This window comes from Pseudonocardia xishanensis, assembly GCF_039541715.1.
GTDB lineage: Bacteria > Actinomycetota > Actinomycetes > Mycobacteriales > Pseudonocardiaceae > Pseudonocardia > Pseudonocardia xishanensis.
Map to the genome: position 1 here is coordinate 57214 of NZ_BAABGT010000094.1, position 57671 is coordinate 114884.

General features: G+C 73.7%; 53 protein-coding genes and 1 pseudogene (2 of these 54 only partly in view). 39 read left to right on the forward strand and 15 right to left on the reverse strand.

Translation table 11 applies throughout. The features are described from left to right. From thrS to pdxS, 7 genes are all read left to right on the forward strand, one after another. Window positions 1–1412 carry the 3' portion of a threonine--tRNA ligase gene (thrS, locus tag ABD993_RS28505; RefSeq protein ID WP_345425203.1) on the forward strand. Its footprint begins 640 nt before the window's first position, so the window shows 1412 of its 2052 coding nt (coding positions 641–2052); its start codon lies beyond the left edge, outside the window; it ends in the stop codon at window positions 1410–1412. Between the two features lie 10 nt (window positions 1413–1422). Further along, window positions 1423–1959, forward strand: coding sequence for an HIT family protein (locus tag ABD993_RS28510; RefSeq protein WP_345425206.1), 537 nt, complete (start codon window positions 1423–1425; stop codon window positions 1957–1959). Between the two features lie 60 nt (window positions 1960–2019). Next, a complete protein-coding gene (gene pgsA / locus ABD993_RS28515) occupies window positions 2020–2640 on the forward strand; it encodes a phosphatidylinositol phosphate synthase (protein WP_345425209.1) in 621 nt (206 codons plus the stop codon). Further along, window positions 2637–3527, forward strand: coding sequence for a phosphatidylinositol mannoside acyltransferase (locus ABD993_RS28520; RefSeq protein WP_345425212.1), 891 nt, complete (start codon window positions 2637–2639; stop codon window positions 3525–3527). The genes pgsA and ABD993_RS28520 overlap by 4 nt, the downstream gene beginning before the upstream one ends. Continuing rightward, window positions 3524–4630, forward strand: coding sequence for a glycosyltransferase family 4 protein (locus ABD993_RS28525; RefSeq protein ID WP_345425215.1), 1107 nt, complete (start codon window positions 3524–3526; stop codon window positions 4628–4630). Before ABD993_RS28520 ends, ABD993_RS28525 begins: the two co-directional genes overlap by 4 nt. Next, window positions 4627–5193 carry an NUDIX hydrolase gene (locus tag ABD993_RS28530; protein ID WP_345425218.1) on the forward strand — a complete coding sequence of 189 codons (567 nt, stop codon included), beginning with the start codon at window positions 4627–4629 and terminating at the stop codon, window positions 5191–5193. Before ABD993_RS28525 ends, ABD993_RS28530 begins: the two co-directional genes overlap by 4 nt. A 144-nt stretch (window positions 5194–5337) precedes the next feature. Then, entirely contained in the window at window positions 5338–6252 is a 915-nt protein-coding gene (gene pdxS, locus ABD993_RS28535; protein ID WP_345425221.1) for a pyridoxal 5'-phosphate synthase lyase subunit PdxS, read from the forward strand. A gap of 38 nt (window positions 6253–6290) precedes the next feature. Here pdxS and ABD993_RS28540 read toward each other — a convergent pair whose 3' ends face one another. Then, window positions 6291–6842 (reverse strand): helix-turn-helix domain-containing protein, encoded by a 552-nt coding sequence (locus ABD993_RS28540; protein WP_345425224.1) that lies wholly within the window; start codon window positions 6840–6842, stop codon window positions 6291–6293. Between the two features lie 53 nt (window positions 6843–6895). Between ABD993_RS28540 and ABD993_RS28545 the strand changes: the two genes are divergently transcribed. The 7 genes from ABD993_RS28545 (at window position 6896) to ABD993_RS28575 (ending at window position 17344) form a co-directional block, all read left to right on the forward strand. Then, entirely contained in the window at window positions 6896–7564 is a 669-nt protein-coding gene (locus tag ABD993_RS28545) for an AzlC family ABC transporter permease (RefSeq protein ID WP_345425226.1), read from the forward strand. A gap of 70 nt (window positions 7565–7634) precedes the next feature. Continuing rightward, the gene (locus tag ABD993_RS28550; protein WP_425569168.1) at window positions 7635–7946 is read left to right on the forward strand and encodes an AzlD domain-containing protein; all 312 of its coding nucleotides are present in this window, start codon (window positions 7635–7637) and stop codon (window positions 7944–7946) included. 92 nt (window positions 7947–8038) lie between these two features. Then, window positions 8039–10183, forward strand: coding sequence for a M20/M25/M40 family metallo-hydrolase (locus tag ABD993_RS28555; protein ID WP_345425229.1), 2145 nt, complete (start codon window positions 8039–8041; stop codon window positions 10181–10183). A gap of 238 nt (window positions 10184–10421) precedes the next feature. Beyond that, window positions 10422–11846, forward strand: a complete 1425-nt coding sequence (locus ABD993_RS28560) for a DUF2867 domain-containing protein (protein ID WP_345425232.1) — start codon at window positions 10422–10424, stop codon at window positions 11844–11846. 454 nt (window positions 11847–12300) lie between these two features. Continuing rightward, window positions 12301–14682: a glycosyltransferase family 2 protein gene (locus tag ABD993_RS28565; protein WP_345425235.1), complete on the forward strand. Its 2382-nt coding sequence runs from the start codon at window positions 12301–12303 to the stop codon at window positions 14680–14682. Then, window positions 14679–15407, forward strand: a complete 729-nt coding sequence (locus tag ABD993_RS28570; protein WP_345425238.1) for an efflux RND transporter periplasmic adaptor subunit — start codon at window positions 14679–14681, stop codon at window positions 15405–15407. Before ABD993_RS28565 ends, ABD993_RS28570 begins: the two co-directional genes overlap by 4 nt. Then, on the forward strand, window positions 15404–17344 hold the full coding sequence (locus ABD993_RS28575) for a glycosyl hydrolase (protein WP_345425241.1): 1941 nt from the start codon (window positions 15404–15406) through the stop codon (window positions 17342–17344). Before ABD993_RS28570 ends, ABD993_RS28575 begins: the two co-directional genes overlap by 4 nt. A gap of 125 nt (window positions 17345–17469) precedes the next feature. Here ABD993_RS28575 and ABD993_RS28580 read toward each other — a convergent pair whose 3' ends face one another. Then, window positions 17470–19584, reverse strand: a complete 2115-nt coding sequence (locus tag ABD993_RS28580) for an elongation factor G-like protein EF-G2 (RefSeq protein ID WP_345425244.1) — start codon at window positions 19582–19584, stop codon at window positions 17470–17472. Window positions 19585–19736: 152 nt separating this feature from the next. Here ABD993_RS28580 and ABD993_RS28585 point away from each other — a divergent pair, with 152 nt between their 5' ends. The 4 genes from ABD993_RS28585 to ABD993_RS28600 all read left to right on the forward strand — a co-directional run bounded on the left by ABD993_RS28585 (window position 19737) and on the right by ABD993_RS28600 (window position 22759). Then, on the forward strand, window positions 19737–21146 hold the full coding sequence (locus tag ABD993_RS28585; protein ID WP_345425247.1) for an NAD-dependent malic enzyme: 1410 nt from the start codon (window positions 19737–19739) through the stop codon (window positions 21144–21146). Window positions 21147–21264: 118 nt separating this feature from the next. Further along, a complete protein-coding gene (gene pdxT / locus ABD993_RS28590) occupies window positions 21265–21879 on the forward strand; it encodes a pyridoxal 5'-phosphate synthase glutaminase subunit PdxT (protein ID WP_345425442.1) in 615 nt (204 codons plus the stop codon). Between the two features lie 62 nt (window positions 21880–21941). Then, window positions 21942–22283: an ArsR/SmtB family transcription factor gene (locus ABD993_RS28595; RefSeq protein ID WP_345425250.1), complete on the forward strand. Its 342-nt coding sequence runs from the start codon at window positions 21942–21944 to the stop codon at window positions 22281–22283. Beyond that, entirely contained in the window at window positions 22280–22759 is a 480-nt protein-coding gene (locus tag ABD993_RS28600; protein WP_345425253.1) for an SRPBCC family protein, read from the forward strand. Before ABD993_RS28595 ends, ABD993_RS28600 begins: the two co-directional genes overlap by 4 nt. On the opposite strand, the gene ABD993_RS28605 is transcribed toward ABD993_RS28600, so the two are convergent. Then, window positions 22756–23055 (reverse strand): hypothetical protein, encoded by a 300-nt coding sequence (locus tag ABD993_RS28605; RefSeq protein ID WP_345425256.1) that lies wholly within the window; start codon window positions 23053–23055, stop codon window positions 22756–22758. The genes ABD993_RS28600 and ABD993_RS28605 overlap by 4 nt on opposite strands. Window positions 23056–23308: 253 nt before the next feature. Here ABD993_RS28605 and ABD993_RS28610 point away from each other — a divergent pair, with 253 nt between their 5' ends. The 3 genes from ABD993_RS28610 (at window position 23309) to ABD993_RS28620 (ending at window position 27565) form a co-directional block, all read left to right on the forward strand. Then, window positions 23309–24058: a YebC/PmpR family DNA-binding transcriptional regulator gene (locus ABD993_RS28610; RefSeq protein WP_345425259.1), complete on the forward strand. Its 750-nt coding sequence runs from the start codon at window positions 23309–23311 to the stop codon at window positions 24056–24058. Window positions 24059–24162: 104 nt separating this feature from the next. Continuing rightward, the gene (gene polA / locus ABD993_RS28615; protein ID WP_345425262.1) at window positions 24163–26928 is read left to right on the forward strand and encodes a DNA polymerase I; all 2766 of its coding nucleotides are present in this window, start codon (window positions 24163–24165) and stop codon (window positions 26926–26928) included. Window positions 26929–26977: 49 nt separating this feature from the next. Then, window positions 26978–27565: a P-loop NTPase family protein gene (locus ABD993_RS28620; protein ID WP_345425265.1), complete on the forward strand. Its 588-nt coding sequence runs from the start codon at window positions 26978–26980 to the stop codon at window positions 27563–27565. A gap of 4 nt (window positions 27566–27569) precedes the next feature. Here ABD993_RS28620 and ABD993_RS28625 read toward each other — a convergent pair whose 3' ends face one another. Then, entirely contained in the window at window positions 27570–28064 is a 495-nt protein-coding gene (locus tag ABD993_RS28625; protein WP_345425268.1) for a molybdenum cofactor biosysynthesis protein, read from the reverse strand. A gap of 270 nt (window positions 28065–28334) precedes the next feature. Here ABD993_RS28625 and ruvC point away from each other — a divergent pair, with 270 nt between their 5' ends. The 8 genes from ruvC to ABD993_RS28665 all read left to right on the forward strand — a co-directional run bounded on the left by ruvC (window position 28335) and on the right by ABD993_RS28665 (window position 37337). Continuing rightward, window positions 28335–28919 carry a crossover junction endodeoxyribonuclease RuvC gene (gene ruvC / locus ABD993_RS28630; protein ID WP_345425271.1) on the forward strand — a complete coding sequence of 195 codons (585 nt, stop codon included), beginning with the start codon at window positions 28335–28337 and terminating at the stop codon, window positions 28917–28919. A gap of 138 nt (window positions 28920–29057) precedes the next feature. Beyond that, window positions 29058–29660 carry a Holliday junction branch migration protein RuvA gene (ruvA, locus tag ABD993_RS28635; RefSeq protein WP_345425274.1) on the forward strand — a complete coding sequence of 201 codons (603 nt, stop codon included), beginning with the start codon at window positions 29058–29060 and terminating at the stop codon, window positions 29658–29660. A 100-nt stretch (window positions 29661–29760) separates the two neighbouring features. Then, the gene (ruvB, locus tag ABD993_RS28640) at window positions 29761–30762 is read left to right on the forward strand and encodes a Holliday junction branch migration DNA helicase RuvB (RefSeq protein ID WP_425569173.1); all 1002 of its coding nucleotides are present in this window, start codon (window positions 29761–29763) and stop codon (window positions 30760–30762) included. A 130-nt stretch (window positions 30763–30892) separates the two neighbouring features. Beyond that, window positions 30893–31315, forward strand: a complete 423-nt coding sequence (gene yajC / locus ABD993_RS28645; RefSeq protein ID WP_345425280.1) for a preprotein translocase subunit YajC — start codon at window positions 30893–30895, stop codon at window positions 31313–31315. Window positions 31316–31458: 143 nt separating this feature from the next. Continuing rightward, complete coding sequence (gene secD, locus ABD993_RS28650) at window positions 31459–33267, forward strand: protein translocase subunit SecD (protein ID WP_345425283.1); 1809 nt, start codon at window positions 31459–31461, stop codon at window positions 33265–33267. 2 nt (window positions 33268–33269) lie between these two features. Next, window positions 33270–34445 carry a protein translocase subunit SecF gene (gene secF, locus ABD993_RS28655; protein WP_345425285.1) on the forward strand — a complete coding sequence of 392 codons (1176 nt, stop codon included), beginning with the start codon at window positions 33270–33272 and terminating at the stop codon, window positions 34443–34445. Then, entirely contained in the window at window positions 34442–34978 is a 537-nt protein-coding gene (locus ABD993_RS28660) for an adenine phosphoribosyltransferase (RefSeq protein WP_345425288.1), read from the forward strand. The genes secF and ABD993_RS28660 overlap by 4 nt, the downstream gene beginning before the upstream one ends. 46 nt (window positions 34979–35024) lie before the next feature. Continuing rightward, the gene (locus ABD993_RS28665) at window positions 35025–37337 is read left to right on the forward strand and encodes a RelA/SpoT family protein (RefSeq protein ID WP_425569169.1); all 2313 of its coding nucleotides are present in this window, start codon (window positions 35025–35027) and stop codon (window positions 37335–37337) included. Window positions 37338–37434: 97 nt separating this feature from the next. Here ABD993_RS28665 and ABD993_RS28670 read toward each other — a convergent pair whose 3' ends face one another. Then, window positions 37435–38301, reverse strand: coding sequence for a peptidylprolyl isomerase (locus tag ABD993_RS28670; RefSeq protein ID WP_345425293.1), 867 nt, complete (start codon window positions 38299–38301; stop codon window positions 37435–37437). A gap of 82 nt (window positions 38302–38383) precedes the next feature. Here ABD993_RS28670 and ABD993_RS28675 point away from each other — a divergent pair, with 82 nt between their 5' ends. Genes ABD993_RS28675 through ABD993_RS28685 form a run of 3 tightly spaced genes read left to right on the forward strand, consistent with a single transcriptional unit; the run spans window position 38384 to window position 41000 of the window. After that, window positions 38384–39070 (forward strand): MBL fold metallo-hydrolase, encoded by a 687-nt coding sequence (locus tag ABD993_RS28675; protein ID WP_345425444.1) that lies wholly within the window; start codon window positions 38384–38386, stop codon window positions 39068–39070. A 17-nt stretch (window positions 39071–39087) separates the two neighbouring features. Next, window positions 39088–40347, forward strand: coding sequence for a histidine--tRNA ligase (hisS, locus tag ABD993_RS28680; RefSeq protein ID WP_345425447.1), 1260 nt, complete (start codon window positions 39088–39090; stop codon window positions 40345–40347). Then, window positions 40344–41000, forward strand: a complete 657-nt coding sequence (locus tag ABD993_RS28685) for a class I SAM-dependent methyltransferase (protein ID WP_345425296.1) — start codon at window positions 40344–40346, stop codon at window positions 40998–41000. Before hisS ends, ABD993_RS28685 begins: the two co-directional genes overlap by 4 nt. Before the next feature lie 179 nt (window positions 41001–41179). On the opposite strand, the gene ABD993_RS28690 is transcribed toward ABD993_RS28685, so the two are convergent. From ABD993_RS28690 to ABD993_RS28700, 3 genes and pseudogenes are all read right to left on the reverse strand, one after another. Beyond that, entirely contained in the window at window positions 41180–42373 is a 1194-nt protein-coding gene (locus tag ABD993_RS28690) for a YibE/F family protein (protein ID WP_345425298.1), read from the reverse strand. Window positions 42374–42632: 259 nt separating this feature from the next. Beyond that, window positions 42633–43816, reverse strand: a pseudogene (locus ABD993_RS28695) (GntT/GntP/DsdX family permease). Then, window positions 43816–44319: a gluconokinase gene (locus tag ABD993_RS28700; RefSeq protein ID WP_345425301.1), complete on the reverse strand. Its 504-nt coding sequence runs from the start codon at window positions 44317–44319 to the stop codon at window positions 43816–43818. Before ABD993_RS28700 ends, ABD993_RS28695 begins: the two are co-directional and overlap by 1 nt. Window positions 44320–44392: 73 nt before the next feature. On the opposite strand from ABD993_RS28700, the gene ABD993_RS28705 reads away from it, so the two are divergent. From ABD993_RS28705 to ABD993_RS28725, 5 genes are all read left to right on the forward strand, one after another. Next, window positions 44393–45310: an Rv2578c family radical SAM protein gene (locus ABD993_RS28705; RefSeq protein WP_345425304.1), complete on the forward strand. Its 918-nt coding sequence runs from the start codon at window positions 44393–44395 to the stop codon at window positions 45308–45310. 34 nt (window positions 45311–45344) lie between these two features. Further along, window positions 45345–47117, forward strand: a complete 1773-nt coding sequence (aspS, locus tag ABD993_RS28710; protein ID WP_345425307.1) for an aspartate--tRNA ligase — start codon at window positions 45345–45347, stop codon at window positions 47115–47117. Window positions 47118–47132: 15 nt separating this feature from the next. Then, complete coding sequence (locus ABD993_RS28715; protein WP_345425310.1) at window positions 47133–48074, forward strand: DUF389 domain-containing protein; 942 nt, start codon at window positions 47133–47135, stop codon at window positions 48072–48074. A 51-nt stretch (window positions 48075–48125) separates the two neighbouring features. Then, window positions 48126–49316, forward strand: a complete 1191-nt coding sequence (locus ABD993_RS28720; protein ID WP_345425312.1) for a hypothetical protein — start codon at window positions 48126–48128, stop codon at window positions 49314–49316. 90 nt (window positions 49317–49406) lie between these two features. Beyond that, the gene (locus ABD993_RS28725) at window positions 49407–50204 is read left to right on the forward strand and encodes an SGNH/GDSL hydrolase family protein (RefSeq protein ID WP_345425315.1); all 798 of its coding nucleotides are present in this window, start codon (window positions 49407–49409) and stop codon (window positions 50202–50204) included. On the opposite strand, the gene ABD993_RS28730 is transcribed toward ABD993_RS28725, so the two are convergent. The 5 genes from ABD993_RS28730 to ABD993_RS28750 form a co-directional block, all read right to left on the reverse strand. Continuing rightward, window positions 50201–50416: a hypothetical protein gene (locus tag ABD993_RS28730; protein ID WP_345425318.1), complete on the reverse strand. Its 216-nt coding sequence runs from the start codon at window positions 50414–50416 to the stop codon at window positions 50201–50203. The two genes, ABD993_RS28725 and ABD993_RS28730, sit on opposite strands and share 4 nt — an antisense overlap. A gap of 85 nt (window positions 50417–50501) precedes the next feature. Then, a complete protein-coding gene (locus tag ABD993_RS28735; RefSeq protein ID WP_345425321.1) occupies window positions 50502–51656 on the reverse strand; it encodes an aminotransferase class I/II-fold pyridoxal phosphate-dependent enzyme in 1155 nt (384 codons plus the stop codon). Next, a complete protein-coding gene (locus tag ABD993_RS28740; protein WP_345425324.1) occupies window positions 51653–52141 on the reverse strand; it encodes an Lrp/AsnC family transcriptional regulator in 489 nt (162 codons plus the stop codon). Before ABD993_RS28740 ends, ABD993_RS28735 begins: the two co-directional genes overlap by 4 nt. A 10-nt stretch (window positions 52142–52151) precedes the next feature. Then, the gene (locus ABD993_RS28745) at window positions 52152–53318 is read right to left on the reverse strand and encodes an aminotransferase-like domain-containing protein (RefSeq protein ID WP_345425327.1); all 1167 of its coding nucleotides are present in this window, start codon (window positions 53316–53318) and stop codon (window positions 52152–52154) included. Beyond that, on the reverse strand, window positions 53315–53449 hold the full coding sequence (locus ABD993_RS28750; RefSeq protein WP_345425330.1) for a hypothetical protein: 135 nt from the start codon (window positions 53447–53449) through the stop codon (window positions 53315–53317). Before ABD993_RS28750 ends, ABD993_RS28745 begins: the two co-directional genes overlap by 4 nt. Before the next feature lie 126 nt (window positions 53450–53575). Here ABD993_RS28750 and ABD993_RS28755 point away from each other — a divergent pair, with 126 nt between their 5' ends. Together ABD993_RS28755 and ABD993_RS28760 are read left to right on the forward strand one after the other, a co-directional pair. Next, window positions 53576–54619 (forward strand): hypothetical protein, encoded by a 1044-nt coding sequence (locus ABD993_RS28755; protein ID WP_345425333.1) that lies wholly within the window; start codon window positions 53576–53578, stop codon window positions 54617–54619. Between the two features lie 45 nt (window positions 54620–54664). Next, on the forward strand, window positions 54665–56107 hold the full coding sequence (locus ABD993_RS28760; RefSeq protein ID WP_425569170.1) for a replication-associated recombination protein A: 1443 nt from the start codon (window positions 54665–54667) through the stop codon (window positions 56105–56107). 49 nt (window positions 56108–56156) lie between these two features. Here the strand turns inward: ABD993_RS28760 and ABD993_RS28765 are convergent, their stop codons facing one another. Then, window positions 56157–57062 (reverse strand): S1 family peptidase, encoded by a 906-nt coding sequence (locus tag ABD993_RS28765; protein WP_345425336.1) that lies wholly within the window; start codon window positions 57060–57062, stop codon window positions 56157–56159. Window positions 57063–57154: 92 nt separating this feature from the next. Continuing rightward, window positions 57155–57671 carry the 3' portion of an arginine deiminase gene (locus ABD993_RS28770; protein ID WP_345425339.1) on the reverse strand. Its footprint extends 716 nt past the window's final position, so the window shows 517 of its 1233 coding nt (coding positions 717–1233); its start codon lies beyond the right edge, outside the window; the stop codon is at window positions 57155–57157.

Here is a 57671-nt window from a genome sequence, read left to right on the forward strand (position 1 = left end):
TCCCGGCGTTCACGCTCACCCGCACCGCCGCCGCGTACTGGCGCGGCAGTGAGAAGAACCCGCAGCTCCAGCGCATCTACGGCACCGCGTGGGAGTCCCAGGAGGCGCTCGACGCGCACCTGGAGCGCGTCGCCGAGGCCGAGCGCCGCGACCACCGCAGGCTGGGCGCCGAGCTGGACCTGTTCTCGTTCCCGGACCAGATCGGCTCCGGCCTCGCGGTCTTCCATCCCAAGGGCGGCGTGATCCGCAAGGAGCTGGAGGACTACTCGCGGCGGCAGCACGAGCGGGCCGGGTACGAGTTCGTCAACACCCCGCACATCACCAAGGGACAGCTGTTCCGCACCTCCGGCCACCTCGAGTGGTACGAGGAGGGCATGTACCCGGGCATGATCCTGGACGAGGAGCTGAACGCGGACGGGACCGTCCGCAAGCCCGGCCAGGACTACTACCTGAAGCCGATGAACTGCCCGATGCACAACCTGATCTTCGACGCGCGCGGGCGGAGCTACCGCGAGCTGCCGCTGCGTCTGTTCGAGTTCGGGACCGTGTACCGGTACGAGAAGTCCGGCGTGGTGCACGGGCTGACCCGCGCCCGCGGCTTCACCCAGGACGACGCGCACATCTACTGCACCGAGGACCAGATGGAGGGCGAGATCGCCTCCCTGCTGGACTTCGTGCTGAACCTGCTGCGGGACTACGGCCTGGACGACTTCTACCTCGAGATCTCCACCCGCAACCCGGAGAAGTCGATCGGGTCGGACGAGGAGTGGGAGCGCGCCACCGCGGTGCTCCGCAAGGTCGCCGAGGAGACCGGGTTGGCGCTCACCGAGGACCCGGGCGGCGCGGCCTTCTACGCCCCCAAGATCAGCGTGCAGACCAAGGACGCGATCGGCCGCAGCTGGCAGATGTCCACCATCCAGGTGGACCTGATGCTGCCGGAGCGGTTCGACCTCGAGTACACCGCGTCGGACGGCTCCCGGAAGCGGCCCGTCATGATCCACCGCGCGCTGTTCGGGTCCATCGAGCGCTTCTTCGGCGTGCTGCTGGAGCACTACGCGGGCGCGTTCCCGGCCTGGCTCGCGCCGGTGCAGGTGGCGGCGATCCCGGTCACGGACGAGCAGGTCCCGGCCGTGGAGGAGATCGTCGGGCTGCTGCGGGAGCGCGGTGTGCGGGTGGACCTCGACGCCGGGGACGACCGGATGCAGAAGAAGATCCGCACCCACACCCTGGCCAAGGTCCCGTTCATGCTGCTGGCGGGCGCGCGGGACGTCGAGGCGGGTGCGGTGAGCTTCCGCTTCCGGGACGGTTCGCAGGTCAACGGCGTCCCGGTGGCGCAGGCCGTGGAGGCGATCGTGGCCTGGATCGCGGGGCGCAGCAACGTCGACCCGTCCGCCGAGAGCTTCACCCCCTAGGGTGGAGGACGTGTCCGAACTGGAACCGATCGACGGTGTGGGCACGCCGGACGGGTTCCGCAGGCTCTGGACCCCCCACCGCCTCGCCTACATCAAGGAGGCGGGGGAGGGCGGCTGCCCGTTCTGCCGCATCCCCTCCCTGCCGGACGACGAGGGGCTGATCCTCGCGCGCGGCGAGACGGTGTTCGCGCTGCTCAACCTGCACCCGTACAACCCGGGGCACCTGATGGTGCTGCCCTACCGGCACGTCGCGGAGCTGGAGGACCTCACCGCGGCGGAGTCGGCCGAGCTGATGCTGTTCACCCAGCGGGCGATCCGGGCGATGAAGAAGGTCTCCGCGCCGCACGCGTTCAACACCGGGCTGAACCTCGGCGCCGTCGCGGGCGGGTCGCTGGCGGACCACCTGCACCAGCACGTCGTGCCGAGGTGGGGCGGGGACGCGAACTTCATCGCCGTCGTCGGGCAGACCAAGGTGATCCCGCAGCTGCTCTCCGAGACCCGCGAGCTGCTCGCGGGCGCGTGGGAGCCCGACTGGAGCCCCGGCTAGGCTGGATCCCCCACCCCGCGAGACCGGCAGGAGTCGGCCCCACCCGATGCTCAACGTCCCATGCTGAACGTCCGGGCCCGCGTCCACGTCAACCGGGTCACCGACCCGATCGGCCGCGCCCTGGTGCAGCGGGGCGTCGCGCCGGACGTCGTCACCGTGATCGGGACCGTCGGCGCGTCGGCGGCCGCGCTGTGGTTCCTGCCCCGCGGTCAGCTCGCGATCGGGCCCTGGGTCATCACCTTCTTCGTGCTGCTGGACCTGGTGGACGGCGCCATGGCTCGCGCCCGCGGCGCGGGCACCCCGTTCGGCGCGGTGCTGGACTCGGTGTGCGACCGGATCGCCGACGGAGCCCTGTTCGCCGGGCTCGCCTGGTGGTGTCTCGGTGTGGGGGACGAGCGGGTGCTCGGGGTGGCCGCGCTGATCTGCCTGGTCAGCGGGCAGCTGGTGTCGTATGTCAAGGCGCGCGCCGAGGGCATGGGGCTCTCGGCGGACGGCGGCCTGGTCGAGCGGGCCGAGCGACTGATCGTGGTGCTGCTGGGCACGTTCCTGCACGGCGTCGGGGTGCCCTACGCGCTGCACGTCGCGCTGTGGGGGCTCGCCGCGGCGTCGGTGTTCACCGTGTTCCAACGGCTGGTGCTGGTCTACCGCAGCGCCCAGCGAGCCGGGGACCCCGAGCGGTGAACCCCGCCGAGCTCGGCCTGACCGCGGCCTGGTCCACAGTGCGCCACGTGCCCCGACCGCTGGGGGCCCTCGGGTTCGCGGCCGGGGCCGAGCTGTCGGCCCGGCGGGGCGGCGCGAGCGTGGCGCGGCTGCGCGCCAACCTCGGCCGGGTGCTGCCGGACCTCACCCCCGCCGAGATGGACCGGCTGGTCCGCGCGGCCCTGCGCAGCTACGCGCGGTACTGGCACGAGGCCTTCCGGCTGCCGTCGATGGACCCCGTGGCGGTGCACGCCCGCATGGCCGCGGCGACCACCGGCATGGCCTCGGTGATCTCGGCGATGCAGGCGGGCCGCGGCGTCGTCCTGGCCCTGCCGCACGCCGGGAACTGGGACGTCGCCGGGGTCTACGCCATCGAGGAGATGCGCCGCAACGGGCTGCCCGCCGTGATGACCACGGTCGTCGAGCGGCTGCAGCCGGAGTCGGTCTACCGCCGGTTCGTGGGGTTCCGGGAGTCGCTGGGCTTCGAGATCGTGGCGCAGGACGACGGGCGCCGGGCCCACCGGGCGTTGACCCGCAGGCTCCGCGCCGGCGGGCTGGTCTGCCTGGTCAGCGATCGGGACCTCGCGGGGACCGGGGTGTCGGTGCCGTTCTTCGGAGACACGATCCGGTTGCCGTCCGGGCCCGCGGCGCTGGCCGCGCTGACCGGAGCCCAGCTGCACGCCGTCGGGCCGTACTTCCTGCCCGCGGGCCGCTGGGGCGCCACGATCATGCCGCCGATCGAGGTCCCGGACCGGTCGTGCGTGGAGAAGGCGACCCGCGAGATCGCGGCGTCCTTCGAGCAGCTCATCGCCGCCCACCCGGCGGACTGGCACATGCTGCAGGAGCTCACCCCGGGGGCGGGCCGGTGAGGATCGGCATCGTCTGTCCCTACTCGCTGGACGTCCCCGGCGGGGTCCAGGCGCACGTCGTCGACCTGGCCAGGGCGCTGGGCAGGCTGGGCCACGAGGTGTCCGTCCTCGCCCCCGCGGACGAGGACTCCGAGCTGCCGGACTTCGTCACGGCCGCGGGGCGGGGCCACGCCGTGCCCTACAACGGGTCCGTCGCCCGGGTCACGTTCGGCCCGGTCACCTACGCGCGGGCCCGGCGGTGGCTGGCCGAGCACCGCTTCGACGTCCTGCACCTGCACGAACCCACCACCTTCTCGATCTCGGTGCTGGCGCTGCTGGCGGCCGAGGGGCCGATCGTCGCGACGTTCCACACCTCCACCGAGCGCTCGCGCACGCTGCACGCGTTCGGCGGGGTGCTGCGGCCGCTGATGGAGAAGGTGACCGCGCGGGTGGCGGTGTCCGCCACCGCCCGGCGCGTCCAGGTCGAGCACCTCGGCGGGGACGCGACCGAGATCCCGAACGGCGTGGACGTGGCCCGGTTCGCCACCGGCCCGCTGCTCCCCGGCTATCCGCGCACCCCCACGGTCGGGTTCGTGGGCCGGTTCACCGAGCCCCGCAAGGGCATGGCGGTGCTGCTCGAGGCGCTGCGGCCGCTGGACGCGCGGCTGCTCGTCGTCGGGCGGGGGGACGCGGACGTGCTGCGCCGCGAGGCCCGCGACGTCGAGGTGGAGGTGCTCGGCGCCGTCGACGACGAGGTGAAGGCCGCCGCGCTGCGGTCGGTGGACGTCTTCTGCGCCCCCAACCTCGGTGGCGAGAGCTTCGGCATGGTGCTCACCGAGGCGATGGCGGCGGGGGCCCCCGTGGTGGCCAGCGACCTGGAGAGCTTCCGCCGGGTCCTCGGGGACGAGCGCCCCGTCGGTGTCCTGGTGCCCACCGGGGACGCCGCCGCGCTGTCCGGGGCCCTGCGGGACCTGCTGGGCGACCCGGAGCGCCGGGCGGCGCTCGCCGAGGCCGGGCGGGCCCGGGCGGCCCGCTACGACTGGTCGGTCGTGGCCGGGCAGGTGCTGCAGGTCTACCAGGCCGCGATCGCCGCGGACCCGCGTCAGGTGGCGATCGTCCGATGAGCTGGGTGCTGCTCGCGGCCGTGGTGGTGGTCGTCGTGTGGGTGACGGTGCTGTGCGTCGCGCGCAGCCGTCGGCTGGACCGGCTGCACCAGCGGACGGACGCCGCCCGCGTCGGGCTGGAGTCGGCGCTGGCCCGGCGCGCGGAGACCGCGGTGCGGGTCGCCGAGGCCCTCGGGGCCGCGCGGGCCGCGCCCGGCAGCCCGGTCGCCGCGCTCGGCGAGGCGTCACGGGCCGCGGGGGCGGGGATGGTTCGGGACCTGCCGCGGGAGTCGGAGCAGGCCGTCGAGGCCCGCGAGCTGGTCGAGAACGCGCTGTCCCGGGCCCTGTCGGTGATCGACCGCGAGACCCTGCCCACGGCGCTGCTGGCCGAGCTGGTGGACGCCGAGCAGCTCGTCGTGCTGGCCCGGCGGGTGCACAACGACGCCGTCCGGGACACCCGCGGGCTGCGGTCGCGCAGGCTCGTGCGGTGGCTGCGGCTCTACGGCACCGCGCCGCTCCCGGAGTACTTCGAGATCGCCGAGTCCGCGCCCCGGGTGGGCAGCCCGGCGGATCCCGTCGGCTGAGCCCGTCCACTGAGGTCAGGGCCTCGCGGGCGGAGGTCACAGGCCTGGCGGCCGGGGCCGACGCGTACCATCGAGGGCCGGGCCGTCGGCGTCGGCGGCCGAGCCCGGGGTCCCGGGACCCGCAGTCGAAGAAGGAGCACCACAGTGTCGTCCGAGCAGGCCCCCGCTTCCGCAGGCCACGAGCTGGGCACCGCCCGCGTGAAGCGCGGGATGGCGGAGATGCTCAAGGGCGGCGTGATCATGGACGTGGTCACGCCCGAGCAGGCGAAGATCGCCGAGGACGCGGGCGCCGTCGCCGTCATGGCGCTGGAGCGGGTGCCTGCGGACATCCGCGCGCAGGGCGGCGTGGCGCGGATGAGCGACCCGGACATGATCCAGGGGATCATCGAGGCCGTCTCGATCCCGGTCATGGCGAAGGCGCGGATCGGGCACTTCGTCGAGGCGCAGGTGCTGCAGTCCTTGGGCGTGGACTACGTGGACGAGTCCGAGGTCCTCACCCCCGCGGACGAGGCGCACCACATCGACAAGTGGGCCTACACCGTGCCGTTCGTCTGCGGCGCGACCAACCTCGGCGAGGCGCTGCGGCGGATCTCCGAGGGCGCGGCCATGATCCGCTCGAAGGGCGAGGCCGGCACCGGGAACGTCGTCGAGGCGACCCGGCACATGCGCCAGATCCGCTCGGACATCCGCAGGCTCGCCACGCTGGACGAGGCGGAGCTGTTCATCGCGGCCAAGGAGCTGCGGGCGCCGGTGCAGCTGGTCGCCGAGATCGCGCAGGCGGGGAAGCTGCCGGTCACGCTGTTCACCGCGGGCGGCATCGCCACCCCGGCGGACGCGGCGATGATGATGCAGCTCGGCGCCGAGGGCGTGTTCGTCGGCTCGGGCATCTTCAAGTCCGGCGACCCGGCGCAGCGCGCCGCGGCGATCGTCAAGGCCACGACCTTCCACGACGACCCGGACGTGATCGCCAAGGTCTCGCGCGGGCTGGGCGAGGCGATGGTCGGCATCAACATCCCCGACCTCCCCGCGGAGCAGCGGTACGCGCAGCGCGGCTGGTAGGCGGCCCTCGGCACTGATCCTCGGGCCCCGGCGCAGGGTCAGACGTACTCCATGACCAGTACGGCGGCGCTGCTCGGGGCCAGCGCCTGGTAGGTGTGGGGCTGGTCGCCGGGGAAGCAGGCGTAGTCGCCCGGGGCGAGCTCGACCTCGTCCCCCTCGGGGCCCGCCCGCCATCGTCCCGCGGTGACGACGAGGTGCTCGGTCGTGCCGGGGATGTGCGCGTGGGCCGACCGCGCGGGCCCCGGCTCCGCGGTGATCACGTGCAGGTCCCGGCGGGCCCCGGGCGGGCAGGCCGCGAGCAGCGTCCCGGTGAAGGGGGAGTGGTCGCTCGGGATCACCACGCCCTGCCCCGCCCGCACGACCCGCACCCCGCGCTCGGGGGGATCGACGAGCCGGGAGAACGGCACGTCGAGCACCACGGCGATCGCCCAGAGCGTCTCGACGCTCGGGTTGCCGGTTCCGGCCTCGAGCTGCGACACCGTGGACTTGGCCAGCCCGGCGCGGCGCGCCAGCTCGCCCAGCGACAGCTCGCGGAGGGTGCGCTCGCGGCGGACCGCGGCGGCGATCGCGGCGAGGGGTGTTCGGTTCATCGGTCGGCGAAACCGGTTTGACGAACGGCACTCATGCGGTCACTGTAGCCGTCATGTGTTCGGCACGGCGAACGGCGCTGCAGTCCGACGACGTCCGGGACATCGCCGCGCTGGCCGCGGCGGTGACCGTCGTCGGCATGTCGTTCGGGGCGCTCGCGGGCTCCGCCGGAGTGCCGTGGCCGCTGGTCGTGGGCATGTCGGTGCTGGTATTCGCGGGCGGGTCGCAGTTCCTGGCGGTCGCGGTAGTCGCCGCGGGCGGGGCGCCGGTCGCGGCCGTGGCCGCGGGGCTGCTGCTCAACCTGCGGCACCTGCCGTTCGGTCTGGCGATCGGCGAGGTCGTGGGGCGGAGCCGGCCGAGCCGACTGCTGGGCGCCCACGTCCTCGTCGACGAGAACGTGGCCCTGACCCGTGCGCGCGGCACCGGGCCCCGGGCGACCGCCGTCTACCGAGCCTGCGGCGCGGCGCTGTTCGTCGGATGGAACGCGGGGACGGTCGTCGGCCTGCTGGCAGGCGGCGCGATCCCCGATCCCGCGGTCTTCGGGGTGGACGCGGCCTTCCCTGCGGCGCTGCTCGCCCTGCTGCTCCCGTCGCTGCGTGAGCGGGACGCCCGCACGGTCGGCCTCACCGCGGCGGTCCTCGCGCTGGCGGCGACCCCGTTCCTCCCCGCAGGCGTCCCGGTCCTCGTCGGCCTGCTCGCGCTCCTGACGGCGGTGCGGCGATGACCCGTCGCCCCCCGGGCCCGCAACCCGCTGCCGCTCGGCCTCCCGATCGGTCGCGGGCGGGGGCGGGGCCGTGCTGAGCTGGCCGGTGCTCCTGGCGTTCGCCGCGGGCACCTACCTCATCCGGTTCGCCGGGATCGCGCTGCGGGACCGGGTGACGCTGCCCGAGCGCGTCGTGCGGCTGACCGACCTCGGCGCGACCGCCCTGCTGCTCGCGCTCGTCGCCACCGCGGCGCTGACCGAGGACGGCGGCTTCGCGGGCTGGGCGCGGCCTGCCGGGGTCGTGGCGGGCGCGCTGGCGGCCTGGCTGAAGGCGCCGTTCGTGCTGGTCGTGGTCGTGGCGGCGGCCGTCGCGGCCGGGTTGCGGGCACTGGGCGTGCCGTGAGCGGGCTGCGGTCGGCGGGTCCGGCGTCCGACGACCCGCGCCCGTCGTCGGGTGCGCGGAGCCGCCGAGCGTCGGTGCGGCAGACTGCGCCCGTGGCACGGTTGCCGACCTGGGTCCTGGTGCTCGCCGCGGCCGTGTGGTCGGTGGTGTCGCTGCAGCCGCCCGCGCCCGGCGCGGAGGCGCAGCGGGCGTTCGCGAGCGTCGAGCGGCTCGGGGCCCGCCCGCACGTCGCGGGCTCACCCGCCGCCGACGCCGCCCGCGAGTACCTCCTCGACACCCTGCGCGGGATCGGGCTCGAGCCGCGGGTGCAGGACACCGTCGGCGTCAACGCGGGCTCGCTGGGGGACGGGACGCCGGGGGCCGCGCGCGTCCGCAACATCGTCGCGACGGTCCCGGGGACGGCGCCGACCGGGCGCGTCACGGTCGTCGCGCACTACGACTCGGTGCAGTCCGGCCCCGGCGCGAACGACGACGGCGCCGGCGTCGCGACCCTGCTGGAGACCGCCCGCGCGCTGGCCGCGGACCGCCCGCGCAACGACGTCACGCTGCTGTTCACCGACGCCGAGGAGGCCTGCCTCTGCGGCGCCGAGGCCTTCGTGGCCCAGGCTCCCGAGGCCACCGGTGGCGTGGTGCTCAACGTCGAGGCCCGCGGCACGACCGGCCCGGTGATCATGTTCGAGACGACGGCGGGGAACGGGCCCGTCGTCGACCGGTTCGCCGCCGCGGCCCCGCACCCGGTGGCCACCAGCTTCGCCGTCGAGGTCTACCGGATCCTGCCGAACGACACCGACTTCAGCCCGTTCCGGGACTCCGGCCGGTACGTCGGGCTGAACTCGGCGTACATCGACGGCAGCGCGGCGTACCACGGCCCGCAGGACACCCCTGACCGGATGGACCTCGGGACCCTGCAGATGCACATCGACAACACCACGGCGCTGGTTCGGGAGTTCGGCCGCACGGACCTCACCGCCCTGCGGGGTGCGGACGCGACCTACTTCCCGGTGCTGGGCACGCTCGTGCGGTACCCCGGGTGGCTGGTGTGGCCGCTGGCCGGGTCGGCGGCGCTGGTCGCGCTCGCGGGTGCGGTCGCCGCCGCCCGCCGGACGAGCGCGCCGCGGGTGCTCGCCGGGGTCGGCGCGGGACTGCTGCCCCTGGTGGTCGCGCCGGCGCTCGCCCAGCTCGCGTGGTGGGGCCTGACCCTGCTGCGCCCGGGGTACGCGCAGATGGACGACCCGTGGCGGCCGGTGTGGGACCGCGCGGCGCTGGCCTGCCTGGTCGCCGCGGTGGTCGTGGGCTGGGTCCTGGCGCTGCGCCGCCGGGTCGGGACGGACGCCCTCGCCGCGGGCGGACTGGTCTGGCTCGCGGTGCTCGGCCCGCTCCTCGCGGCCCTCGCCCCGGGCGGCTCGTACCTGACCACCCTGCCCGCACTCGCGGGCGGGATCGCGCTGCTGGTCGGGCAGTGGATCGCGCGGGCGCTCGCCGCGGTCGTCGCGGTGGTCGTGCTCGTCCCGACCGCGGTGCTCTTCTTCCCCGCGCTCGGCCTGGCAGCGGCGGCGTTGCCCGCGTTCGTGCTGGCACTGCTCGGGCTCGCGCTGGTCCCGGTGCTCGCCGACCTCCCGCGGCTCACCCCCGCGGTCGCCCTGGTCGCGGCGGTCGGCCTCGGCATCACCGGGTTCGCCCAGAACGCGTTCACCGCCGAGCGGCCGGCGCCCAGCCAGCTGATGTACCTGCTCGACGCCGACGCGGGCACCGCCCGCTGGATCAGCGCCGAGGCCGTGCCGGGGGAGTGGACCGCCCAGTACGTCACCGGTCGCGAGACCCTGGCCCTGCCCGGCTTCGACGGCGCCTACTCGACCGGTCCGGCCCCGCCCGCCGCGTTGCCCCCGGCGCAGGTCGACCTGACCCGCGAGGGCTCCCGCGTCACCGCTCGGCTCGTGCCGCGGCGCCCGGTGCGGCTGGTCGCGCTGCGCGCGGACGGGATCGTCTCCGCGACGGTGAACGGCGCCCCGGTGCCGGTCCGCGACGGCAGACTGGACCTCGTCTTCCACGCCCCGCCACCGGAGGGCCTGGACCTGCGGCTCGTGCAGGCCGCGCCCGGTCCGGTGGACCTGCAGGTCACCGACGGGTCCGACGGGCTCGACGGGCTGCCCGGACTCACCCCGCGACCCCCGGAGACGGGGGCCGTGGGGAGCCACACCAGCGATCTCGTCGCCGTCACGCGGCGGGTGAGCGGGTAGCAGGCTCCGCTCAGGCGGAGTCCACCGTCACGCACGCCGCCCGGTCGCCCGCGGTGCCCGCCTCGCCCGGCTCCGTGGCGGTCGGCTGCGCGTGCGGGGCCGCAGGCCTCCTGGTGGGCGTGGGCGCCGTTCGGGACCGGCCCGGCACGGCCGGGGTGACGGTGCTGGAGGAGTCGGTGGTGTCGTGGCGCCGAGGGCCCACCGCGCGGGGACGAGCGGTTCGGGCGACGATCGACCCGTGCGTTGTCTCGTGATCGGTGCGACCGGCTATGTCGGCTCGCGGCTCGTCCCCCGGCTGCTCGCCGAGGGCCACACCGTCCGGTGTCTCGTCCGCTCGCCGGACAAGCTTTCCCGGACGGGGTTCGCCGACCGCGCGGAGGTGCTGTGCGGTGACCTCACGGACGCCGCGGCCACCGCGGCGGCCTGTCGGGGGGTCGACGCGGTGTTCCACCTCGTGCACTCCATGGACGGGCCGGACTTCGCCGACCGGGACCGGGTCATCGCCGAGACCGTCGCCGCCGCGACGGCCGAGTCCGGGGTGGGCCGGATCGTCTACCTGGGCGGACTCCGTCCGGCGGGGGAGGCGACGTCCGAACACCTGCGCTCGCGCACCGAGGTGGGCGAGGTCCTGCTCGCCGGTCCGGTCCCGACCGTCGTGCTGCAGGCGGGCATCGTCGTGGGCCGGGGCTCGGCCAGCTTCGAGATGATCCGACACGTCGCCGAGACCGTCTTCGGCGGTCCGCTCGCGCTCCCGCTGCCGGACCAGGCGTGGAACCGGGTGCAGCCGATCGCGATCGCGGACGTCCTGTACTGGCTGGCCGCGAGCCTGCGGCTGCCCGCCGCGACCAACCGCGCGTTCGACGTCGGCGGGCCGGACGCCCCGACCTACGTCGACCTGCTCCGCGGGTACTCCCGCGAGGCGGGGCTCGCGGTCGCGCTGACCGTCCCCGTGCCGGTCTCGGTGCCGCGGCTGAGCGCGCGGGCGGTGGGCCTGCTCACCCCCGTCGGCCGGGCGCTCGCCGCTCCGCTGCTGGAGTCCATGGCCTACGAGCTGGTGTGCCGCGAGCACGACCTCGCCGCGCTCGTCGGGCAACCGCCGGGCGGCCCGACCCCCTACGCCGACGCCGTCCGGCTGGCCCTCGCCGAGGAGGGGCCCGCGGGCGGCGCGCCCACCGACCCGGCGGGCTCGGGGCCGCCGGAGCTCGTGGGGGAGGACGTCGAGGACGTCGCGGCGCCCGCCGCCGAGCTCTGGGCGGTGATCGCCGGGATCGGCGGCGACGAGGGATGGCACACGGTCCCGGGGGTCTGGGAGCTGCGCCAGAGGCTCGACGGGCTGCTCGGTGGCGTCGGGCTGCGGCGGGGGAGGCCCGCGCGGCTCGCGCCGGGGGACCCGGTGGACTGGTGGCGGGTCGAGGAGCTCGATCCGGGGCGCTCGCTCGTGCTGCGGGCGGAGACCCGGATGCCGGGGGTCACGCGGCTGCGGATGACCGCCGAACCGACGGGGGCGGGCACGAGCCGCTACACCCAGACGGTCACGTTCCGTCCCCGCGGCGTTGCGGGGCGCATCTACTGGTACGCCCAGAAGCCGGCCCACGACCTCGTCTTCGGGGTGACCGCACGCATGATCGCGGACGCGGCCCGACGCCGCTCGGCCGAGGCCTGAGGGCCGAACGGCCGCTCAGGATTCACAGCAACGGCGTTACCCGGCGGGGATCGTTGCGCGTGCACCTTTCGTTACGGGCACGCGCAGTGATCCTCCTCCCGTTGACCCCCACACACGGTCACCGACAGCATTCGCGCAGCCGTCCGCTCCCCGCAACGGCCGCGCCCCGCCCCGGTCCCCCGGCCGGGTTCCGGCGGGTCCCGCCAGGAGTCGCCGCGCACCGGCCGTGAGTACCGGGCCGGTCGCGGCGACCCGGCGTCCGCACACGATCGAGTGCACATCACGGTTCGTTACCGACACGCTCGGTGAGATCCTGCACCTTGACGGGTGAAGGCCGTCACCGCCAGTATTCCCCGCGCTGCCCTTCGCTCCCCGCTTCCGGTAGCCGCCCCGCCCGGCGCCGGTGTCGTCCCCGGGCTCCGAGCCCCCCCGAGCACACCGGAGCTGCCCCGTCGTGCCCGTCCGACATGCCGACCGCGTCGACCTCCCCGACTCCCCCGCCCGCCCCGCCCCGACCTCCCGCGCCACCCAGACCCGCAGTCAGAAGGTCGCCGACTCCCCGTCGCTGATGGCCATCGTCGCCGTCGCCGCGATCGGCGTGCTGCTGTACACGGTCTTCCTGTTCGACTTCTCCCACCGCGGCGACTGGCCCGCGTACCTGCTGGTCCTGGTGGCCGAGTCGGTCATCGTGCTGCAGGCGCTGATCTCGCTGTGGACCATCCTGTCCAGCGGCCACGACCCCCGGGACTACTCGTTCAACGAGGCCCAGCGGAACCTGTACGGCAACCAGGGCGAGCAGACCCAGGCCATCGGCATCGGCCTGCGGAACGCCCCGATGCAGCTGGACGACTTCCCCGTCTCCGTCGACGTCTTCATCACCACCTACGGCGAGGCGCTGGAGGACATCCGGCGCACCGTCGAGGCCGCCGTCGCGCTGGACGGCGCCCACACCACCTACGTGCTCGACGACGGCAAGTCCGCCGCCGTGCGCGACCTCTCCCGCGAGCTCGGGGCCGAGTACGTGGCCCGGGAGGGCAACGCGCACGCCAAGGCGGGCAACGTCAACCACGCGCTGTCGATCACCACGGGCGACCTGTTCGTGATCCTCGACGCGGACTTCGTGGCGCGCAGGGACTTCCTCCACGAGACGGTGCCGTTCTTCGCGGACCCGACCGTCGCGTTCGTCCAGACGCCGCAGACCTACGGCAACCTGCGCGGGCTCATCTCGCGCGGCGCGGGCTACATGCAGACGGTGTTCTACAAGTTCACCCAGCCCGGCAAGAACCGGTTCAACGCCGCGTTCTGCGTGGGCACCAACGTGATCTTCCGGCGCGCCGCGGTCATGGAGATCGGCGGGATCTGGCAGGAGTCGAAGTCCGAGGACGTGTGGACCTCGCTCAAGCTGCACGAGCGCGGCTGGCGCACGGTCTTCATCGGCACCGAGCTGGCCGTCGGGCACACCCCGGAGACGATCGAGACCTACACCAAGCAGCAGCTGCGCTGGGCCACCGGCGGGTTCGAGATCCTGTTCCGCGCCAACCCGATGGGCCGCGGCCGGACGCTCACCCTGGACCAGCGGCTGCAGTACTTCGGCACCGCCACGTTCTACCTGGTCGGGATCGCGCCGGGGCTGCTGTTGCTGGTCCCGCCGCTGCAGATCTACTTCGGCATCGCGCCGATCAGCCAGGACGTCCCCGGGATGACCTGGTTCCTGTACTACGCCGGGTTCTACTTCATGCAGATCGTGGTCGCGCTGTTCACCATCGGCTCGTTCCGGTGGGAGACGCTGCTGCTGGCCACGGCCTCGTTCCCGATCTACGCCAAGGCCTTCGCCAACGCGCTGCTGCGCCGCGACCAGGCCTGGAGCGTCACGGGTCGGAAGGGTGCGCGGAACTCGCCGTTCACCTTCATCGTGCCGCAGGTCCTGGCGTTCGTGTTCCTGCTGGCCACCTCCGTCGTCGGGGTCTGGCAGGCCCAGCTGGAGCGCACGTTCTCGCTGGCGGTGTTCTGGAACATCCTCAACACGCTGGTGCTCGGGGCGTTCGTCGTCACGGCGGTGCGGGAGTCCCGGGAGATCGCCCGGGAGTCCCGCGAGCTGCGCCGCCTGCGCCGGGACGGGCGCGAGCCGGTGGGCGAGCACGACGAGAAGGTCGTCACCCCGGTGCTCCCGGAACCGGTCGGCGCCGTGAGCGCGGTCCCGGTCGCGCCGGTCCGCAGGCGGCCCGCCGCGCGTCCGCCGAGCCGGTCGGCCCGACCCGCCGCCGCCCCCCAGCCGGTCGACCGGCGCCGCGAGAGCGGGCCGATCCCCGGCCCACCGGTCGGCAGCGGCCCGATCCCGGGTCTGCCGGTGGGGAACGGTCCGGTCCCCGGCCGGTCGGCCCGTGGCGCGCCGACGCACAGCGCACCCCTTCCGCAGCTGCCCGCCCACAGCGGCCCGATGGCGGGTCTCCCACTGCCCCCGGCTCCACCCGCGCCCCCGCCCGCGGCGGCTCTCCCCGGGCACGGCGGGCCGTCCCGCTCGCGGTCCCGTGCGGAGCGACGAGCCGGGCGGCGGGACAGCGGCAGGCACCGGGTCGGCCCGGCACCCGCCCGGCCCGGCGGCCCGCAGGAGCTCCCCGTGGTCCCGCGGGCCGAGGCGCCGGACCCGGCGTCGACGAGCGTGTTCACCGCGAACGAGCCGCGGACGGGGCCGATGGACGTCGTGCCGCGATCCGCGGTCCCCGCCACGAACGGGCCCGAGGGCCCGGTCCGGATCCCGACCCAGCGCCGCCGCGGCGCCGACGTCGCCGCCGAGGTCCTCGCGTTCGGCGACGGCACCCCACGGAGGTCGCGATGACCGTCGCCCGCCGGTTCCGGCTGGTCCTGGGCATCCTCGTGGTGCTGCTGGTCGCCGCCTACCTGACGATGCTGCTCAACGCCCGCAACGGCCGGGTGGACGGCACGTCCGCGTCCCTGGCCGCCGAGAACTACCCCGTCGGCACGGACTACTCGGGCACCGTCACCGCCCAGCTCGTCCGGATCGGCGACGACGTCCGGGTGGGCCAGCCGATGTTCGAGCTGCAGAGCGCGACCCTGGTCCGCGACCTGGCGCAGGGCCTGATCGACCCCGCCCGGGTGCCGTACACGATCAAGGACGGGAACACGATGGTCATCACCGCGACCGACCAGGGTCGGGTGGAGGGCGTCAGCTACGCCGTGGGGTCCTTCGTGCCCGCGAACTCCGAGCTGGCGACCGTGCAGCGGGCGGGCTCGCTCTACGTCGAGGCCGAGTTCGTACTGACCGCGCCGGACTATGCGCGGCTGCCCCCGAACGCCACGATCGACGTCCTGCTGCCCAACAACGACACCGTCCGCGCCCAGGCCGGGCGGGTGCGGGTGAGCACCGAGAACGGCGAGGCCCGTACCGTCGTGCAGGCCTTCAGCCCCGAGCTGGGGGACGCGACGTCGGACGGGCTGTTCGCCGTCGGCTCCCCGGTCCAGGCCACCTTGCACCTGCGCAACGACGGCGTCGTCACCGACGTCACGGACTGGGTCACCACGCTGACCGGGATCACGCCGTGAGGCGGCTGCTGGTCGGGCTGCTCGCGCTGCTGAGCCTGAGCGCCTGCACCACGAGCGTGGGCGGCAGCGCGGTCACCGAGGGCGGCCGCGACCCCGGGCTCGCGGCCGCGGTCGACGCGCTCCCGCAGCGCAGCGTCGGCACCGCGCCCGCGATGCGCCTGGCCCAGGGGCTCGCGCCGCCGACGAACCGCTGGTTCTCCGGTCTGGTGTTCCCGCCGGAGCCGCAGCCGGTGTTCCCGCTGCCCCTGTCGGTCGCGCTGAAGCCGACCGGGTTCACCCTCGGCGTGCCCGCGGTCCGGGCCACCGCCAAGACGATCTTCGGCTCGCACACCCCCGCCCTGGACGTCCCGATCGGGGCGACGGAGCTGCAGGTCGTCGCCTACGACGACCTCACCGTCACCGTGGCGTTCCTCGACGGCGCCGCCGAGCGCGGCCGCGTGGTGCTCACCCGCGGCTCGCCGTTCCTGCGCTACACCGCGACCACCGCGCAGACGCTGACCGTCGGGCCGCAGCCGCCGGCCGGTGACGGCACCGTGGAGATCCGCGGCGACCGCTACGGCGTGGTCACCGACGGGACCCTGCGCGGCTCCGCGGTCACCCTGCCCGCCGGGTCGTCCGCGACCTTCTACGCGGTGCCGCCGGGTGGGGACGCCACCGCACTCGCCGAGGCCGCGCGGGTGCCCGTGACCGGCGGGGACGTCGTCGAGCGGGTGGACGGCGACACCGTGCGCACCACCCTGACCTACCGCACCCGGGGCGGGGACACCCTCGTCGCGGCGATGCCGGACTCCGGCGCCCAGCGCTGCGCGTCGGCAGGCACGTTCGCCACGCTGTACGGGCCGATGGAGCTGTGCCGGACGTCGTCGCTGGAGCTGAGCGCACCCGTCGTCACCCCGTCCGGGGCGCTGGACGTGAGCGGCCTGTCCGGGTCCGAGCGCAGCGAGCTGGAGAAGTCCGTCGCCGCGGACGCCGCCGCCCTCACGCTCACCGCCGAGGACACCTACTTCGGCGGCAAGCAGCTCGCGCAGGCCGCGAACCTGCTCACGCTCGCCGAGGGACTGGACATGGCGCCGACCGCCCAGCGGATCCGGGACCGCTTGGTCCCGCTGCTGACGCGGTGGGCGGAGCCGAACGGGTGCGCCGAGCGCGCCACCCAGTGCTTCGTCTACGACCCGGTGCTGCGCGGGATGGTCGGGCTGGAGAACTCGTTCGGCTCCGAGGAGTTCAACGACCACCAGTTCCACTACGGGTACTTCCTCTACGCCGCGGCGATCCTGGGCAAGGACGACCCGGCGCTCGTCGAGCAGGTCGCGCCGGTGATCGACCTGCTCGCGGCGGACATCGGCAACCCCCGGCAGACCGCGGAGTTCCCCCGGCAGCGCGCCTTCGACGCGTTCGAGGGGCACTCGTGGGCCTCCGGGTTCAGCCCCTTCGGGGACGGCAACAACCAGGAGTCCAGCTCCGAGTCGGTCACCGCGTACAACGGGCTGGCGCTGTGGGCCGAGGTCCGCGGGGACCCGGCGCAGCGGGACCAGGCGGTCGCGATGCTCTCGCGCGAGGCGGCGTCCGCGGTGCGGTACTGGACCCAGCCCACGCTCCCCGCCGGGTTCGGCGCCGACATGGTGTCGATCAACTGGGGCGGCAAGCGGGACTACGCGACCTGGTTCAGCGCGGAGCCCAGCGCGATGCTGGGCATCCAGCTGATCCCGATGTCGCCGGTCGCGGACTACCTGCGCGGCGACCCGGCCCGGATCCGCAGCAGCATCGCCGAGGCCGCACCCGGGGGCTACGACGTGACCTTCGGCGACTACCTCCTGATGTACCTCGCCCTGGCGGACCGGGACGAGGCGTTGCGGCAGGCCCGCGAGCTGCCGCAGTCGAGGATCGACGACGGCAACACGAGGTCCTACATGCTGGCGTGGATCATGACCCGCTGACCGTGCACGTTTCGTGCCGTCAGCGCGGCACGATCGCCGGTTGCGTGCGCTCAGCGTGGTGCGGACCGCGCTGAGCGCACGAAACGTGCGATCTTCTCGTCCTGCTCACACCTGCTCACACCTGCTCACACCTCGCCGTACCGCGCGAACTCGCGGGTGAAGGTCGCCGTCCCGCTGGTCATCGCGCGCAGGTCGATCTGGTAGCGGAGCAGCTCCGCCGCCGGGACCTCCGCGCGGACCACCGTGCGGCCGGGGGTGTCGGTCGGTTCCGTGCCCAGCACCCGGCCCCGTCGGGCGGACAGGTCGCCGAGGACGGTGCCGAGGTGCTCGTCGAGGATGCGGACGGCGACCTCGTCGATCCGCTCCAGCGGCACCACCCCGCACACCTCGGCCGCCTCCCGCAGGGCCAGCGCCCCCGCCGTCTGGAAGGCCGCGTCCGACGAGTCGACGCTGTGCGCCTTGCCGTCCACCAGGGTCGCCCGGACGTCGATGACCGGGTGCGCCGCGCCGTCGACCGTCAGCCCCCGTTCGAGCTGGGTCCGGATGCCCTTCTCCACGCTCGGGACGTACTGCGTCGGCACCGAGCCGCCGACCACGGCCGACCGGAACTCGAACCCGGAGCCGCGGGGGAGCGGCTCGAACTCGACGTGGCAGACGGCGTACTGCCCGTGCCCCCCGGACTGCTTGACGTGCCGCCCGGTCACCCGCGCCGCCGATGCGAGCGTGACCCGCATCGGCACCCGGACGTCCTCGGTCTCCACGTGCGCCCCGGCCTCGCGCAGCCGGGAGAGCACCACGTCCGCGTGGGCCTCGCCGGTCGTCCACAGCACCGTCTGGTGGGTCTCCGCGCTGCGCTCCAGGCACAGCCCCGGGTCCGCGGCGACGAGCTTGGCGAGCGTGCGCGCGAGCTGGTCCTCCTCGCCCCGCTCCTGCGGCACGACGGCGATCGGCAGCAGGGGTTCCGGCACGTCCCACGCCCGCAGCAGCAGGGGGTGGTCGGCCGCCGACACGGTGTCCCCGGTCTCGGCACCGGTCAGCTTGGTCAGCGCGCAGATGTCGCCCGCCACGCAGAGCTCGGTCTCCTGCAGCGTGGCCCCGAGCGGTGTGTAGAGGTGGGAGAGGCGGTCATCGACGTCATGGCCGTCGTGACCCGCGTCCTCGCTGCTCGCCCGCGGCGCGGGCACGTGTCCCGAGATGTGCACCGCGGTGTCCGCGCGCAGGGTCCCGGAGAACACCCGCACCACCGACACCCGACCCACGTAGGGGTCCGCGGAGGTGCGCACGACCTCGGCCGCCAGGGGCCCGTCCGGGTCGGCGGTCAGCGCGGGGTGCGGCCCGCCGTCGATCAGGGAGACCGTCGGCAGGGGGTGTTCGAGCGGCGACGGGAAGCCGCCCGCGAGCAGCTCCAGCAGGGCGTCGATCCCGGAGCCGGTCGCGGAGCACACCGGCACGACCGGGTGGAACGACCCGCGCGCGACGGCGGTCTCGAGATCGTCGATCAGCGCGTCGACGTCGAGGGCCTCGCCCGCGAGGTAGCGCTCCATCAGCGACTCGTCCTCGGACTGCTCGATGATCCCCTCGAGCAGCGTCGCCCTGGCCTCCTCGGCGCCCGCGGGCGCCTCGCCGGGACCCTGGGTGAGCAGGCCGTAGAGCCCCTCCGGGCCGGAGACGGAGCCCGCGGAGTCGACCATCGGGGCAGGCAGGTACAAAGCCGCGACCCCCGCCCCGAACGCGTCCTGGCAGGCCAGCTGGGTCGCCTCGACGTCCGCGCGGGCCTGGTCGCAGCGCGCCACCACGACCGCCCGCGGCAGCCCGACGGCGGCGCACTCCTCCCACAGCGTGACCGTCGCCGGGTCCACGACGCCGTCCGACCCGGCGGTCGCGGGGACCACGAAGAGCGCGGCGTCCGCGGCCCGCAGACCGGCGCGCAGCTCTCCGACGAAGTCCCCGTAGCCGGGGGTGTCGATCAGGTTGATCTTGAGGTCGCCGTGTCGCACCGGCGCGACCGCGAGGGTCACCGAGCGGTGCTGGCGGACGGCGGCGGGATCGTGGTCGCAGACGGTCGTGCCGTCGCCCACGCTGCCCTGCCGCGGGATCGTGCCGGTGTGTGCGAGCAGGGCCTCCACCAGCGTCGTCTTGCCCGAACCCGACGGCCCGACGAGCGCGACGTTGCGAAGTCGAGCGGGATCGGTGACCGTCCCGGACCCCTCGGCGGCCCTGCGATCTGCTCTGACGGTCATGGCGGCCACCTCCGATCGCGGGGGCACGCCGGTGTGCTCCCGGTCACAGCGATTGGACTCCGGGTGCCTGCACCGCACAACCCTCAAGGGTCCCCCAATTCCGCTCCGACGTGTGCGGCCGCACATCGGGCCCGCGAGTAGGGTCCTCGGCCGTGCCCATACCCGGTCCCGGTTACGCCATCACCGTCCGCGTCGAAGCGCCGTCGTCGAGCAACGCGGCGGGTGATCTCGCCGTCGCGGTCGGCGCGGTCGGAGGGGTGGTCACGGCGTTCGACGTCGTCGAGTCCCGCACCGACGCCATCGTCGTCGACATCTCCTGCAACGCGCTGAACTCCGAGCACGCGGACGAGATCACCGCCGCGCTGGGCCGGGTGCCCGGCGTGACCGTGCGGAAGGTGTCCGACCGGACCTTCCTGATCCACCTGGGCGGCAAGATCGAGGTCTCGTCGAAGGTCGCGCTGCGCAACCGCGACGACCTCTCCCGTGCCTACACCCCGGGTGTCGCGCGGGTGTGCCAGGCGATTGCGGCGAACCCGTCGGACGCCCGGCGGCTGACGATCAAGCGCAACACCGTCGCCGTCGTCACGGACGGCTCGGCGGTGCTGGGGCTGGGCAATCTCGGCGCGGCGGCGGCGATGCCGGTCATGGAGGGCAAGGCGGCGCTGTTCAAGCGCTTCGCCAACGTCGACGCCTGGCCGGTGGTCCTGGACACCCAGGACACCGAGGAGATCATCCGCACCGTCCAGGTGATCGCCCCCGCGTACGGCGGGATCAACCTCGAGGACATCGCCGCGCCGCGCTGCTTCGAGATCGAACGCAGGCTGCGCGAGATGTTGGACATCCCGGTCTTCCACGACGACCAGCACGGCACCGCCGTCGTCGTGCTCGGGGCACTGCGCAACGCGCTGCGCGTGGTCGGCAAGTCCATCTCGGACACGAGGATCGTCGTCTGCGGCGTGGGCGCCGCGGGCTCGGCCATCATCCGGCTGCTGGCCTCCGAGAAGCCGGGGGAGGTGCTGGCGGTGGACATCGACGGCATCGTCCACGCGGGCCGCCCGGGCCTGGACGACAACCTGGCGTCGATCGCTGCGCAGACGAACAGCACCGGCCGGGCGGGCACGCTGGCGGACGCGCTGGTCGGCGCGGACGTGTTCATCGGCGTCTCCGCGCCCAACCTGTTCGGGGCCGAGGAGGCCGCCACGATGGCGGAGGACGCGATCATCTTCGCGCTGGCCAACCCGGACCCCGAGATCGACCCGGCGATCGCGGCGCACCACGCCGCCGTCGTCGCGACGGGGCGGTCGGACTACCCGAACCAGATCAACAACGTGCTGGCCTTCCCGGGGGTCTTCCGCGGGCTGCTGGACGCCCAGGCCCACGACATCACCGACCGCATGCTGCTCGCCGCCTCGGCCGCGATCGCGGACGTGGTGACCGAGCCGAACGCGAGCTTCATCGTCCCCAGCGTCTTCGACCCCGCAGTGGCCCCGGCCGTCGCGGACGCGGTGAAGCACGCCGTCCAGCAGGCCGCCGCGGCGGGCGAGGTCGTCGCGGGCCTCTGACTCCCGGGGTCTCCCGTTCCTCGGGTCCCCACTCCCACGAGCCCCGGGTTCCGACCCGCGAGTCGGGCATCGGGCTCCGGCCGGGTGGTCGCCGTCACCGTCTACGCTGGTAGACGTGGTGATCGCAGCTCCGACCGTCGGTGTCCTGGCCCTGCAGGGGGACGTCCGCGAGCACCTCGCGGCGCTCCGGGAGGCCGGGGTCGGGGCGGTGCCCGTGCGGCGGGAGTCCGAGCTCGCGGCCGTCGACGGGCTGGTGATCCCGGGTGGCGAGTCGACCACCATCAGCAAGCTGCTGGAGATCTTCGAGCTCCTCGAGCCGCTGCGCGCCCGGCTGGCCTCGGGGATGCCGGCGTACGGCTCGTGCGCCGGGATGATCCTGCTGGCTGGGGAGGTGCTGGACGGCCGCCCGGACCAGCAGCAGCTCGGCGGGCTGGACGTCGTGGTGCGGCGGAACGCGTTCGGCAGGCAGGTGGACTCGTTCGAGACCGACCTGGACGTGACCGGGGTCGGGTCGGTGCGCGCGGTCTTCATCCGAGCGCCGTGGGTCGAGAAGGTCGGCGCGGAGGTCGAGGTGCTGGCCACCGTGCCCCGTGACGACCCCGCCGCCGGCCAGGCCGCGGGCCGGGTCGTCGCGGTGCGGCAGGGGACCGTCCTGGCCACGGCGTTCCACCCGGAGATCACCGGTGACCACCGGGTGCACGCCTACTTCGCCGACCTCGTCCGCGAGGCGTAGACAACCACTCGGTTGTGCTCTAACGTACAACCCTATGGTTGTAGATCAGCTCACCGACGTCGATGCTCGGGCCTGACGAGCATCCCTCGAACGAGGACTGGGACAGGCTGTTCCACGCCCTCGCGGACGCCACGCGCCGAGACATCGTGCTGCAGGTGATGCAGCAGGGGCAGTCCATCTCCTCACTCGCGGGCCGCTACGCCATGAGCTTCGCGGCCGTACAGAAGCACGTCGCGGTCCTGGAACGGGCCGGGCTCGTGCGCAAGGAGCGGAGGGGTCGGGAGCAGCACGTGCACGGCGAGCCCGTCGTGCTGCACAAGGCCGCGAGGCTGCTGGAGTCCTACGAGTTGCTCCAACGCCATCGCACGGCCGCGATCGAGGAGCTACTGGAGGAGGAGCCATGACGGTCATCAGCACCGAGCGGGACACCGACGCGTTGACGCTCACGTTCGTCGCCGAGTTCGCCGCACCCGTCGAGCGGGTGTGGCGGGTGTGGGAGGACCCGCGGCAGCTGGAGCGCTGGTGGGGGCCGCCGACCTGGCCCGCGACGTTCGAGCGCTTCGACTTCGAGCCGCACGGCGGCGCGAGCTACTTCATGACCGGGCCGGACGGGCGGAAGTCACGGGGGTGGTGGCGGTTCCTGGCGGTCGAGGCGCCGCACCGGCTGGAGTTCGAGGACGGTTTCGCCGATGAGGACGGCACTCCGTCGGAGGCGATGCCGACGACGTCCGCGGTGGTCACGCTCGAGGCCGTCGAGAACGGGACCCGGATGACGACCGTCAGCCGCTTCGTCTCGCTGGAGCAGCTGGAACAGCTCCTGCAGATGGGGATGGAGGAGGGTATGCGACTGGCCATGGGCCAGATCGACGGGATCCTCTAGTTCGTGCCCGCGTGCAGCAGCTGGCCGTCGATCCACGGGTCGAACGAGCGCTCGCGGCCCAGGTCGTCGACGTAGGCGCAGGCCCGGTTGGTGATGGTGTCCGGGTTGGCGGGGTCGGTGAACTGGGGCGGGGACTGCAGGTCGCAGGAGTACAGCGGCTGGGTGGGGCCGGTGATGGTGACCGTCAGCGGTGCCGCCTCCGCGGTGGGAAGGGTGGCGGCCACGCCCGTGGCCAGTGCGGCGGCGCCCGCCGCGGCGAAACCGAGCCGGGCGACCATGCCCCTGCGCGTGTCCATCTCGTACCCCCTCGTGCCTTCCTGCACCGCTATCGCGTGGAGCGGGCCGGTCATTAACGCGATGACCTGCGCTTTCACCGGTACCGGTGAAGATGGGGTACCCCGCGTAACGCCGGCTGCACCCGCCGGCGATGAGTTGTGTCGCACTCGGTCGGTAGCATGGACGGGATCTGGCAGGCGGCGTTCGGCCCCTGCGCGTCCGGTGTCGACTCGCTGGGCGCGACGCGCGATCTCAGGAGGGACGGGGCAGCCGATGAGTGGCCACTCCAAATGGGCGACGACCAAGCACAAGAAGGCCGTCATCGACGCCCGACGCGGCAAGATGTTCGCCAAGCTGATCAAGAACATCGAGGTCGCGGCCCGGACGGGTGGCGGTGACCCCGACGGCAACCCCACGCTCTACGACGCCATCCAGAAGGCCAAGAAGAGCTCGGTGCCGAACGACAACATCGACCGCGCGGTCAAGCGCGGCTCCGGTGCGGACGGCGGCGGCGCCAACTACGAGACGATCACCTACGAGGGCTACGGCCCCAACGGCGTCGCCATGCTCATCGAGTGCCTGTCGGACAACCGCAACCGCGCGGCCACCGAGGTCCGCACCGCGATGACCCGCAACGGCGGCACCATGGCCGACCCCGGATCCGTCGCGTACCTGTTCACGCGCAAGGGCGTGGTCGTGCTGCCCAAGGCGGGCCTGTCGGAGGACGACGTGCTCCTCGCGGTGCTCGACGCGGGCGCCGAGGAGGTCAACGACCTGGGGGACAGCTTCGAGGTCGTCTCCGAGCCCACGGACCTGATCGCGGTGCGCACCGCGCTGCAGGAGGCCGGGATCGACTACGACTCCGCGGACCCGACGTTCCTCCCGTCCATGCAGATCGAGCTGGACGCCGAGGGCGCCAAGAAGGTGTTCAAGCTGATCGAGGCGCTCGAGGACAGCGACGAGGTCCAGAACGTGTACTCGAACTTCGACGTGTCCGACGAGGTCATGGCCGAGGTGGGCTGAGATACCACCACTGGGATACCAGCACTGGGATACCACCACGGTCCGGGCGGGGGAGCACGTTCCCCCGCCCGGAACTGTCGGTGGGCGGTCCTAGACTCCGGCCCGTGACCGCGGCGACGAAGACACCCACCGACACTGCGCGGGAAACCCGGCGCCTCCTCCTGCTGGACGGGCACTCGCTGGCGTACCGGGCCTTCTTCGCCCTGCCCGCGGAGAACTTCCGCACGGGCACCGGGCAGACCACGAACGCGGTCTACGGCTTCACGTCGATGCTGATCAACCAGCTGCGAGACGAACAGCCGACCCACCTCGCCGTGGCGTTCGACGTCTCGCGCAAGACCTTCCGGTCGGAGCGCTTCGCCGACTACAAGGCGAACCGCACCACGACCCCGGATGACTTCCGGGGTCAGGTGGACCTGATCAAGGAGGTCCTCAAGGCGCTGAACATCCCGGTGTTCGCGGTCGAGGGCTTCGAGGCGGACGACATCATCGCCACCCTCGCCACCCAGGCCGAGCAGGCCGGGTTCGACGTGCTGATCACCACCGGCGACCGGGACGCGTTCCAGCTGGTCACCGACCATGTCACGGTGCTCTACCCCAAGCGCGGGGTGTCGGACCTGGGCCGGATCGACCCGGCGGAGGTCGACAAGCGCTACGGGCTCACCCCCACCCAGTACCCGGACTTCGCCGCGCTGCGCGGGGACCCCAGCGACAACCTGCCGAACATCCCCGGCGTCGGGGAGAAGACGGCGGCGAAGTGGGTCCGCGAGTTCGGCTCGCTCGGCGAGCTGACCGACCGGGTGGACGAGGTCAAGGGCAAGGCCGGGGACGCTTTGCGCGCCCACCTGGCGAGCGTGCTGATGAACCGGCAGCTCACGGAGCTGGTCAAGGACGTCCCGCTGGACACCGTGCCCGCCGAGCTCGAGCTGCGGCCGTGGGACCGGGACGCGGTGCACCGGCTGTTCGACGAGCTGGAGTTCCGGGTGCTGCGGGAGCGGCTGTTCGCCACGCTGCAGAGCGCCGAGCCGGAGGCCGAGTCCGGGTTCACCGTGCAGGGCGGGACCATCGCGCCCGGAGCGCTGCGGGACTGGCTGGCCGCGCACGCGCGAGACGGGCGCCGCGTCGGCGTGGCGTTCTCCGGGGTCACCGGCGGGATCACCGAGCGGGACTTCGTCGGGATCGCGCTGGCCACCGGCGAGCCGACCCTGGAGGACCGGGCGGACGGGGCGGACCCCGGGGTGCCCGTGGCCGGGTACGTGGACGTCCGGTTCCTGGAGCCGGACGACGAGGCGGCCCTGGGGGAGTGGCTCGCCGACCCCGCCGTGCCCAAGGCGTCGCACGACGTGAAGGCGGTCCTGCACGCGCTGCGTTCGCGTGGCTGGGAGCTGAAGGGCCTGACCAGCGACACCGCGCTCGCGGCCTACCTGGCCCGGCCGGGTCAGCGGTCGTTCGACCTCGCCGATCTCGCGCTGCGGTACCTGCGCCGCGAGCTGTCCATGGAGGGCGGCCCGGCGGACGGGCAGCTCTCGCTGCTGGGCGGCGAGGAGGAGGCGGACGCACAACACGCCGAGGCCGAGATGGTGAACGCGTCCGCGGTCGCCGAGCTGGCGGACGCCCTGGGCGCCGAGCTCGCGGAGAAGGAGCAGACCCGGCTCCTGCTGGAGCTGGAGCAGCCGCTGGCGTTCGTGCTGGCGGACTGCGAGGCGGCGGGCATCGCCGTCGACCAGTCGCACCTGGGCATGCTGGAGGCCGAGTTCGGCGGTCAGGTCATCGAGGCCGCGCGGCTGGCGTACGAGGTGATCGGCAAGGAGATCAACCTCGGCTCGCCGAAGCAGCTGCAGGTCGTGCTGTTCGACGAGCTGAACATGCCCAAGACCAAGCGCACCAAGACCGGCTACACCACGGACGCGGACGCGCTGCAGAACCTGTACGAGCAGACCGAGCACCCGTTCCTGATGCACCTGCTGCAGCACCGGGACGCCACCCGCCTCAAGATCACCGTGGACGGGCTGCTCAAGTCCGTCGCGGCGGACGGGCGGATCCACACCACGTACTCGCAGACGATCGCGGCCACCGGCAGGCTGTCGTCCACCGACCCCAACCTGCAGAACGTGCCGATCCGCACGGCGGCGGGGCGGCGGATCCGCGAGGCGTTCATCGTGGGCCCCGAGTACGCCGAGCTGATGACCGCGGACTACAGCCAGATCGAGATGCGGATCATGGCGCACCTGTCGGAGGACGCGGCGCTGATCGAGGCGTTCAACTCGAAGCGGGACTTCCACTCGGAGACCGCGGCGAAGGTGTTCGGCGTCGCGGCGGAGGAGGTCACCCCCGCCCAGCGCGCCAAGATCAAGGCGATGAACTACGGCCTCGCGTACGGGTTGTCGGCGTTCGGGCTGTCCGGGCAGCTGCGCATCTCCACGGAGGAGGCCAAGGGCCTCATGGACGACTACTTCGAGACCTTCGGCGGAGTGCGGGACTACCTGCGCTCGGTGGTGGACGTGGCGCGCAAGGAGGGCTTCACCGCCACCATGCTCGGCCGCCGCCGGTACCTGCCGGACCTGACGAGCGACAACCGGCAGCGCCGTGAGATGGCCGAGCGGATGGCGCTCAACGCCCCGATCCAGGGCAGCGCGGCGGACATCATCAAGGTCGCGATGATCGAGGTGCACAAGGCACTGGCCGCGGAGCAGCTGCGCAGCCGGGTCCTGCTCCAGGTGCACGACGAGCTGGTCCTCGAGGTCGCCGAGGGCGAGCACGCCGCCGTCGAGAAGCTGGTCCGCCGCGAGATGGCGGCCGCCGAGGACCTGTCGGTGCCGTTGGAGGTCTCGGTCGGCTACGGCCGCAGTTGGGACGACGCCGCGCACTAGGGAGGACGGCGCACACCACACCGGTTGTGGGGCCGGGCAGGATCGAGGGGTGCTGCTCGGACCCGCTGATCCGCTGCCCGCCCCCGTCCGTCGCGTCGCGATCGCCGGGTGCTCCGGCTCGGGGAAGTCCACTCTCGCGCGGGCGCTGGCGGCGCTCCCGTACACCGAGCTGGACGGGCTGTTCCACGGTCCCGACTGGATCGAACGGCCGACGTTCGACGCCGACGTCCGCGCGCTGGTGGCACGGGACCGCTGGGTCACCGACTACGGATACGGCAGGGCCCGCCCGCTGCTGCTGCCCCGCCTGGACCTGCTGGTCTGGCTGGACCTGCCGCGGTGGCGGGTGATGACGCAGGTCGTGCCGCGCACCGTCGTCCGGCGGGTGCGGCGGGTGGAGCTGTGGAACGGCAACGTGGAGCCGCCGTTCCGGAGCGTCCTCACCGATCCCGACCACATCGTCCGCTGGGCCTGGCGCACCCATCCGAAGACGGCGGTGCAGGTCGGGCGGGCGCGCGAGGCCCGTCCCGAGCTCCCGGTGGTGCGCCTGCGCTCCCGCCGCGAGGTGCGGCGGTGGCTCGCGGGCCCGGCCGACGCCCTGCGCGCGATCCCGCTCGCGGACCGCCGTCAGGCAGGCTGAGGCGCTACGCGGCGTCCCGCACCCGCAGCGTCGTGGGGCCGAGGCGCAGCACGCCGTCGGACAGCGGCTCGCACCGCACCCCGCCGTGACCCCGCATCGCGCGGAAGGCGCCGGGCGCGAGCACGACGTCCATCCACCGGCACGGGTGGGCGGCGCGGTGGCCGCGGAAGCGCAGGCCGTCGAGGGTGAAGTCGGTGTGGGTGAGGGCGTCGACGTCCGCCCCGCGCAGGACGACGGTGCGGCGGGCGAGCGCGGGATCGAACGCCGAGACCCCGAGCTCGGCGGCGATCCGTTCGAGCGACTCGACGGCCAGCAGCGTCACCGAGGCCTGCCGGTGGGCCGGATGGTGGAAGTACCGGTCCCCGACCACCCCGAGCCCGGCCCGCACCTCGAGACACTCCCGGCGCGGATCCTCGGGGTCCGGCCGCGGCCCGTCCCCGGGCCGCCCCTCGAAAGCGTGCACGGCGGAGGCGAACAACCCGACGATCTCCACCCGCACCTCCCCATCATGCCCACCCCCACCCCGATCCCCACGAGCCCGCCCCACCGCCCGCGTGTCGGACCCCACCGCGCGAGTCGGACACGCGTGCCCGCGAGTTCGACGCCAGTGACCGTGAGTTCGACGCCAGGGCCTCCGAGCACCACGCTGCCTGCCCTGTGAGTCCCGCGAGCCGCGCCGATCCCGAGTGCGGGCTCCGCGGTGCGGCGCGCCGCTCCCGGATGGGGCGGAGGCCGCCGGTAGCGTTCCCCGCGAGCGAGGGGAGCGCGTGTGCGGGTGCTCGGAGTCGACCCGGGGTTGACCCGGTGCGGGCTCGGCGTGGTCGACGGGACGGGCGGCAGGCAGGTCGCGTGCGTGGCCGTCGGCGTCGTGCGCAGTGGGATCGACCTGCCGGTCGACCGCAGGCTGCTGGTCGTGGCGACCGAGGTGGAGCGCTGGATCGCGCGGCACCGGCCGGACGTCGTGGCCATCGAGCGCGTGTTCAGCCAGCACAACGTCCGCACGGTCATGGGGACCGCCCAGGCGAGTGGGGTCGTCGCGCTGGTCGCGGCGAAGGCGGGGCTGCCGGTCGCGTTCCACACACCCAGCGAGGTCAAGGCTGCGGTGACCGGCGCCGGGCGCGCCGACAAGGCGCAGGTCACGACGATGGTCACCCGGGTGCTCGGGCTGGCGGAGGCTCCGAAGCCCGCCGACGCCGCGGACGCCCTCGCGCTCGCCATCTGCCACTGCTGGCGTGCGCCGATGATGGCGCGCATGGCGGAGGCCGAGAAGCGGGCGTCCGAGCTCGCGAAGGTCCACAAGGCGAAGCTCGCGGCGCTGCAGAGGGAACGACTGGCGGCTGCTCGGAAGCGCTGACGTCCGACTCGCGAGTCCCAAACGGTGGACTCGCCTGTCCGAAGTGGGGGACTCGCGGGCGGGGGAGTGCGGGGGGTGGGTGGGGCGGGCGGTAGCCTGCGGCTCGAACTTGTGTTCGTACTTCTCCCGGGAGTGGCTGTGATCTCGTCCGTGCGTGGGCCGGTGTTGGAGATCGGGCTGGACCACGCCGTGGTCGACGTCGGCGGTCTGGGGTACGCGGTGTTCTGTACGCCCAGCACCCTCGCCGGGCTGCGCCGCGGCACGGAGGCCACGCTCGCCACCACGCTGATCGTCCGCGAGGAGTCGCTGACCCTCTTCGGCTTCGCGGACGCGGACGAGCGGGAGCTGTTCCTGCTGCTCCAGACCGTGAGCGGGATCGGGCCGCGGCTCGCGTTGGCCACCATCGCCGTGCTGGAGCCGGACGTCCTGCGCCGCGCCCTGCACGACGGCGACCTGGTCACCCTGCAGCGCATCCCCGGCGTCGGGAGGAAGAGCGCGGAGCGGCTGGTCGTCGAGCTGCGGGACAAGGTGCTGGTCACGCCGACCGCCGCTCCGTCGGCGAGCGCGCCCGCGCAGAGTGGGAACGCCCGGCGGGAGCAGGTCGTGGAGGCGCTCGTCGGGCTCGGGTTCACGCTGAGGCCCGCCGAGCAGGCGGTGGACGCGGTGCTGGCCGAGACCCCGGACGCCGACCCGGCGCGGCTGCTCCGGACCGCGCTGTCCAGCCTGGGGCGCAGCCGGTGACCGGCCGGGACGCGACCTCGGGACCCCGTCCGGAGGTCGCAGGCGTGCCTCTCGACGTGGGGGTGGCGCGGTGAGCGAGGACGACCGCGAGTTCAGCGGGGTGGCGGCCGAGGTCGTGCCCGAGGACCTCGACGTCGAGAACTCGCTGCGGCCGCGGCGGCTGAGCGAGTTCATCGGCCAGCACCGGGTCCGCGAGCAGCTCGAACTCGTGCTCGAAGGTGCCCGCAGGCGCGGCGACCCGCCGGACCACATCCTGCTCTCCGGCCCTCCCGGCCTGGGCAAGACGAGCCTCAGCATGATCGTCGCGGCCGAGATGGGCGCCGCGATCCGGCTGACCTCCGGGCCTGCGCTGGAGCGGGCGGGCGACCTCGCCGCGATGCTGTCCAACCTCGTCCCCGGGGACGTGCTGTTCATCGACGAGATCCACCGCATCGCCCGCCCGGCCGAGGAGATGCTGTACCTCGCGATGGAGGACTTCCGGGTGGACGTCGTCGTCGGGAAGGGTCCGGGGGCGACCTCGATCCCGCTCGACATCGCGCCGTTCACGCTGGTCGGCGCCACGACACGGGCCGGCGCGCTGACCGGCCCGCTGCGGGACCGCTTCGGGTTCACCGCGCACATGGAGTTCTACGAGCCGCCGGAACTCGAACGCGTGCTCACCCGCGCCGCGACGATCCTGGACGTGGACCTCAGGCCGGACGGCGCACACGAGATCGCAGGCCGCTCCCGGGGCACGCCCCGTATCGCGAACCGGCTGCTCCGGCGCGTGCGGGACTTCGCGGAGGTCCGCGCGGACGGGTCCGTGACCCGGGCGGTGGCCCGGGACGCCCTCGCCGTCTACGACGTCGACGAGCTCGGCCTGGACCGCCTGGACCGCGCCGTGCTGAGTGCGCTGGTGAAGACGTTCGGCGGGGGACCGGTGGGCGTGTCCACGTTGGCTGTGGCGGTGGGCGAGGAACCCGGTACCGTCGAGGAGGTCTGCGAGCCCTACCTGGTACGGGCCGGAATGCTGGCCCGGACGCCGCGAGGGCGGGTCGCCACACCGGCGGCCTGGGCCCATCTCGGGTTGCGTCCGCCCGCCGAGGCGGAGGGTCTGTTCTAGCCGGGCTCGCAGAGAACCCGCACGTCACGCGCGTATCACGAGGACAGGGCCGCCGGCCCGGCCCGCCACCTCGAGTGGCAGACTCGCCGTCCGACGTGCCCGAGAAACGGAGTATTGCGACACCATGGACATGAGCCTGCTGTTCCCGATCCTGATCCTGCTGCTGTTCATCCCGATCTTCCTGTCGGGCCGCAAGCAGAAGCGTGCGCTGGCGGAGACCAAGCAGCTGCAGGATGCGCTGACCGAGGGTGACGTCGTCACCACCACCTCCGGGCTGCGCGGCACCGTCGTCGACGCGTCCTACGAGGACACCATCGACCTCGAGATCGCCGACGGCGTGGTGACCACCTGGCTGCGGGCCGCCGTCCGCGACAAGGTGGCGAGCGAGGCGCACTCGGACGCGGACGACACGGTCGTGGCGCCGACCACCGAGTCGGACACCCCGGCCGAGCTGCCCACGAGCACGACGAACGGGACGAGTACCACCAACGGTGCGGTCTCGGACACCCCGAAGGACGCCGTCGTCGACGCGCCCGCGGACGAGAAGAAGTAACCCCTTCAGCGAGAAGGGGGTGCCGTCCGCGCCCCCGGACCGGTGCGGCAGCATCATGCCGGCAGGCGGGGTGCGGCGCGAGTGGTCGCACGCGGGAGTCAGGCACGCTGACGCGGCCGTGATCACCGGGAGAGTAGAAGAGAGTGGCAACGACCCCGGGGCGAATCCGCCCCTGGCGGTACCTCGCGGCGTTCGCGGGCATCGTCGTGGTGCTGTACGCGCTGGTGGCGTTCACCGGTGACCGGTCCTTCGCACCGAAGCTGGGCATCGACCTGCAGGGCGGTACGCGGGTCACGCTGACCGCGCGCACCGAGTCCGGTGCGGTCCCCCCGCGGGACCAGCTGATCCAGGCGCAGTCGATCATCGAGCAGCGCGTGAACGGGCTCGGGGTCAGCGGCGCCGAGGTCGTCCTGGACGGCAGCAACCTCACCATCACGGTGCCGGGGGACGGCGGCGAGCAGGCCCGCTCGCTGGCCCAGACCGCGCAGCTGCGCTTCCGCCCGGTCGTCGGGCAGGCCATCGCGGCGACCCCCGCGGCCCCCACCGACGGCACCGGCGCCGCTCCCGGCGGCACCCCCGGCGCCACGGACGGGAGCACGGCGCCCACCGACGGCAGCGCTCCCACCGACGGCAGCGCTCCCACCGACGGCAGCGCTCCCGCCACCGGCAGCGCTCCCGCCACCGGCACCGACGGGCAGCCACAGGGCATGGGCGGGGTCGTCGAGCAGGACGTCGCGCCCGTCTCGTACTCCACCGCTCTGGCCCAGGACCCCACGCAGCCGCCGGCGCAGCCGACGGCGCCCACTGCGCCCACTGCCGCGCCCACGTCGGACGACCCGGCGCAGGCCGCGGCCATCGCCCAGGCCCGTGAGCTGCGGCAGAGCACCGACCCGACCACCCAGCAGATCGCGCAGCAGGCCCTCGACTGCTCGGTGCCGGACCCGCTGCGCGGCTACGACGACCCGGCCCTTCCGCTGGTCGCCTGCGACCAGAACGGCACCGCGAAGTACATCCTCGGCCCGACGATCGTCGAGGGCACGGAGATCGCGTCCGCCACCGCCACGCAGAACCAGCAGGGCGTCGGCTACGTGGTCGACCTGACCTTCAAGTCCGCGGGCGCGCGGGCCTGGGGCGACTACACCGCGGCGAACGTCGGCACGCAGGCCGCCTTCGTGCTCGACGGCGAGGTCGTCTCCGCGCCCACGATCCAGGGCGCGCTCTACGGGAACACCCAGGTCAGCGGCAACTTCAGCCAGCAGCAGGCCCAGGACCTGGCCAGCGTGCTGCGCTACGGCTCGCTGCCGCTGTCCTTCCAGTCCTCCGAGGCCCAGACCGTGTCGGCCACCCTCGGGCTCGCCTCGCTGGAGGCCGGGCTGCTCGCAGGCGCCGTCGGCCTGGCGCTGGTGTTCGTCTACTGCCTCTTCTACTACCGGGTGCTCGGGCTGCTCACGATCCTGTCGCTGGTGCTGTCCGGCGCGGTCGTCTACGCGGTCCTGGTGCTGCTCGGGCGCTGGATCGGGTTCACCCTCGACCTCGCGGGCGTCGCCGGGTTCATCGTGGCGATCGGCATCACCGCGGACTCGTTCGTGATCTTCTTCGAACGGCTCAAGGACGAGGTGCGCGAGGGCCGCTCGTTCCGCTCGGCCGTGCCGCGCGCCTGGGCCCGGGCGCGGCGCACGATCCTCACGGCGGACGCGGTCAGCTTCCTGGCCGCCGCCGTGCTCTACATCCTCGCGGTGGGCCAGGTGAAGGGTTTCGCGTTCACCCTCGGCATGTCCACCGTGCTCGACCTGGTCGTGGTCTTCCTCGTGACGCACCCGCTGGTCGTGCTGGCCTCCAACGCGAAGATCTTCGCCAGCACCACGCTCTCCGGGCTGGGTGCGGTCGCCAAGGTCGGCGCGCAACGGCGCCGCACACGTGAAACCGCCGGGTCCGGCGCGAAGGAGGCCTGACGATGTCCGTGTTCAGCAGGCTGTACAGCGGTACGGGCGCGTTCGACGTCGTCGGGCGGCGCAGGACCTGGTACGTCACCTTCGGCGTGCTGGTGCTGATCTGCGTGCTGTCGATCGCGATCCGGGGCTTCAACCTCGGCATCGACTTCACCGGCGGCTCGCAGGTCCAGATGCCCGCCGCGGGCGCGAACGGCACGATCACGACCGAGCAGGTCGAGCGCGTGTTCACCGAGAGCGTGGGGACGGCCCCCGCCTCGACCCAGGCCGCGGGGGTGGGGGCGAGCGCCACCATCCTGATCCGCTCCGAGTCGCTGGACGCGGGTCAGATCAGCGCGCTGCGCCAGGCCCTGTTCACCCAGCTCCAGCCGCTCGGTACGGACGGACAGCCCTCCGCGCAGTCCATCAGCGACAGCGCGGTGAGCGGCACCTGGGGCGGGGAGATCACCCGGCAGGCGCTGATCGCGCTCGCCGTGTTCCTCGTGCTGGTCACGCTGTTCCTCGCGTTCTACTTCGAACGCGCCATGGCGATCGCGGCGCTGGTGGCGCTGGTGCACGACGTCGTCGTCACCGCGGGCATCTACTCGATCGTCGGGTTCGAGGTCACCCCGTCCACGGTGATCGGCCTGCTCACGATCCTGGGCTTCTCGCTCTACGACACGGTCGTGGTGTTCGACAAGGTCAAGGAGAACACCCGCGGTGTGCTGCAGCTGACCCGCCGCACCTACGGCGAGCAGGCGAACCTCGCGGTCAACCAGACGCTGATGCGCTCGATCAACACCTCGCTGATCGCGGTGCTGCCGGTGCTCGGGCTGCTGGTGGTGGGCGTCGGGCTGCTCGGCGTCGGGACGCTGGCCGACCTCGCGCTGGTGCAGCTCGTCGGCATCATCGCGGGTGCGCTGTCCTCGCTGCTGCTGGCCACGCCGCTGCTCGTCGACCTCAAGATGCGGGACCCGCGGTACCGCAAGCAGGCCGCCCGGGTCGCCGCCCGCCGGGCCCGCGCGGCCGCCGCGCAGTCCGGCGAGGAGATCGAGGACCTCGACACCGGGGACGACGAGGCCGTCGAGCGGGAGCTGCGCCGCGAGCGCGCCCTCGCCGCGGCCGCGAGCACGCCGCAGCGGTCCCAGCCGGGCCGCCCGCAGGGGAAGTCGGGCCGTCCCACGGGGAAGCGGCGGAGGTGAGCCTCGACGACTCGGCCGTCGAGCTGGAGCGGGTCCGGGACCTGGTCCGGTCGGTCCCGGACTACCCCGAGCCCGGGGTGCTGTTCCGGGACCTGACGCCGGTCCTCGCCGACTCCGCGGCGTTCGCCACGCTGACCACCGAGCTGGCGGCGTCGGCGGGCGCGGCGGACCTCGTCGCGGGCGTCGAGGCGCGCGGGTTCCTGATCGGGGCCGCGGTGGCGCTGGTCGCGGGCACCGGCGTGGTGCCGATCCGCAAGGCGGGCAAGCTGCCCTCCGTGGCCGGTACCCGGACCTACGAGCTGGAGTACGGGACGGCCACGCTGGAGCTGCCCGCCGCCGTCGTCGAGCCCGGGATGAAGGTCTTCGTGGTGGACGACGTGCTCGCCACCGGCGGGACCGCCGCTGCGGCCTGCGGGCTGCTCGCCGACGCCGGGGCGGAGGTCCTTGGGTTCGGCACGGTCATCGAGCTGGCCGCGCTGAAGGGACGCGAGCGGCTCTCCGGAACCGCGGTCCACGCACTGCTCAGCTATTAGGTCGGCGTATCCTCCACCGGGTGGCGGATGATGCGGTGAGGTGCCGGTGACGGACGTCCAGCAGAACCCGCCCGCCCCCGTGGAGGACGACGCCCGGCCCTCCGCCACCCGCCGCGTCCGCGCCCGGATCGCGCGCCGGATGACGCCCCAGCGGGTCGCGATCGTCAAGCCCGTGCTGGAGCCGCTGGCGAGCGTCCACCGCACGCTGCACCCCAAGGCCGACCTCGTGCTGCTGCAGCGCGCGTACGACGTCGCCGAGGAGAAGCACCAGGGGCAGAAGCGCAAGTCCGGCGACCCGTACATCACGCACCCGCTGGCCGTCGCCACGATCCTGGCCGAGCTCGGCATGGACACGACCACGCTGGTCGCGGCCCTGCTGCACGACACCGTCGAGGACACCGACTACTCGCTGGACAAGCTGCGCCAGGAGTTCGGGGACGAGGTCGCCCACCTGGTGGACGGCGTCACCAAGCTGGACAAGGTCGAGTTCGGCACCGCGGCGGAGGCCGAGACGATCCGCAAGATGGTCGTCGCGATGGCCCGGGACCCCCGGGTCCTGGTGATCAAGCTGTCCGACCGGCTGCACAACATGCGGACCATGCGGTTCCTGCCGCCGGAGAAGCAGGCCAAGAAGGCTCGCGAGACCCTGGAGGTCATGGCGCCGCTGGCCCACCGGCTCGGCATGGCCACGGTGAAGTGGGAGCTGGAGGACCTGTCCTTCGCGATCCTGCACCCGAAGAAGTACGACGAGATCGTCCGGCTCGTCGCGACCCGCGCGCCCTCCCGGGACACCTACCTCAAGCAGGTCATCGAGGAGATCTCCCGGCAGCTGACCGCCGCGCGCGTCGAGGGCACGGTGGAGGGCAGGCCGAAGCACTACTACTCGATCTACCGCAAGATGATCGTCAAGGGCCGCGAGTTCGACGACATCCACGACCTGGTCGGCGTCCGCGTCCTGGTCGAGGAGGTGCGGGACTGCTACGCCGCGATGGGCATGGTGCACGCGATCTGGCAGCCCATGCCCGGGCGGTTCAAGGACTACATCGCCCAGCCCCGGTTCGGCGTCTACCAGTCGCTGCACACGACGGTGATCGGGCCGGACGGCAAGCCCCTCGAGGTCCAGATCCGCACCCGCGAGATGCACCGCACCGCCGAGTACGGCATCGCGGCGCACTGGCGCTACAAGGAGACCCGGGGGACGAACTCCGGTTCGTCGGTCGAGATCGACGAGATGTCGTGGATGCGCCAGCTGCTGGACTGGCAGCGCGAGGCCGCGGACCCCGGGGACTTCCTCGAGTCGCTGCGCTACGACCTCGCGGCCAAGGAGCTGTTCGTCTTCACACCGAAGGGCGACGTGGTCACGCTCCCCGTCGGCTCCACGCCGGTGGACTTCGCCTACGCGGTGCACACCGAGGTCGGCGCCCGGTGCATCGGCTCGCGGGTCAACGGCAGGCTGGTCGCGCTGGAGCGCACCCTGGAGTCCGGGGACGTCGTCGAGATCTTCACGTCGAAGGCCGAGGGCGCGGGGCCGTCGCGGGACTGGCTGGGTTTCGTCCAGTCCCCGCGTGCCAAGAACAAGATCAAGCAGTGGTTCGCGAAGGAGCGTCGCGAGGAGGCCATCGAGGAGGGCAAGGAGGCGATCACGCGGGAGGCCCGGCGCACGGGCATGCCGCTGCAGCGCCTCGTGTCCACGGACGCGATGACCGCGCTCGGCCGCGAGATGCACTACCCGGACGTCTCCGCGCTCTACGCGGCGATCGGGGAGGGCCAGGCCAGCGCCCGGCACGTCGTCCAGCGGCTCGTCGCCCTGATCGGCGGCGTCGAGGATGCGGAGGAGGAGCTCGCCGAGCGGGCCACCCCGTCCACGGTCCGGGTCCGCAGGCCGACCGGGGACGCGGGCGTGGTCCTGCAGGGCGAGGACGGCAAGCAGCTCGGGGACGTCTACTGCAAGCTCGCCCGCTGCTGCACCCCCGTGCCCGGGGACGAGATCCTCGGGTTCGTCACGCGCGGGGGCGCGGTTTCGGTGCACCGCACGGACTGCACCAACGCCGCGGACCTCAAGGCCCGCTCGGAGCGGCTGGTGGACGTCGCGTGGTCGGTCTCGCCGGCGTCGGTCTTCCTGGTGGCGATCCAGGTCGAGGCGCTGGACCGACACCGGCTGCTCTCGGACGTCACCAAGGTCCTGGCGGACGAGAAGGTCAACATCCTGTCCGCCTCCGTGACCACCTCGCGGGACCGGGTCGCCGTGTCGCGCTTCTCGTTCGAGATGGGCGACCCGAAACACCTCGGCCACGTCCTGCACGCGGTGCGGAACGTCGAGGGCGTCTACGACGTGTACCGGGTCACGTCCGCAGGCTGACCGCACGAACGGCACTCTCGTCCGGACCCACCGCCGGTCGACCGCACGAACGGCACTCTCGTGCGGACCTACCGCACAAGAGTGCCGTTCGTGCAGATCAGGACTGGACCGACGCGGACTGGATGGTCACCGGGGTCGCGGGGGCGCCGTCGCCCTGGCCGGTGGTGGTGCCGCCGGCGCCGACGGTGTCGAGGGTCTGCAGACCGGCCGCGTCGATGGTGCCGAAGACGGTGTAGTCCGGGCTGAGCTGGGCCTCGCCGTAGATCATGAAGAACTGGCTGCCGTTCGTGTTCGGCCCGGCGTTGGCCATGGCGAGCAGCCCGCGGCCGTACTTGATCTCCGGGAACGTCTCGTCCGCGAAGGTGTAGCCGGGGCCGCCGCTGCCGCTGCCGGACGGGTCACCGCACTGCAGCACCTGCAGGCCGGGTGAGGTGGTGAGCCGGTGGCAGGTGGTGCCGTCGAAGTAGCCCTGCTGCGCGAGGCTGGTGAAGCTGTTGACCGTGCAGGGGGCCAGCGCCCGGTCGAGGGTGAGACCGATGGGGCCCGCGCTGGTGGTCAGCGAGGCGGCGACGGTGCCCTGGCTGCTGACCCCGGTGGTGGCCGACGGCGGGTTCACCGGCTTCGCGGCGGCCTCGCTGCCCGTCGGGTACTGGCAGTCCACCGTGGCGGGCAGCGCGGTCGGCCGGACGGGCACCGCGGCCGGCGTGGTCGGCACGTTCTGCGCGGCGTCGGTGGGGGCGGCGGGCGCGGCGGTGCCGCTGGGGGCGGCGGTGTCGGCGGTGGGCGCCTCCGACCGCCAGGGGGCGGTGGTCAGCAGCACGACGGCCACGACCACCACGACCACCGCCGCGGCCGATGAGATCACGGCCACGCGCTTGCGCCTGCGGGCTTGTTCCTCCCGCCGCTTCTGCTGGTTCGCCAGCTTCCGCTTGGCCGCCTCACGGCGCATCTGATTCGTGGCCACGCGGGCACCCTCCGTGTTCTGAGTCGATCGCCCGGGAAGGGTATCGAGCCGCCCTGTGTGACCCGTGTCTAGGCTGTTCATCGTGCTCGTCGCCGGCTTTCCCGCAGGTGCCTTCCAGACCAACTGCTACGTCGTCGCCCCCGCCGCGGGCGAGGCGTGCGTGATCGTCGATCCCGGGCAGGACGCCGTGGACCCGTTGCAGGCCGCGCTGGCCGAGCACCGGCTCACTCCCGTCGCGGTGCTGCTGACGCACGGCCACTTCGACCACACCTTCAGCGTCCAGCCGGTGTGCGACGGCACGGACATCCCGGCCTGGATCCATCCCGAGGACCGTGCGCTGCTCGCGGACCCCATGAAGGGCATCAGCAGGGAGTCCGCGGCCTTCTTCGGCGGGCGGCTGGAGCTGCGCGAGCCCCGCGAGGTGCGTGAGTTGACCGACCGCGGCGAGCTGGAGCTGGCCGGAATGCGGCTGCGCGTCGACCACACCCCCGGGCACACTCCGGGATCGGTGGTCTTCACGACCGACACCGAGGACGGGACCGAGGTCGTGCTCGCCGGGGACACGCTGTTCGCGGGCTCGATCGGCCGGACCGACCTGCCCGGCGGCTCGCACGAGCAGCTGCTGGAGAGCATCCGGGAGCGGCTGCTCGGGCGTCCGGACAGCGCGGTGGTGCTGCCGGGCCACGGCCAGACGACGACGATCGGGCGGGAGCGGGCGTCCAACCCGTTCCTGCGGGGGCTCGCGCCGGCCCCCGGGAGGGGATTGTGACCAGCGTGCAGGACCGGATCCAGCCGTTCGCGGCCCCGAAGGGCGTCCCGGAGTACTCCCCGCCGGAGTCCGCGGGCTTCCTGCACGTCCGGGACACGCTGGCCGCGGCGGCGGACCGGGCCGGGTACGGCTACATCGAGCTGCCGGTCTTCGAGGAGACCGGGCTGTACGCGCGGGGCGTGGGGGAGTCCACGGACGTCGTCAGCAAGGAGATGTACACCTTCGCGGACCGCGGCGAGCGGTCGGTGACGCTGCGGCCCGAGGGCACCGCAGGCGTCGTCCGGTCGGTGATCGAGCACGGCCTGGACCGGGTCGGGCTGCCGGTGAAGCTGCGCTACGCGGGCCCGTTCTTCCGCTACGAACGGCCGCAGGCCGGGCGGTACCGGCAGCTGCAGCAGGTCGGCGTCGAGGCGATCGGGGCGGACGACCCGGCGCTGGACGCCGAGGTCGTCGCCATCGCGGACGAGGGCTTCAAGTCCCTGGGCCTGACCGGGTACCGGCTCGAGCTGACCTCGCTGGGGGACGCGGAGTGCCGTCCGGCGTACCGGGAGCGGCTGCAGGCGTTCCTGGCCGGGCTGGACCTGGACGAGGCCACCCGCGCGCGGGCCGCGATCAACCCGCTCCGGGTGCTGGACGACAAGCGCCCCGAGGTCCGGAAGCTGATGGAGGACGCGCCGCTGCTGCTGGACCACCTGTCGGAGGCGTCCGCCGCGCACCACGCGGCCGTGCTGGAGCACCTGGACGACCTCGGCGTCGCCTACACGATCAACCCGCGGATGGTGCGCGGGCTGGACTACTACACCAAGACCACGTTCGAGTTCGTGCACGACGGCCTCGGCGCCCAGTCCGGCATCGGCGGCGGCGGTCGCTACGACGGCCTGATGGCGACCCTGGGCGGCCAGGAGCTGTCCGGCGTCGGCTGGGGGATCGGGGTGGACCGCACCCTGCTCGCCTGCGGCGTCGAGGGGCTCCGGCCCTGGTCCACGGCCCGGGTCGAGGTCTTCGGCGTCCCCCTCGGCGATGCCGCCCGACGGCGGCTGGTCACCATCGCGGGCGAGCTGCGGCGGGCCGGGGTGCGGGTGGACCTCGCCTACGGCGGTCGCGGGCTGAAGGGCTCGATGAAGTCCGCCGACCGCTCCGGCGCCCGCTACGCGCTGGTGCTGGGCGAGCGGGACCTCGAGGCGGGCACGGTCGGGGTGAAGGACCTGGCGTCCGGGGACCAGCGCTCGGTGCCGTTGGAGTCGGTGGTCACGGAGCTGAGCTCGCTGCTCACGTGAGCGACGCCGACCGGCTCCGCTGGGACGCCCGCCATGCCGCGGTCGGGCCCGGCACCCCCCTGCCCCCGGACGGGCTGCGGGGCCGGCTGGACCTGCTGCCCGCCGTCGGCCGCGCGCTCGACCTGGCCTGCGGTCGGGGTGCGGTGGCGGTGTGGTTGGCGCAACGGGGTCTGGTGGTGGACGGGGTCGACGTCTCAGGCGCGGCCCTCACCTCCGCCCGAACCCTCGCCCGATCCGCGAGTGGGACCCCACCGCCCGCGAGCGGGACCCCACCGCTTGCGAGTGGGACCCCATCGCCCGCGAGTCCGACCCCGGGGCGCGGGAGTGAGACGCCGGGATCGGAGGGTGAGCGTGTCGGGGCGGGGGCGGTGCGGTGGATCCAAGCCGATCTCGATGCGGGCATGCCCGTGGCGGGGCCGTACGACCTGGTCGTCTGTCAGCGCTTCCGCGAACCCGCGCTCTACCCGGCCCTCGCCGACGTGCTCGCGCCGGGCGGGTTGCTCGTGATCACGGTGTTGTCCGAGGTGGACGATGAGCCCGGGCCCTTCCGTGCCTCACCCGGCGAGCTCGCGACGGCCTTCCCGACCCTCGAGACCCTCGCGCACGAGGAGCGGAACGGCGAGGCGACGCTGATCGCCCGCGCGCCGCGCTGAGCGCCGCGGTGGGTGAGTGCAGCGGTGGGTGAGCGCAGCGGTGGGTGAGCGCAGCGGTGGGTGAGCGCAGCGGTGGGTGAGCGCACGTTTCGTGCTCACTGTGCTGTCTCCACGACGCTGAGCGCACGGAGACGGCGATCTTGCCGCGCGGAGAGCACGAAACGTGTGGTCGGGGAGGGTCAGGGTTCCTCGCGGGTCGCGACGAGGGCGGCCAGGGCGGTGGTGATCGGGACCGCGGCGACGATGCCGATGCTGCCGACCAGGGTGCGGACCACCTCCGTCGCGACGTCCTGCGAGGTCAGGACCGCGCCGGGGCCCTGCCCCGCGACGGTGAAGAGCAGCAGCAGCGGGAGCGACGCGCCCGCGTACGCCAGGACCAGCGTGTTCACCGCGGACGAGACGTGGTCGCGGCCGATCCGCATGCCGGCCGCGAAGAGTGCGCGGGGGCTCATCGTCGGGTCGGCGGCGCGGAGCTCCCAGACCGCGCTGGTCTGGGTGACGGTGACGTCGTCGAGCACGCCGAGAGCGCCGATCAGCACACCGGCGAGCACGAGCCCCCGGGCGTCGACGGGTGCGCCGAGTGCGGCGATGAGGCCCGCGGTGGTGTCGTCGAGGCCGGTGAGCCGGGCGAACGCCGAGAACCCCGCGCTGAGCAGGGCGATCAGGGCGAGGGCGAGCAGGGTGCCCAGCACGGTCGTGGAGGTGCGGGCGGAGAAACCGTGCGTCAGGTAGAGGACCAGGAACATGATCACCGAGGAGCCGACCACCGCGACCGCGACCGGGCTCGACCCGGCGAGGATCGCAGGCAGCACGAAGACGACCAGCACGACCAGGCTCAGCCCCAGCGCCATCAGGGCCGCGAGCCCCCGCCACCGGCCGAGCAGCAGGACCGCGAGCGCGAAGGCCGCGCCGAGCCAGATCAGGGCGCCGCTGCGCTGGAAGTCGACGACCTGGTACGAGCCGGGATCGGCGGTGTCGCCACCGGAGTAGGCGACCTGCACCGGGTCGCCGACCGCGAACCGCGGGGTGGACGGTTCGACGGGGACCAGTTGGACGAGCTCCCGACCGGGGAGCGGTCCGCCTGTCATGTGCAGGGTCAGGCCCGCGCAGGCGCCGTCGCCCGAGCCGGGGGAGCAGTCCGCGACCTGGGCCGCGACGACTTCCGCGGGGAACACCTCCTGCGCCCGCTGCACGGTGTGCGGGAGGTCCCCGGTCGGCCAGAGCAGGACGAGCCCGACGAGCGTCGCGAGGCCGCACGGGACGAGCAGCGCCGCGAGCAGCAACCGGACCCGTCGGCCCGCGGGAGTGGCGGGGCCGTGTCCGTGTCCGTGGCCGTGCCCGGGCGCCCGGTGGCCCAGGTGGCCGCGGTCCACGACCCGACCGACCGCCACCGGCTCGGCGCCGGGCTCATCCGCCGACCGGCTCCCCGTCCGACGTCCGACTCGGGCGTCCGAACCGGGGGACTCGGGCGTCGGGAGTGGGGGACTCGGGGGACGGGGGACCGCCGGGATCGGCTCGGTGCGCTCCGTCGCCTCCTCCGGAGGGAGCGCAGGGGGGCGCTCGTGGCGGGCCATGCCCGCATCCTCGCCGTCGCGCGCCGACCGGAGGAACGCGGGGTCGGTGCGGACGGGGTCAGACGAACGCCGACAGCAGGAGCACCAACGACAGGCCGACGACCGAGATGACCGTCTCCATCAGCGACCAGCTCTTGATCGTCTGTCCCACCGTCAGCCCGAAGTACTCCTTGACCAGCCAGAACCCGGCGTCGTTGACGTGGGAGAAGAACAGCGAGCCCGCCCCGATCGCCAGGGCCAGCAGTGCCACAGTCGGTGCGGGCAGGGCTGCCGCGAGCGGGGCGACGATGCCCGCGGCGGTGATCGTCGCGACGGTCGCGGAGCCCGTCGCCACCCGGATCGCCACCGCGACCAGCCAGCCGAGCAGCAGCGGGGACAGGTTCGCCGCGCCCGCCCAGTCGCCGATCAGGTCCCCGACGCCGGCGTCGACCAGGGCCTGCTTGAAACCTCCGCCCGCGCCGACGATCAGCAGGATCCCGGCGATCGCGGGCAGCGCCCCGCCCACCGAGTCGGTGAGGCCGCGGCGCCCCATGCCCGACGGCACGCCGAGCGCGAACATCGCCACCAGCACCCCGACCAGCAGCGCCACGATGGGCTCGCCGACGATCTCCAGCACGTCCCGCACCCCGCTCTCCTCGGGCAGCGCGATCTCGGCGACCGCCCGGACCAGCATCAGCGCGACGGGTGTGAGCACCGCGGCGACCACCGCGCCGATGCCGATGCCGACGGCGCGGCGCGGCTCGTGGACCTCCGCCTCGCCCGCCACGGCGGTGGCGGCGCGCTCGGGCGGCGGTCCGATGCCCACCCAGCGGGTCGCGAGCCTGCCGAACAGCGGGCCCGCGACGATCACCGTGGGGATGGCCACGGCGAGGCCGAAGAGCAGGGTGAGGCCCAGGTCGGCGCCGAGGGCGTCCCGCGGGGGCCGACCCGCGTCGTCACGGCCTCGACGAGCCGTTCCGCGCCGCCGGAGTCCCGCAGCAGCCCGCCGATCATGGCGCCGAGAGCGATCAGCACGCCCACACCCCCGACGGTCGAGCCGAGGCCGGTCGTGAAGCTCTTCACAGTCCCGTCCGCGCCCAGCCCCCCGACGATGCCGAGGACCCCCGTGCCCGCGAGCAGCGCCAGGAACGGGTGCACGTGCAACCAGGTGATCAACAGCACGATGACCGCGATGGCCGGCAGCGCCGCGAGGACCAGCTGGGTGGGGCCCGCCGCGGGCGGAGCGTCCTGGGCGACGGCGATCACGCCGCACCCGCCAGGACCCGGTCCCCGATGGCGCCGGGGTCGCCCGCCCCGTCCACGGTGACCCCGGGTTCGTCCGCGCCGAGGGGTTCGAGCGTGTCCAGCTGGCTCTGCAGCAGCGACGCGGGCATGTAGTGGCCCTTCCGGTGCGCGAGGCGGTCCCGCAGGTCCGCCGGGTCGACGGCGAGGTGCACGAACCGGACCGAGGGATGGCCCTCGCGGAGGACGTCGCGGAAGGCCCGGCGCAGCGCCGAGCAGGTGACGACCGCGCTGCGGCCCGCCGCCTCCTGCTCGCCGATCCAGTCCGCGACCCGGCGCAGCCAGGGCCACCGGTCGTCGTCGGTGAGCGGGTGGCCCGCGGCCATCTTGCGGCGGTTCGCCTCGGGGTGGAGGTCGTCGCCCTCGGCGAACGCCCACCCGGTGCGCCGGACCAGCTCCTCGGCGACCGTCGACTTCCCGGAGCCGGACACGCCCATCACGATCAGGGTGGTCGTCGCATGCATGGCGCCAGCGTGGACGATCACGACGGGATGCGCCCGGTGGACAATGCGGTCGAACGTGTGTTCGACTGGTCCGATGCGGGTGCCGGGCTCCTCGCCGATGCCGTTCTCCTGGACGGTGAACCCGTACCGCGGCTGTTCCCACGCCTGCGTCTACTGCTTCGCCCGCAACACCCACACCTACCTCGATCTCGACGCGGGCGCGGACTTCGACTCGCAGATCGTGGTGAAGGTGAACATCGCCCGGGTCCTGCAGCGGGAGCTCGGCCGCCCGAAGTGGGCCCGCGAGCCGGTCGCGATGGGCACCAACACCGATCCCTACCAGCGCGCGGAGGGCCGGTACCGGCTGATGCCGGAGATCATCCGGGCGCTGGCCCGCGCGGGCACCCCGTTGTCGGTCCTGACCAAGGGCACGGTCCTGGGCCGCGACCTGCCGGAGCTGGCCGCCGCGTCGCGGGACGTGCCCGTCGGGCTCGGGGTGTCGATCGCGCTGGTCGACCGGGACCTGCAGGAGCGCCTCGAACCGGGCACGCCGACGCCGGCGGCCCGGCTGGACCTCGTCCGGCGGATCACCGACGCCGGGCTGGACTGCGGGGTCATGGTCGCCCCGGTGCTGCCGTTCCTCACGGACTCCCGCGAGGCGCTCGACGCCGTGCTGACGCAGGTGAAGGCGGCGGGCGCAGCAGGGGTGAGCGTGCTGCCGCTGCACCTGCGCGCCGGGACCCGGGAGTGGTTCCTGGCCTGGTTGGCGCGGGAGTACCCGGCGCTGGTCCCGCGGTACGAGCGGCTCTACCGGCGCGGCGCCTACGCCGATCCCGAGTACCGCAAGGCCCTGGCCGCCCGTGTCCGGCCGCTGCTGCGCGCCCACGGGCTGGACCGCGGCACCGGCGTGCAGCGCACGCAGCAGGGCTTCCCGGCGTCGGAGGTGGCCGCGAAGGCCCCGCCCGCGGAGCACCTGGCCGCCCCGGTGGTGGAGCAGCTGACCCTGCTCTGAAATGCGGGTGCACCGGCGGATAGCCTCATCCACCGTGATGCGAACCCACCCCGTCGGCACGCTGCGTGCCGAGCACGCCGGCCAGACCGTGACCCTCGCCGGATGGGTGGCCCGTCGCCGCGACCACGGTGGCGTCATCTTCGTCGACCTGCGCGACTCCTCCGGCTCCGCCCAGATCGTGTTCCGCGAGGGCGAGATGGCCGAGCGCGCCCACCGGCTGCGCTCGGAGTTCTGCCTGCAGGTCACCGGCGAGGTCGTCGCGCGACCGGCGGGCAACGAGAACCCGGACCTGCCGACCGGCGCCATCGAGGTCACCGTCACCGACCTCGTCGTGCTGAGCGAGTCCGCCCCGCTGCCGTTCCAGATCGACGACGCGAACATCGGCGAGGAGGTCCGGCTCAAGTACCGCTACCTGGACCTCCGTCGCGCCGAGCCCGCCGCCGCGATCAAGCTGCGCAGCAAGGTCAACCAGGCCGCGCGCACCGTGCTCGACGGGCACGACTTCGTCGAGATCGAGACCCCGACCCTCACCCGGTCCACCCCCGAGGGCGCGCGGGACTTCCTGGTGCCCGCCCGCCTGCGGCCCGGCTCCTGGTACGCGCTGCCGCAGTCCCCGCAGCTGTTCAAGCAGCTGCTGATGGTCGGCGGGATGGAGCGGTACTACCAGATCGCCCGCTGCTACCGGGACGAGGACTTCCGCGCCGACCGGCAGCCGGAGTTCACCCAGCTCGACATCGAGATGAGCTTCGTCGAGCAGGACGACGTCCTCGGCCTGGCCGAGGAGATCCTCACCGCGCTCTGGGCGCTGATCGGCCACGAGGTCGGCGAGATCCCGCGCATCTCCTACGCCGAGGCCATGTCCCGGTACGGCTCCGACAAGCCGGACCTGCGCTTCGCCATCGAGCTCACCGAGCTCACCGAGTACTTCGCCAAGACCGAGTTCCGGGTGTTCCAGAACCCGTACGTCGGCGCGGTGGTCATGCAGGGCGGCGCGGCGCAGCCCCGCAAGCAGCTCGACGCCTGGCAGGAGTGGGCCAAGCAGCGCGGCGCCCGCGGCCTCGCGTACGTGCTGGTGGACGAGGACGGGACCGTGTCCGAGAAGGGCCCGGTCGTCAAGAACCTGTCCGAGGAGGAGCGTGCGGGGCTGCCCGCCGCCGTCGGCGCGGGGCCCGGCGACTGCATCTTCTTCGCCGCGGGCACGCCGAACGAGGCCCGGGCCCTGCTCGGCGCCGCGCGCGGCGAGATCGCCCGGCGGACCGGCCAGCTGGACGAGAGCGCCTGGTCGTTCGTGTGGGTCGTCGACTTCCCGATGTTCGAGAGCACGGCGGACACCACGGACGTCGCCGTCGGCAAGGGCGCCTGGACCGCCCTGCACCACGCCTTCACCTCGCCCACGCCGGAGTGGATCGACACCTTCGAGCAGGACCCGGGCGAGGCGCTGGCCTACGCCTACGACATCGTCTGCAACGGCAACGAGATCGGCGGCGGGTCCATCCGTATCCACCGCGCGGACGTGCAGAAGCGGGTCTTCGAGATCATGGGCCTGTCCGCGGAGGAGGCGCAGGAGAAGTTCGGCTTCCTGCTGGACGCCTTCGCCTTCGGCCCGCCCCCGCACGGCGGCATCGCGTTCGGCTGGGACCGGATCACCGCCCTGCTCGCCGGGCAGGACTCGATCCGCGAGGTCATCGCCTTCCCGAAGACGGGTGGCGGCTTCGACCCGCTCACGGCGGCCCCGGCGCCGATCACGCCGGACCAGCGCAAGGAGGCGGGGGTCGACTACGTGCCCCCGAAGCCGAGCGACGCCTGAGCCGGATCCGCCGCCGTGCTGCACCTGCGCATCGTCACTCCCGCGGAGCGGACGGCGGAGGTCCGTGCGCTGCTCGAGGCCGAGCCCGGGGTCGCCCACCTGATCGTCCTGCCGGGGACGGCCGTACGGCCCCCCGGGGACCTCGTGCTCGCCGACATCGCCCGGGAGTGCGCCGACTCGCTGCTCGGCGGGCTCCGCGGGCTCGGCCTGGACCACGACGGCGCGATCACGATCGAGGCCCTCGACACCGTGCTGTCGGACGCCGCGGACCGCGCCGAGGAGGCCGCCCCCGGCGAGGGCTCGGACGCCGTGCTGTGGGACGAGCTGATCGCCCGGACCGGCGAGGACTCCCGGCTGACCGTCTCCTTCCAGGCGTTCCTGACGATCGCGTGCCTGCTCGCGGCCATCGGCGCGATCACCGACTCGCCCGTGCTCGTGGTGGGCGCGATGGTGCTCGGCCCGGAGTTCGGCCCGCTGGCCGCGGTGGCCGTGGGCCTGGTGCTGCGCCGTCGGGACCTGGTCAGACGGGGTGGGCTGGCACTCGCCGCGGGCTTCCCGCTGGGGATGGCCATCACCGCGCTGGCCACCCTGGCGTTCGACGCCACCGGCCTGCTGGCGGCCGACACCCTCGACCACCTCGCCGAGGTCGAGTTCATCTACGAGGTCGGGCCGTTCTCGCTGATCGTCGCGCTGCTGGCCGGGATCGCGGGCATCCTCGCCCTGACCTCGGCCAAGTCCGGCAGCCTGGTCGGCGTGTTCATCTCCGTGACGACGGTGCCCGCCGCCGCGTTCGCCTCGGTCGCGCTGATCGAGGGCCGCTTCGTCGAGGCCGGGCAGTCCGCGCTGCAGCTGGTCGTCAACCTCGTCGGGATCGTGGTCGCGGCGGCGCTCACGCTCGTCGTGGCGCGGCGGCTCGGCAGGCGCCGGGACCGGGGCCGGGTCCTCTCCGACGGCTGACCGGGCCGCGCAGCACGGATTCCGCAGGCGCAGGCGGTAGGGTTCGAGGCGATGTCACGCGACCTGGCCTCCTTCCCCAGGGCCGTGCTCACCGCCCTGTCCGCAGCGGAACGCCTCCTCACCCGGCGGGCCGGCGCGACCGTCGTCCTCGCCGATCCCGAGGACCTCGGTGGCAGCGAACGGTCCGTGGTGGCCCGTGCCCGGGTGGCGCGCAACCCGTTCTCGCTGCCGCGCACCCTGGTGGTCAAGCACTACCTCGGTGACCCGGACCCGAGCAGGCCGGACCCCTTCCACTTCGAGGTCGCGAGCTGCCAGCTCTTCACCGCCCTGCCGGTCGACTCCCGGCCGAGCCCGGTGCTCATCGCGCACGACCCGCAGGCCCGGCTGCTGGTCATGGAGGACCTCGGCCGCAGCTCCACCCTGGCGGACACCCTGTTCGGCTCGGACGCCGTCGCGGCGCAGCGCTGCCTGCTCAGCTGGGCGCGGGCGCTCGGCCGGATGCAGGCCGCCACCGCGGGCCGGGAGAACGACTTCGGTGCGCTGCTGCGCAGGCTGGGGGAGAAGGCCCGCCGGGACCCGGTCGCGGACGAGGCCCGCGCCGCCTTCGCCGGGGTCCCCGAGCTGCTGGCGGGCACGCTGGGCGTGACCGTGGGCGCCGCCGCCGAGGCCGAGGCGCGGGAGACCGCCCGGCTGCTGGGCGGCACCCGGTTCCGCGCGTTCAGCCCGTCGGACACCTGCCCGGACAACAACCTCGTGACCAGCCGCGGGGTGAAGTTCGTGGACTTCGAGTGGGGGTGCTTCCGGGACGTCGCACTCGACGCGGCCTACTTCCGGGTGCCCTTCCCGGCCTGCGAGTCCAGCTTCGCGCTGCCCCCCGGCATCTCCGACGCGATGCTCGAGGCCTGGCGGAACGAGATCGCCACCGTGTGGCCGGACCTGGACGACCCGACGCTGCTCGGCACACGCCTGCTGGACGCCCAGCTGCTCTGGGTCTGGCTGTGCACGTGGTGGCTGCTGCCGCGGATCAGCGAGGGCGAGAACCGGCTGGGCGGCGACCCGGGCCGGTCCGCGCGGACCAGCGTGGCGCTCGCGGACTACTGGCGGCGCCTCGGCTCGGACGCCGAGCGGGGCGGGCGGCCCGCCACGGCCGCGCTGGCGGGCACGGTCGCCGCGGCCCTGCACCGCCGTTTCGACCCCGACTCCGACCCCGCCCTCCCGGTCTACCCGGCCTTCCGCGGCTGAGCCGAAGTTCGAGCAGAAGTTCGCCGAGCCGACGGCGGACCGTCACCACGCGCACAGCGCGGCGGACGGCGCGGGACCGATCATCCCCCCGTGACCGTGCAGAGCCTGCTCCCGGCCCGTCCCCCCGTCACCCGTCCGATCCGGACCCTGGCCACCCTGGGCGACTCCACCGCCGTCGGGCTGGGGGACCCGCTGCCCGGCGGCGGCTGGCGGGGGTTCCCCGTCCTGCTGCGGGACGCGACCGGGGCCGAGCTGGTCAACCCCGCCCGGACCGGCGCCCGGATGGCGGACGTCCGGCACACCCAGCTCCCGGCCGTCCTGCCCGCCCGGCCGGACGTGGCGCTGATCTGCGCGGGCATGAACGACACCCTGCGCTCGGACTTCGACGCCGCGGGCGTCCGCGCCGACCTCGCCGCGACCCTGGACGCGCTCCGGGGCGTCGGCTGCCATCCCGTGGTGCTGCGCTACCACGACCACACGCGGGTCTTCCGGCTCCCCGGGCGGCTGCGGGAGGCCCTGCGGAACCGGGTCACCGCACTGAACGCGGCGATCGACGAGGCCGTCCGATCAGGTGGTGGGGACGCCGGGATACTCGACCTGCACCGGCTGCCGGGCGGCTACGAGCGCGCGGCGTGGAGTGTCGACCGGCTGCACCCCTCCGAGCTGGGCCACCGGCTGCTGGCCCGCGCCGCGGGGGAGCTGCTCACCGGGGCGGGGTTCGCCGTGCCCGCACCGGTCGACGTCCGGTGCGCGGGCGGGCGCGAGATCACCGCCGCCCACCGGGCGGCGTGGATCGTCGTGAAGGGCACACCGTGGCTGGTGCGCCGGGGCCGGGACCTGGGCCCGGTGATCCTGCACGGCCTCCTCGCCGGAGGCCGCGCCGGTTAGGCGGTCTGCTGCAGGGGGCTGGCGACGAGCGGGAGGCCCGTCTCGATCTCGAACAGGGCGGCGCGTGTGCAGGGCCCGCAGGCCCAGCTGATCACCCCGCCGTCGTGGTGGCTGCTCCACGCGAGGCCGCGCGCGTCGTGCGCGGTGCGGGGGGCGGCGCAGAGGGTGCAGAAGACGGGGGCGGCGGTCACAGATCGTGCGATCTCGTCCATGCCCGCAGAGCATCCAGCAACCGCATTGCCGTTCTGTGAACGCCACACCGTGAAGTGTTGCGTTCCGGGGAACCTTGTGGGCCTGTTACAGGCTCCGCAGGAACCGGTCCATCCGGACCAGTGCCTCCTCCAGCAGCGGCAGGGCCGTGGCGTACGAGCACCGGATGTGCCCCTCGCCGCTCGGTCCGAACACGTTCCCGGGCACCACGGCCACGGACTCGGCCTTGAGCAGCCGCTCGGCGAAGGTCTCCGAGTCCAGCCCGGACGCGCGGATGGACGGGAACGCGTAGAACGCGCCGCCCGGCTCGGGGCAGTCCAGGCCGATCTCCCGCAGGCCCTTCACGAACACGCGCCTGCGCCGGTCGTAGTCCGCGACCATGTCCTGGACGTCCTGGTCGGCCTCCTTGAGGGCCTCCACCGCGGCCAGCTGGGAGACGTGCGGCGCACACAGCATCGTGTACTGGTGCACCCGCACGCACAGCTCCGCGACGGCCTGCGGCGCGCAGATCCAGCCGACCCGCCAGCCCGTCATCGCCTGGGCCTTGGAGAACCCGCCGAGCACCACGGTCCGCTCCCGCGCGCCGGGGATCGCGCCCAGGCAGGTGTGCGTGCCGTCGTAGGTGAGGCGGTCGTAGATCTCGTCCGAGACGAGGTAGAGGTCGTGCTTCTCGGCCAGCCGGACCAGGGCCTCGAGCGCCGCCCGCGGCTGCACCGCGCCGGTGGGGTTGGCGGGGGAGCCGATCAGGATCGCCTTGGTGCGCGGGGTGATCGCCGCCTCGACGACCGCCGGGTCGACCGCGAACCCGTCCTCCCACCGCGTGGGCACCCGGACGGCGGTCCCGCCCGCGAACGCGACGCACGGCTCGTACGCCACGTAGCAGGGCTCCGGGACGATCACCTCGTCCCCGGCGTTGAGCAGCACCCGCAGCGCCAGGTCGAGCCCCTCCGAGACGCCGGTGGTGATCAGGCACTCGGTCTCCCAGGCGTACTCGGCCCGGTAGCGGGCGTGCAGGTCCGCGCAGATCAGCTGCCGCAGCTCGGCCAGCCCCGCGTTCGACGTGTACGTGGTGAACCCGTGCTCGAGGGCGTAGATCCCGGCCTCGCGGATCCGCCAGGGCGTGACGAAGTCCGGCTCGCCGACGCCGAGGGAGATGACGTCCGCCATCTCCGCGGCGATGTCGAAGAACCGCCGGATACCCGACGGCGGCGTCCCGCTGATCGTGGCGTTGAGCGGCTTCACGGCGTGACCGGCAGACGGTGGTCCGGCTCGGGGTCGCTGAAGGAGTCCCCGTCCTGCTTGTGCGTCTTGAGCACGAAGTGGGTCGCGGTGGCCTGCACGCGGTCGATCGTGGACAGCTTGCGGCTGACGAAGTCGCTGACCGCCCTGATGTTCGACCCGGTCACCGTGCACCGCAGGTCGTGCCCGCCGGAGACCAGGTAGACGCTGCGGACCTCGGCGAACCGGGAGATCCGCTCGGCCACGTCGTCGAACCCGACGCCGCGGGCGGGCGTGACCGCCACGTCGATGAACGCGGTCACCTCCGCCCCGTCGGCGCCGTCCACCTTCTCCCAGTCGACGACGGCCTTGTAGCGGCGGATGACTCCCGCCCGCTCCCATTCCCCGACCTGCGCCGAGACCTCCTCGACGGACCTTCCGGTCATCGTCGCGAGGGTCTCGTGGCTCAGCGTCGAGTCCTTCTCCAACAGCTCGAGGATCTCGCGCACGTCCGGGACCCTACGTCAGGGCCCGGGCGAGCCGCCGGACCGCCTCGTGCAGCTTGGCGGGCGGGTAGGTGGCGAAGCAGAGCCGCGCGCTGCTCGCGAACCCGCCGTCGGTGGCGAAGGCCGACCCGGGGACGAACCCGACGCCCCGCTCGACCGCGCGGGGCAGCAGCACCGTCGTGTCGGTGCCGTCGGTGAAGTCCACCCAGACGAACATCCCGCCGGTGGGGGTGGAGCGGGTGATCCGGTGGCCGAGCTCGGTGTCCAGCGCGGCCGTGAGCGCCGCGGCGCGCCGAGCGTTCGCGGTGCGCAGCCCGGCGAGGTGTGCGGTGAACCACGGCTCGTCGGCCAGCAGCTCGGCGGTGATCGTCTGGGTCAGCGAGGAGCCGCAGAGGTCCGTCGACTGCTTCAGCCGCTCGACCGCGGCGGTGAGCGGCGCGGGCCCGACCAGCCACCCGACCCGCAGGGCGGGCGCGAGAACCTTGCTGGCGCTGCCGAGCCGCACCACGCGGTCCCCGTAGGCGGCGACGGGGACCGGCGGGGCGCCGTCGAAGGCGAGCAGGCCGTACGGGTCGTCCTCGACGACGAGGAAGCCGTACCGCTCCGCCAGCGCGACGAGCGCGCGGCGGCGCTCCGGGCCCGACGTGACCCCGCGCGGGTTGTGGAAGCTGGCGACGGTGTGCACGAGCCGCGGCCGCAGCCCCGCCGCCAGCCGCTCGGCCAGCAGGTCGATGCGGAGCCCGCCCTCGTCGACGGGCACGGCGTGGACCTCGGCCCCGGCGGCCTGCAGGACCTGCAGCGCCCCGACGTACACCGGGTCCTCGACGACGACCGGGTCCCCGGGATCGAGCAGGGCGCGGGCCACGAGGTCCAGCGCCTGCTGGGACCCGCTGGTGACGACGACGTCGGCCGGTCCCACGGGCCTGCCGATCCGCGCGCTCTCGTGCGCGGCGACGACCTCGCGCAGCCCGGCGACGCCCGCGGTCTCCGAGTACTGCACGGCGGCGGGGGCGGTGAGGGCGCGTGCGGCGGCCTCGGCGATGCGCTCCCGGGGCAGGGCGTCGGAGGCGGGCAGCCCGCCGGCGAGGCTGAGCACGTCCGGGCGGGCGGTCAGGGTGAGCAGGTCGCGGATCGCCGAACCGCGGACGGCGGCGAGGCGGCGGGAGAGGGTGACGGTCACGGCGGGTCCTCACGTCGGGAGTCCGGTGTCCCCTCGCGAGCCTGCTCCTGGGTCGGAGCGGGGGAGGGGCGGGTCCCGCGGGGGTCGTCCGCGGCGTGCGGGGCGACGGCCGGGTGGGCCGTCTCGGCCATGGTGCCCGTCCGTCCTGCCAGGTGGAAAGTGAATTCCAGATGTTGGGACATTCGGGACATTGCGAACCGATCACGACCGTGCGAAGTCGTTGGCCCGACCTGCACGGACCCTCTAGGTTGCCCCGCATGAGCTACCCGCCCGGTGACGACGGTCAGCAGGGTCACCCACACCAGCCCGGCCAGTACCCGCCGCCCGGCGGGCAGCCCCAGCAGGGCGGCTACCCGCCTCCCGGCAACCCCCAGCACGGCGGCTACCCGCCTTCCGGCAACCCGCAGCAGGGCGGTTACCCCCAGCAGGGCGGTTACCCGCAGCAGGGCGGTTACCCGCCTCCCGGTTACCCGCAGCAGGGCGGTTACCCGCCGCCCGGCTACCCGCAGCAGGGCTACCCGCAGCAGGGCGGCTACCCGGCCCCCGGCGCCGGCGCGCCGTTGCAGGACCCGCTGGTCGCGGCGGACTTCGGTGACTGGTGGGGCAAGGTCATCGCCGTGCTGCGCCGCAGCTGGCAGCCGCTGCTGATCATCCAGCTGGCCACCGCGTTGCCCGCGCTGATCGTCGGGGCCATCATCGCCCTGGTCGTGGCGGCGGGCGGCGGCGTCGCGCTCGCCGTCGTCGGCGGCCTCCTCTCCGCGATCATCGTCGTCGCGGTCGCGCTCCTCGCCCAGGGTGCGTCGGTCTACGTGGTCACCCGCCAGGCGGCCGAGCAGCCCGTCGGCGCCGGGGAGGCCCTGTCCTTCGCCGCGAGCCGGGCGCTGCCGCTGCTCGGCTGGGGCGTGCTCGCCGGGATCCTGACCTTCATCGGGTTCCTGCTGCTGGTGCTCCCGGGCCTCTACCTGCTGGTCGTCTTCGCGGCCTCGCTCACCGGCGTGATCATGTTCGAGAAGGCGGGCATCGGCCGCACCTTCGAGCTGGTCAACCGCGAGTTCTGGCCCACGGCCGGGAAGCTGATCACGGCGTTCATCGCCGCGGGCATCTACAGCTGGATCATCCAGACGATCGTCGGCCTGTTCGCGAACGCGGGCACGGCCCTCTACTCGATCCTGGTCAACATCCTCACCCTCCCGGTCAGCCTGGCCTCGGCCGGCGTCGCGGTGGTCACCTACGCGACCCTGCGCAACCGCGAGAACGCCCAGGTCGGCACCCCCATCCTGGTCCACGAGCTGCAGAACTGACCTCTCGTCGGGTCCTGTCGGTGCCGGGTGGCACCCTGGACACCGATGAGCGACGGGCTGTTCGACCTGGGCGAGCCCGCGGACCCGGACCCCACCGCGATGTCGGCGGCGGAGCCCCGGGGGTCCGCGGGCTCGCCGCTCGCCGCGCGGATGCGGCCGCGCACGCTGGACGAGGTGATCGGGCAGCGACACCTGCTCAAGCCCGGCGCGCCGCTGCGCAGGCTGTTGGAGGGCGCGGCGCCTGCGTCGGTGCTGCTCTACGGCCCGCCCGGCACGGGCAAGACCACCCTCGCGCGACTGATGGCCGGGGCGGGGAGCCACGGAGGCGGAGCGCGTGGAGCCGACCGGCAGCGTCGCTTCGTCGCGCTCTCGGCGCTGTCGGCGGGGGTGAAGGAGCTGCGCGCGGTCATCGAGGACGCGCGCCGCAGGCGGGACTACGAGAACGCCTCCACCGTCCTGTTCATCGACGAGGTCCACCGCTTCTCCAAGACCCAGCAGGACGCGCTGCTCGGGGCCGTCGAGGACCGGGTGGTGCTGCTCGTCGGGGCGACCACCGAGAACCCGTCGTTCTCCGTGGTGTCCGCGTTGCTCTCGCGCTCGCTGGTGCTGCAGCTGCGGTCGCTGGAGGAGTCCGAGCTCCGCGAGCTGCTCCGCCGCGCCGTCGCGGACGAGCGGGGCCTCAACGGGGCCGTGGTGCTGTCCGAGGAGGGCGAGTCCGCCCTGGTCCGGCTCGCGGCCGGGGACGCGCGCCGGGCCCTGACCGCGCTGGAGGCCGCGGCGGACGGCGTGGTGGCGGACGGCGTGGTGGCGGACGTGCCTGCCGGCACGGGCCCCGGGATCCCGACGGTCGACCTGGCCGCCGTCGAGCGGGCGGTCACCGAGGTCGCGGTCCGCTACGACCGCGCGGGCGACCAGCACTACGACGTGATCAGCGCGTTCATCAAGTCGATCCGCGGCTCGGACCCGGATGCCGCGCTGCACTACCTCGCCCGCATGATCGTCGCGGGGGAGGACGCGCGGTTCATCGCGCGGCGGCTGATGGTCCACGCGAGCGAGGACGTCGGGCTGGCGGACCCCACCGCCCTGCAGGCGGCCACGGCGGCGGCCCAGGTGGTCCAGCTCGTCGGGATGCCGGAGGCGCGGCTGGCGCTGGCGCAGGCGACCGTGCACCTGGCCACGGCCCCGAAGTCCAACGCGATCACCACGGCGATCGACGGAGCGATGGCCGAGGTGCGCGCCGGTGCGGTGGGCTCGGTGCCCCCGCACCTGCGGGACGGGCACTACGCGGGCGCGGCCGAGCTGGGGAACGCCGTGGGGTACCGGTACCCGCACGAGGACCCGGGTGCCGTCGTCACGCAGCAGTACCCGCCGGACGAGCTGGTGGGTCGGGACTACTACACGCCCACCACCCACGGCGCCGAGCGCGTGCTGGCGGAGCGCCTCCCCAAGCTCCGCCGCATGGTGCGGGGGACCCGCCCCGGCGAGTGATCGGCGCCCCCGCTCACCGGGGAGGAGCGGGGGCGCCGGGACCGGGGTGCTACGCCGCCGGTGCGGCCGTGCGCAGGGTGAGGCCCAGCGAGCTGAGGGCCGCCCGGATCGGCGTGAAGTAGGCGGTGCAGGCGCCGCCGCCACCGCTGTGGATGCCCTGGGCCTGGCCGTCGGGGGTGATGTAGGGCCCGCCGGAGTCGCCCTGGGCGCTGCACACGGACGCGACGACCATGTTCGTCTGCCGCTGTCCGTCGAAGTTGACGGTCCGTCCGCGCGCGGTGATCGTGCCGCAGGACTTGCCGCTGGTGCTGCCGTACAGGCAGACCTGCGCGCCGACCGGGGCCTCGGCCGTGCCGCGGACCGCCTGGTCGGCGACCTCGGGCAGCGCCCTCTCCCCGGAGGTCACGGGGATCGCGCCCACGTCCAGGCCGTCGGTCGCGGTGGTCGCCCCGACGCCGAACGGGGCACCGTCGGCGTCCTCCCACTCGTCGGACTCGCGCGTGCAGTGTCCGGCGGTGACGACCCAGTCCGCGGCGCCCCTGGTCGCCGTGAAGCCCAGGGTGCAGCGGGTGCGGCCGCCGGTGATCCGCTGCCCGCCCTCCAGGGCTTGGTGACGCGGCGGGGCGGCGTCGGTGTGGATCCGCAGCAGGGCGGGGTCGATCCCGGCCGTGAGTGCGTCGAGGCCCGGGCCGGGAGCTCCGGCCAACCGGATGTCGACGACGTCGCCGTCGATCCCGTAGTCGGCCAGCTCGGGCGGCATGACGACCGCGGACCGGGTGTCGAGCAGCGCCATGGCCGCGGCGGGCGCGGCCAGCGGGGCGGCGGCCTTCGGGGTCTGGGGTCCCGCCGCGGCCACCCCCGCTCCGGTCAGGGCACCGACCGCGGCGAGCACCAGTAGCCCGCGCAGCACGGGGCGGAACCCGGGGAGGGATCGCTCACGCTCGAGGACGGCCACGCACCGCCAACGAGCGCCGGGTCGTGCCGGACGTGGGGCGCCACCCGAGAGTGCGTCACTCGGATGGACTAGTTACACGCTGTGCATTCGTCTCACAGGCCGTCCCGCTGGACCGGACAGCTCATGCACCGGGGCCCGCCGCGGCCTCGACCGAGCTCCCCACCGGGGATGTCCAGCACCTCGAAGCCCTGCTTGCGCAGGTACGTGTTGGTGGTGACGTTGCGTTCGTAGGTCACCACCACGCCGGGGGAGACGGCGAGCAGGTTGCAGCCGTCGTCCCACTGCTCGCGCTCGGCGGCGTGCACGTCCTGTTCGGTGGTGAGGACCCGGATGTCCGGCAGCCCCAGCGCGGCCGCGATCGCCGTGTGCATGTCCTCGGCGGGATGGTCGGTCATGACCATCTCCTTGTCGGGGTCGTCCCCGGGCAACACGGTGTAGGCGGGCAGCATGCCCAGGCCCGCGTACTTCACGAAGGTCTCCGGGTCCACCATGGTCAGCACGGTGTCCAGGTGCATCAGCGCTCGGCCCTCCGGCATCCGAAGGGCCACGATCCGGGTCACCTCGCCGCCCGCGAACAGCGACCGGGCCAGCCGCTCGACGCCGGCGGGC

Coding starts and splice junctions, on each gene's coding strand:
- pgsA (WP_345425209.1), top strand. CDS start 2,020: ATGCTGAACGTCCGGGCCCGCGTCCACGTCAACCGGGTCACCGACCCG.
- ABD993_RS28530 (WP_345425218.1), top strand. CDS start 4,627: ATGAGCTGGGTGCTGCTCGCGGCCGTGGTGGTGGTCGTCGTGTGGGTG.
- ABD993_RS28540 (WP_345425224.1), bottom strand. CDS start 6,842: ATGAACCGAACACCCCTCGCCGCGATCGCCGCCGCGGTCCGCCGCGAG.
- ABD993_RS28545 (WP_345425226.1), top strand. CDS start 6,896: ATGTGTTCGGCACGGCGAACGGCGCTGCAGTCCGACGACGTCCGGGAC.
- ABD993_RS28570 (WP_345425238.1), top strand. CDS start 14,679: ATGACCGTCGCCCGCCGGTTCCGGCTGGTCCTGGGCATCCTCGTGGTG.
- ABD993_RS28580 (WP_345425244.1), bottom strand. CDS start 19,584: ATGACCGTCAGAGCAGATCGCAGGGCCGCCGAGGGGTCCGGGACGGTC.
- ABD993_RS28595 (WP_345425250.1), top strand. CDS start 21,942: ATGCTCGGGCCTGACGAGCATCCCTCGAACGAGGACTGGGACAGGCTG.
- ABD993_RS28600 (WP_345425253.1), top strand. CDS start 22,280: ATGACGGTCATCAGCACCGAGCGGGACACCGACGCGTTGACGCTCACG.
- ABD993_RS28605 (WP_345425256.1), bottom strand. CDS start 23,055: ATGGACACGCGCAGGGGCATGGTCGCCCGGCTCGGTTTCGCCGCGGCG.
- ABD993_RS28610 (WP_345425259.1), top strand. CDS start 23,309: ATGAGTGGCCACTCCAAATGGGCGACGACCAAGCACAAGAAGGCCGTC.
- yajC (WP_345425280.1), top strand. CDS start 30,893: ATGAGCCTGCTGTTCCCGATCCTGATCCTGCTGCTGTTCATCCCGATC.
- secF (WP_345425285.1), top strand. CDS start 33,270: ATGTCCGTGTTCAGCAGGCTGTACAGCGGTACGGGCGCGTTCGACGTC.
- ABD993_RS28700 (WP_345425301.1), bottom strand. CDS start 44,319: ATGCATGCGACGACCACCCTGATCGTGATGGGCGTGTCCGGCTCCGGG.
- ABD993_RS28705 (WP_345425304.1), top strand. CDS start 44,393: ATGCGGGTGCCGGGCTCCTCGCCGATGCCGTTCTCCTGGACGGTGAAC.
- ABD993_RS28720 (WP_345425312.1), top strand. CDS start 48,126: ATGTCACGCGACCTGGCCTCCTTCCCCAGGGCCGTGCTCACCGCCCTG.
- ABD993_RS28730 (WP_345425318.1), bottom strand. CDS start 50,416: ATGGACGAGATCGCACGATCTGTGACCGCCGCCCCCGTCTTCTGCACC.
- ABD993_RS28750 (WP_345425330.1), bottom strand. CDS start 53,449: ATGGCCGAGACGGCCCACCCGGCCGTCGCCCCGCACGCCGCGGACGAC.
- ABD993_RS28755 (WP_345425333.1), top strand. CDS start 53,576: ATGAGCTACCCGCCCGGTGACGACGGTCAGCAGGGTCACCCACACCAG.
- ABD993_RS28760 (WP_425569170.1), top strand. CDS start 54,665: ATGAGCGACGGGCTGTTCGACCTGGGCGAGCCCGCGGACCCGGACCCC.